58 protein-coding genes (1 of these 58 running past the window's edge) are annotated in these 54,938 nt (G+C 57.6%); 22 read left to right on the forward strand and 36 right to left on the reverse strand.

The genetic code is table 11. The annotated features are described in order from the left end of the window. Positions 1-53: 53 nt before the first annotated feature. Both ACP15U_RS12895 and parE read right to left on the reverse strand, forming a co-directional pair. Positions 54-986, reverse strand: coding sequence for an IS5 family transposase (locus ACP15U_RS12895; RefSeq protein WP_425043710.1), 933 nt, complete (start codon positions 984-986; stop codon positions 54-56). Positions 987-1,211: 225 nt separating this feature from the next. Beyond that, a complete protein-coding gene (parE, locus tag ACP15U_RS12900; protein ID WP_425045558.1) occupies positions 1,212-3,167 on the reverse strand; it encodes a DNA topoisomerase IV subunit B in 1,956 nt (651 codons plus the stop codon). A 199-nt stretch (positions 3,168-3,366) separates the two neighbouring features. Here parE and ppk2 point away from each other — a divergent pair, with 199 nt between their 5' ends. After that, complete coding sequence (ppk2, locus tag ACP15U_RS12905) at positions 3,367-4,386, forward strand: polyphosphate kinase 2 (protein ID WP_425045559.1); 1,020 nt, start codon at positions 3,367-3,369, stop codon at positions 4,384-4,386. A 24-nt stretch (positions 4,387-4,410) separates the two neighbouring features. On the opposite strand, the gene ACP15U_RS12910 is transcribed toward ppk2, so the two are convergent. Then, positions 4,411-5,064 carry a DUF2461 domain-containing protein gene (locus ACP15U_RS12910; RefSeq protein WP_425045560.1) on the reverse strand — a complete coding sequence of 218 codons (654 nt, stop codon included), beginning with the start codon at positions 5,062-5,064 and terminating at the stop codon, positions 4,411-4,413. A gap of 96 nt (positions 5,065-5,160) precedes the next feature. Here ACP15U_RS12910 and ACP15U_RS12915 point away from each other — a divergent pair, with 96 nt between their 5' ends. After that, positions 5,161-6,534 (forward strand): MATE family efflux transporter, encoded by a 1,374-nt coding sequence (locus ACP15U_RS12915; protein ID WP_425045561.1) that lies wholly within the window; start codon positions 5,161-5,163, stop codon positions 6,532-6,534. A 15-nt stretch (positions 6,535-6,549) separates the two neighbouring features. Here the strand turns inward: ACP15U_RS12915 and ACP15U_RS12920 are convergent, their stop codons facing one another. Both ACP15U_RS12920 and ACP15U_RS12925 read right to left on the reverse strand, forming a co-directional pair. Continuing rightward, positions 6,550-6,963: a hypothetical protein gene (locus ACP15U_RS12920; RefSeq protein ID WP_425045562.1), complete on the reverse strand. Its 414-nt coding sequence runs from the start codon at positions 6,961-6,963 to the stop codon at positions 6,550-6,552. A gap of 10 nt (positions 6,964-6,973) precedes the next feature. Further along, a complete protein-coding gene (locus tag ACP15U_RS12925; protein ID WP_425045563.1) occupies positions 6,974-8,176 on the reverse strand; it encodes a pyridoxal phosphate-dependent aminotransferase in 1,203 nt (400 codons plus the stop codon). A gap of 94 nt (positions 8,177-8,270) precedes the next feature. Between ACP15U_RS12925 and ACP15U_RS12930 the strand changes: the two genes are divergently transcribed. From ACP15U_RS12930 to ACP15U_RS12940, 3 genes are all read left to right on the forward strand, one after another. Then, positions 8,271-8,669: a helix-turn-helix domain-containing protein gene (locus ACP15U_RS12930; RefSeq protein ID WP_425045564.1), complete on the forward strand. Its 399-nt coding sequence runs from the start codon at positions 8,271-8,273 to the stop codon at positions 8,667-8,669. After that, complete coding sequence (locus ACP15U_RS12935) at positions 8,666-8,923, forward strand: succinate dehydrogenase assembly factor 2 (protein ID WP_425045565.1); 258 nt, start codon at positions 8,666-8,668, stop codon at positions 8,921-8,923. Before ACP15U_RS12930 ends, ACP15U_RS12935 begins: the two co-directional genes overlap by 4 nt. Before the next feature lie 74 nt (positions 8,924-8,997). After that, positions 8,998-9,495 (forward strand): MarR family winged helix-turn-helix transcriptional regulator, encoded by a 498-nt coding sequence (locus ACP15U_RS12940; protein ID WP_425045566.1) that lies wholly within the window; start codon positions 8,998-9,000, stop codon positions 9,493-9,495. A gap of 106 nt (positions 9,496-9,601) precedes the next feature. Here ACP15U_RS12940 and ACP15U_RS12945 read toward each other — a convergent pair whose 3' ends face one another. The 3 genes from ACP15U_RS12945 to ACP15U_RS12955 form a co-directional block, all read right to left on the reverse strand. After that, positions 9,602-10,030 (reverse strand): VOC family protein, encoded by a 429-nt coding sequence (locus ACP15U_RS12945; protein ID WP_425045567.1) that lies wholly within the window; start codon positions 10,028-10,030, stop codon positions 9,602-9,604. Positions 10,031-10,126: 96 nt separating this feature from the next. Next, complete coding sequence (locus ACP15U_RS12950; protein WP_425045568.1) at positions 10,127-11,518, reverse strand: surface lipoprotein assembly modifier; 1,392 nt, start codon at positions 11,516-11,518, stop codon at positions 10,127-10,129. Positions 11,519-11,527: 9 nt separating this feature from the next. After that, positions 11,528-12,601 carry a hypothetical protein gene (locus tag ACP15U_RS12955; protein WP_425045569.1) on the reverse strand — a complete coding sequence of 358 codons (1,074 nt, stop codon included), beginning with the start codon at positions 12,599-12,601 and terminating at the stop codon, positions 11,528-11,530. A 198-nt stretch (positions 12,602-12,799) separates the two neighbouring features. Between ACP15U_RS12955 and thyX the strand changes: the two genes are divergently transcribed. Continuing rightward, positions 12,800-13,708, forward strand: a complete 909-nt coding sequence (gene thyX, locus ACP15U_RS12960) for an FAD-dependent thymidylate synthase (RefSeq protein ID WP_425045570.1) — start codon at positions 12,800-12,802, stop codon at positions 13,706-13,708. 242 nt (positions 13,709-13,950) lie between these two features. On the opposite strand, the gene ACP15U_RS12965 is transcribed toward thyX, so the two are convergent. Further along, positions 13,951-14,157, reverse strand: a complete 207-nt coding sequence (locus tag ACP15U_RS12965) for a cold-shock protein (protein WP_425045571.1) — start codon at positions 14,155-14,157, stop codon at positions 13,951-13,953. 220 nt (positions 14,158-14,377) lie between these two features. Between ACP15U_RS12965 and ACP15U_RS12970 the strand changes: the two genes are divergently transcribed. Together ACP15U_RS12970 and ACP15U_RS12975 are read left to right on the forward strand one after the other, a co-directional pair. Further along, a complete protein-coding gene (locus ACP15U_RS12970) occupies positions 14,378-14,695 on the forward strand; it encodes an ArsC/Spx/MgsR family protein (protein WP_425045572.1) in 318 nt (105 codons plus the stop codon). Positions 14,696-14,736: 41 nt separating this feature from the next. Then, on the forward strand, positions 14,737-15,105 hold the full coding sequence (locus ACP15U_RS12975) for a hypothetical protein (protein ID WP_425045573.1): 369 nt from the start codon (positions 14,737-14,739) through the stop codon (positions 15,103-15,105). Between the two features lie 39 nt (positions 15,106-15,144). On the opposite strand, the gene ACP15U_RS12980 is transcribed toward ACP15U_RS12975, so the two are convergent. From ACP15U_RS12980 to thrS, 5 genes are all read right to left on the reverse strand, one after another. Then, positions 15,145-15,711, reverse strand: a complete 567-nt coding sequence (locus tag ACP15U_RS12980; protein WP_425045574.1) for a DoxX family protein — start codon at positions 15,709-15,711, stop codon at positions 15,145-15,147. Between the two features lie 4 nt (positions 15,712-15,715). After that, positions 15,716-16,474, reverse strand: coding sequence for a putative DNA-binding domain-containing protein (locus ACP15U_RS12985; protein WP_425045575.1), 759 nt, complete (start codon positions 16,472-16,474; stop codon positions 15,716-15,718). Beyond that, positions 16,471-17,328, reverse strand: coding sequence for a DUF692 domain-containing protein (locus ACP15U_RS12990; RefSeq protein ID WP_425045576.1), 858 nt, complete (start codon positions 17,326-17,328; stop codon positions 16,471-16,473). Before ACP15U_RS12990 ends, ACP15U_RS12985 begins: the two co-directional genes overlap by 4 nt. Positions 17,329-17,405: 77 nt before the next feature. After that, on the reverse strand, positions 17,406-17,711 hold the full coding sequence (locus ACP15U_RS12995; RefSeq protein WP_425045577.1) for a DUF2282 domain-containing protein: 306 nt from the start codon (positions 17,709-17,711) through the stop codon (positions 17,406-17,408). A 220-nt stretch (positions 17,712-17,931) separates the two neighbouring features. Further along, positions 17,932-19,923: a threonine--tRNA ligase gene (gene thrS, locus ACP15U_RS13000; protein ID WP_425045578.1), complete on the reverse strand. Its 1,992-nt coding sequence runs from the start codon at positions 19,921-19,923 to the stop codon at positions 17,932-17,934. Positions 19,924-20,179: 256 nt separating this feature from the next. Here thrS and ACP15U_RS13005 point away from each other — a divergent pair, with 256 nt between their 5' ends. The 5 genes from ACP15U_RS13005 (at position 20,180) to ACP15U_RS13025 (ending at position 23,820) form a co-directional block, all read left to right on the forward strand. Next, entirely contained in the window at positions 20,180-20,926 is a 747-nt protein-coding gene (locus ACP15U_RS13005) for an alpha/beta fold hydrolase (RefSeq protein WP_425045579.1), read from the forward strand. Further along, a complete protein-coding gene (locus ACP15U_RS13010) occupies positions 20,926-21,918 on the forward strand; it encodes an alpha/beta hydrolase (RefSeq protein WP_425045580.1) in 993 nt (330 codons plus the stop codon). Before ACP15U_RS13005 ends, ACP15U_RS13010 begins: the two co-directional genes overlap by 1 nt. Next, positions 21,918-22,346, forward strand: a complete 429-nt coding sequence (locus ACP15U_RS13015; RefSeq protein WP_425045581.1) for a VOC family protein — start codon at positions 21,918-21,920, stop codon at positions 22,344-22,346. Before ACP15U_RS13010 ends, ACP15U_RS13015 begins: the two co-directional genes overlap by 1 nt. 42 nt (positions 22,347-22,388) lie before the next feature. Beyond that, positions 22,389-23,003 (forward strand): hypothetical protein, encoded by a 615-nt coding sequence (locus tag ACP15U_RS13020; protein WP_425045783.1) that lies wholly within the window; start codon positions 22,389-22,391, stop codon positions 23,001-23,003. Positions 23,004-23,109: 106 nt separating this feature from the next. Further along, positions 23,110-23,820, forward strand: a complete 711-nt coding sequence (locus ACP15U_RS13025) for an alpha/beta fold hydrolase (RefSeq protein ID WP_425045582.1) — start codon at positions 23,110-23,112, stop codon at positions 23,818-23,820. Here ACP15U_RS13025 and ACP15U_RS13030 read toward each other — a convergent pair. After that, a complete protein-coding gene (locus tag ACP15U_RS13030) occupies positions 23,799-24,395 on the reverse strand; it encodes a DUF6151 family protein (protein WP_425045583.1) in 597 nt (198 codons plus the stop codon). The two genes, ACP15U_RS13025 and ACP15U_RS13030, sit on opposite strands and share 22 nt — an antisense overlap. A gap of 2 nt (positions 24,396-24,397) precedes the next feature. Further along, positions 24,398-25,675 carry a polyhydroxyalkanoate depolymerase gene (phaZ, locus tag ACP15U_RS13035; RefSeq protein WP_425045584.1) on the reverse strand — a complete coding sequence of 426 codons (1,278 nt, stop codon included), beginning with the start codon at positions 25,673-25,675 and terminating at the stop codon, positions 24,398-24,400. A 110-nt stretch (positions 25,676-25,785) separates the two neighbouring features. On the opposite strand from phaZ, the gene ACP15U_RS13040 reads away from it, so the two are divergent. The 3 genes from ACP15U_RS13040 to phaR all read left to right on the forward strand — a co-directional run bounded on the left by ACP15U_RS13040 (position 25,786) and on the right by phaR (position 29,012). Then, a complete protein-coding gene (locus ACP15U_RS13040) occupies positions 25,786-27,597 on the forward strand; it encodes a PHA/PHB synthase family protein (protein ID WP_425045585.1) in 1,812 nt (603 codons plus the stop codon). 138 nt (positions 27,598-27,735) lie between these two features. After that, entirely contained in the window at positions 27,736-28,179 is a 444-nt protein-coding gene (locus tag ACP15U_RS13045) for a phasin, PhaP (protein ID WP_425045586.1), read from the forward strand. Between the two features lie 272 nt (positions 28,180-28,451). Then, positions 28,452-29,012, forward strand: coding sequence for a polyhydroxyalkanoate synthesis repressor PhaR (gene phaR, locus ACP15U_RS13050; protein WP_425045587.1), 561 nt, complete (start codon positions 28,452-28,454; stop codon positions 29,010-29,012). A 97-nt stretch (positions 29,013-29,109) separates the two neighbouring features. Here phaR and ACP15U_RS13055 read toward each other — a convergent pair whose 3' ends face one another. The 14 genes from ACP15U_RS13055 to secG form a co-directional block, all read right to left on the reverse strand. Then, complete coding sequence (locus ACP15U_RS13055; protein WP_425045588.1) at positions 29,110-30,312, reverse strand: DegT/DnrJ/EryC1/StrS family aminotransferase; 1,203 nt, start codon at positions 30,310-30,312, stop codon at positions 29,110-29,112. Positions 30,313-30,555: 243 nt separating this feature from the next. Further along, positions 30,556-31,914, reverse strand: a complete 1,359-nt coding sequence (locus ACP15U_RS13060; RefSeq protein WP_425045589.1) for a glutamine synthetase family protein — start codon at positions 31,912-31,914, stop codon at positions 30,556-30,558. Then, positions 31,914-32,594, reverse strand: a complete 681-nt coding sequence (locus ACP15U_RS13065; protein WP_425045590.1) for a type 1 glutamine amidotransferase — start codon at positions 32,592-32,594, stop codon at positions 31,914-31,916. Before ACP15U_RS13065 ends, ACP15U_RS13060 begins: the two co-directional genes overlap by 1 nt. A 64-nt stretch (positions 32,595-32,658) precedes the next feature. Next, a complete protein-coding gene (locus ACP15U_RS13070) occupies positions 32,659-33,978 on the reverse strand; it encodes a glutamine synthetase family protein (RefSeq protein ID WP_425045591.1) in 1,320 nt (439 codons plus the stop codon). Between the two features lie 194 nt (positions 33,979-34,172). Then, positions 34,173-34,979 (reverse strand): ABC transporter permease, encoded by an 807-nt coding sequence (locus ACP15U_RS13075; protein WP_425045592.1) that lies wholly within the window; start codon positions 34,977-34,979, stop codon positions 34,173-34,175. Then, positions 34,976-35,860 (reverse strand): ABC transporter permease, encoded by an 885-nt coding sequence (locus ACP15U_RS13080; RefSeq protein ID WP_425045593.1) that lies wholly within the window; start codon positions 35,858-35,860, stop codon positions 34,976-34,978. The genes ACP15U_RS13075 and ACP15U_RS13080 overlap by 4 nt, the downstream gene beginning before the upstream one ends. 56 nt (positions 35,861-35,916) lie before the next feature. After that, positions 35,917-36,630: a transporter substrate-binding domain-containing protein gene (locus tag ACP15U_RS13085; protein ID WP_425045594.1), complete on the reverse strand. Its 714-nt coding sequence runs from the start codon at positions 36,628-36,630 to the stop codon at positions 35,917-35,919. A gap of 28 nt (positions 36,631-36,658) precedes the next feature. Beyond that, positions 36,659-37,435, reverse strand: coding sequence for an ABC transporter ATP-binding protein (locus tag ACP15U_RS13090; RefSeq protein ID WP_425045595.1), 777 nt, complete (start codon positions 37,433-37,435; stop codon positions 36,659-36,661). Between the two features lie 212 nt (positions 37,436-37,647). Further along, positions 37,648-38,382 carry a phosphate/phosphite/phosphonate ABC transporter substrate-binding protein gene (locus ACP15U_RS13095; RefSeq protein ID WP_425045596.1) on the reverse strand — a complete coding sequence of 245 codons (735 nt, stop codon included), beginning with the start codon at positions 38,380-38,382 and terminating at the stop codon, positions 37,648-37,650. 23 nt (positions 38,383-38,405) lie between these two features. Next, positions 38,406-38,843 (reverse strand): TerB family tellurite resistance protein, encoded by a 438-nt coding sequence (locus ACP15U_RS13100; RefSeq protein WP_425045597.1) that lies wholly within the window; start codon positions 38,841-38,843, stop codon positions 38,406-38,408. A 46-nt stretch (positions 38,844-38,889) separates the two neighbouring features. Further along, positions 38,890-39,330 carry a TerB family tellurite resistance protein gene (locus tag ACP15U_RS13105; RefSeq protein WP_425045598.1) on the reverse strand — a complete coding sequence of 147 codons (441 nt, stop codon included), beginning with the start codon at positions 39,328-39,330 and terminating at the stop codon, positions 38,890-38,892. A 42-nt stretch (positions 39,331-39,372) separates the two neighbouring features. Beyond that, positions 39,373-39,666, reverse strand: coding sequence for a DUF1330 domain-containing protein (locus ACP15U_RS13110; protein ID WP_425045599.1), 294 nt, complete (start codon positions 39,664-39,666; stop codon positions 39,373-39,375). A gap of 175 nt (positions 39,667-39,841) precedes the next feature. Next, the gene (locus tag ACP15U_RS13115) at positions 39,842-41,485 is read right to left on the reverse strand and encodes a CTP synthase (protein WP_425045600.1); all 1,644 of its coding nucleotides are present in this window, start codon (positions 41,483-41,485) and stop codon (positions 39,842-39,844) included. Between the two features lie 183 nt (positions 41,486-41,668). Continuing rightward, the gene (gene secG / locus ACP15U_RS13120; RefSeq protein WP_425045601.1) at positions 41,669-42,043 is read right to left on the reverse strand and encodes a preprotein translocase subunit SecG; all 375 of its coding nucleotides are present in this window, start codon (positions 42,041-42,043) and stop codon (positions 41,669-41,671) included. 152 nt (positions 42,044-42,195) lie between these two features. On the opposite strand from secG, the gene nthA reads away from it, so the two are divergent. From nthA to ACP15U_RS13135, 3 genes are read left to right on the forward strand one after another with little or no spacing between them, the layout of a single operon-like run. Then, positions 42,196-42,810 (forward strand): nitrile hydratase subunit alpha, encoded by a 615-nt coding sequence (gene nthA, locus ACP15U_RS13125; protein ID WP_425045602.1) that lies wholly within the window; start codon positions 42,196-42,198, stop codon positions 42,808-42,810. Continuing rightward, complete coding sequence (nthB, locus tag ACP15U_RS13130) at positions 42,807-43,484, forward strand: nitrile hydratase subunit beta (protein WP_425045603.1); 678 nt, start codon at positions 42,807-42,809, stop codon at positions 43,482-43,484. Before nthA ends, nthB begins: the two co-directional genes overlap by 4 nt. Continuing rightward, the gene (locus ACP15U_RS13135) at positions 43,481-43,804 is read left to right on the forward strand and encodes a nitrile hydratase accessory protein (protein WP_425045604.1); all 324 of its coding nucleotides are present in this window, start codon (positions 43,481-43,483) and stop codon (positions 43,802-43,804) included. The genes nthB and ACP15U_RS13135 overlap by 4 nt, the downstream gene beginning before the upstream one ends. Before the next feature lie 93 nt (positions 43,805-43,897). Here ACP15U_RS13135 and ACP15U_RS13140 read toward each other — a convergent pair whose 3' ends face one another. Continuing rightward, a complete protein-coding gene (locus ACP15U_RS13140) occupies positions 43,898-45,754 on the reverse strand; it encodes an ABC transporter ATP-binding protein (RefSeq protein WP_425045605.1) in 1,857 nt (618 codons plus the stop codon). Positions 45,755-45,900: 146 nt separating this feature from the next. Here ACP15U_RS13140 and ACP15U_RS13145 point away from each other — a divergent pair, with 146 nt between their 5' ends. Then, the gene (locus ACP15U_RS13145) at positions 45,901-47,109 is read left to right on the forward strand and encodes a pyridoxal-phosphate-dependent aminotransferase family protein (protein WP_425045606.1); all 1,209 of its coding nucleotides are present in this window, start codon (positions 45,901-45,903) and stop codon (positions 47,107-47,109) included. Positions 47,110-47,140: 31 nt separating this feature from the next. On the opposite strand, the gene ACP15U_RS13150 is transcribed toward ACP15U_RS13145, so the two are convergent. Together ACP15U_RS13150 and ACP15U_RS13155 are read right to left on the reverse strand one after the other, a co-directional pair. Then, positions 47,141-47,353 (reverse strand): hypothetical protein, encoded by a 213-nt coding sequence (locus ACP15U_RS13150; protein WP_425045607.1) that lies wholly within the window; start codon positions 47,351-47,353, stop codon positions 47,141-47,143. Positions 47,354-47,453: 100 nt separating this feature from the next. Beyond that, positions 47,454-48,572 (reverse strand): pyridoxal phosphate-dependent aminotransferase, encoded by a 1,119-nt coding sequence (locus ACP15U_RS13155; RefSeq protein WP_425045608.1) that lies wholly within the window; start codon positions 48,570-48,572, stop codon positions 47,454-47,456. Positions 48,573-48,681: 109 nt separating this feature from the next. On the opposite strand from ACP15U_RS13155, the gene ACP15U_RS13160 reads away from it, so the two are divergent. Further along, positions 48,682-49,464, forward strand: coding sequence for a crotonase/enoyl-CoA hydratase family protein (locus tag ACP15U_RS13160; RefSeq protein ID WP_425045784.1), 783 nt, complete (start codon positions 48,682-48,684; stop codon positions 49,462-49,464). On the opposite strand, the gene ACP15U_RS13165 is transcribed toward ACP15U_RS13160, so the two are convergent. The 3 genes from ACP15U_RS13165 to ACP15U_RS13175 form a co-directional block, all read right to left on the reverse strand. Continuing rightward, entirely contained in the window at positions 49,465-49,797 is a 333-nt protein-coding gene (locus ACP15U_RS13165; protein WP_425045609.1) for a DUF1992 domain-containing protein, read from the reverse strand. It abuts the gene before it with no gap. Positions 49,798-49,876: 79 nt separating this feature from the next. Then, the gene (locus tag ACP15U_RS13170) at positions 49,877-53,035 is read right to left on the reverse strand and encodes a valine--tRNA ligase (protein WP_425045785.1); all 3,159 of its coding nucleotides are present in this window, start codon (positions 53,033-53,035) and stop codon (positions 49,877-49,879) included. A gap of 155 nt (positions 53,036-53,190) precedes the next feature. Beyond that, positions 53,191-53,928 carry a dienelactone hydrolase family protein gene (locus tag ACP15U_RS13175; protein ID WP_425045610.1) on the reverse strand — a complete coding sequence of 246 codons (738 nt, stop codon included), beginning with the start codon at positions 53,926-53,928 and terminating at the stop codon, positions 53,191-53,193. A gap of 632 nt (positions 53,929-54,560) precedes the next feature. On the opposite strand from ACP15U_RS13175, the gene ACP15U_RS13180 reads away from it, so the two are divergent. Beyond that, positions 54,561-54,938, forward strand: the beginning of a protein-coding gene (locus tag ACP15U_RS13180; protein WP_425045611.1) for a DUF2235 domain-containing protein. It continues 738 nt past the right edge of the window; only the first 378 of its 1,116 coding nucleotides appear in the window; the start codon lies at positions 54,561-54,563; the stop codon falls past the right edge of the window.

Raw genomic sequence — 54,938 nt, forward strand, 5'->3', positions numbered from 1 at the left:
GCTTTGTTGCACAAATCCTGTGAGGATGGGACTTCCCCTTTCCCCGGACGGATTTAGCCTACGGCTTCTGTGACGGGAATGCCAAGAGCGGTATAGCGGTTGAGGACTGCGACACGGATTTGGATCTCTGCGACCTGCCGATCAAAGTCTCTCGCCATGAGACTTTGCCCCATCAGCTTCACACAGTGCATCTTGGTCTCGACACGGCTTCTTCGGTGGTATCCGCTCCATTGTCGCCAAATGGCGCGGCCCAAGTATCGTGAGGCGTTAACCGCTTCGTTCCGGGCGATGGCTCCGGCGCTGCTGGGTTTCCACGGCTTGGCGTTCTTACGCGGCGGAATGACAGCGTGGGCATTCCGGGCGGCAATCGCGTCATGGCATTTGCGCGTATCATAGGCCCCGTCGCCGGTTACTGATCCGATGTCCTGGTCGTTGGGGATCTGGTTCAGCAACTCAGGCAACATGGGCGCGTCACCGATGTTGCTGCTGGTAACCTCGACCGCTCGAACCTCCAACGTTTCCTCGTCGATCCCTATGTGTATCTTGCGCCAAATGCGTCGTTTGGGACCGCCATGCTTGCGTGCGTTCCATTCGCCTTCACCTTCAGCTTTGATGCCTGTGCTATCAACCAGAAGGTTCAGCGGGCCGGTACTGCCACGATACGACAGGTCCACGTTCAGCGTCCTCTGGCGGCGGCACAGCGTGCTGAAATCGGGAACTGCCCAGTCCAGCCCGACCAACTGCAACAAGCTTTCCACAAAGCCTGTCGTCTGTCGGAGCGGAAGGCCAAACAGCACCTTGATCGTCAGGCAGGTTTGGATCGCAGCATCACTAAAGCTGTGTCGCCGACCGCGCTTGCCGCTCGGTGGCGGAACCCAGACCATATCAGGGTCAAACCAAATCGACAGCGACCCGCGCCGTCTCAACGCCTCATTGTAAGATGACCAATTCCTGGTCTTGTATTTCGTGGGGGCCCAACTGCTCATGACGCACAGCTATCACGCTGGATTCACACAGTGAATCCCTCAACCGATTTGTGCAACAAAGCCAGCCCGATATCGAAAGGTTGTAGATTTCAAATTCTGGCGAGAAAAATAGAGCAGGCGCGACGAAATTCCGAAGCCTGTCTGGTAAAGAGTTCACTGGAACGTAGACGCCGTTGACCTGAACAGATGTGTCGGCTCGCCGTCCGATGACCGTATCCAGGTTCTTCAAACATCCAGCTCCTCCACGAACCGCGCGTTCTCCTGAATATATTGGAAGCGCAGTTCGGGTTTCTTGCCCATCAGCCGTTCGACGAGGTCTCCGGTTTCGCCGGGCTCGTCCTCGTCGATGGTGACGCGGATCAGCTTGCGGCTATCGGGATCCATCGTGGTTTCTTTCAGGTCCTTGGCGTCCATTTCGCCCAGACCCTTGAAGCGCGAGACGTCGATCTTGCCTTTGCCCCCCAGTCCCTTCTCAATCCATGCGTCGCGTTCGACCTCATCAAGGCAATAGACGCGTTTCGCCCCCTGCGTCAGCCGGTAGAGCGGCGGGCAGGCGAGATAGAGATGCCCCGCGTCGATCATCGGGCGCATCTGGGTGAAGAAGAAGGTCATCAGGAGCGAGGCGATATGCGCGCCGTCCACGTCGGCGTCGGTCATGATGATGATCTTGTCATAGCGCAGGTCGTCGATGTTGAACCGGGTGCCCAGACCCACGCCCAGGGCCTGTGACAGATCGTTGATCTCGGCATTCGAGCCCAGTTTTGACGAGGCCGCGCCCAGCACGTTCAGGATCTTGCCGCGCAGAGGCAGAAGCGCCTGCGTCTTGCGGTTGCGCGCCATCTTGGCAGAGCCGCCAGCGGAGTCACCCTCGACGATGAAGAGTTCGGTTCCATCGCGGGTGTTGGCGGAGCAATCCACCAGCTTTCCGGGCAGGCGCAGTTTCTTGGTGGCTGACTTTCGGGCGGTTTCCTTTTCCTGCCGGCGGCGCAGGCGCTCTTCAGCGCGCAGGATCAGGAAGTCGAGTATCGCCCCGGCGGATTTTGTATCTGCGGCCAGCCAATTGTCGAACCGGTCGCGCACCGCGTTTTCGACCAGACGCTGCGCTTCGACTGTCGCCAGCCTGTCCTTGGTCTGGCCAACGAATTCGGGCTCGCTGATGAAACATGAGACCAGCGCACACCCGCCGGTCATCAAATCGTCGCGGGTGATCTGGCCAGCCTTCTTGTTGTTGACCAACTCGCCATATGCCTTGACACCCTTGAGGATCGCCGCCCAGAACCCGGCCACATGCGTTCCGCCCTCGGGCGTGGGTACCGTGTTGCAGTAGGACTGGATGAACCCGTCGCGCGAAGGTGTCCAATTGATCGCCCATTCCACCTTGCCGGGCGTATTGAACTTCTCCTGAAAATCGACGGTGCCAGAGAACGGCTGCTCAGCATAGGTCGAAGACCCGTTCATCGTTTCTTTCAGATAGTCAGACAGACCTCCGGGAAAGTGGAAACTGGCCTCGGTCGGTGTTTCTCCGTCATCGATCGCGGATTTCCATCTGATCTCGACCCCCGAAAACAGGTAGGCCTTTGAGCGGATCGACTTGAACAGACGGGCGGGTTTGAAACGGTGATGGCCAAAGATCTGTTCATCGGCATGAAACGTAACCGTCGTGCCGCGCCGGTTTGGGGCGGCACCGATCTTTTCCACCGGACCCAGAGGCAGACCGCGTGAAAAACGCTGCTCATAGAGCTCCTTGTTGCGGGCAACCTGCACCACCATGGAATCCGAGAGTGCATTGACCACCGACGCACCGACTCCATGCAGACCGCCCGAAGTCTGATATGCCTTGCCGGAAAACTTCCCCCCGGCGTGCAGGGTGCAGAGGATAACCTCCAGAGCAGATTTGTCCGGAAATTTCGGGTGCGGGTCGATTGGAATGCCTCGGCCGTTGTCGCGAACAGTGATGGCAAAGTCTTCGTGCAATTCCACCTCGATCCGATTGGCATGTCCTGCCACCGCCTCGTCCATGGAATTGTCGAGCACCTCTGCCACCATGTGATGCAGGGCGCGTTCGTCGGTGCCGCCGATATACATCCCCGGTCGCTTGCGCACCGGTTCCAGGCCTTCCAGAACCTCGATGGAGGAGGCGTCATAGGAATCCTGTGCAGTGCTGTCGAGTAGGTCTGTCATCTGCTGCTCATTCTTGGTGCTTCTTTGACCATGCATTAGACCATCCCCGGTCGGGCGGGGCAAGAAGGCGCGGCATCGATTGCTGTGGGTAAGGTGACGGAATGAAGCAAAACCGTTACATGTTTTGACGTGCATCAAAGCGGGTGAAACGGAAAACTGCTATCGCTCGTGCAACGATTTTGTTGACGAGGAGACATTCATGACTGCACCAGCCAAGCCGCTTTCCGCGGCATCCAAGACCGATGCATCCAAACCGCCTGTGGACAATGCGCCGCGGACCAGAGCTGCAGCGGCCAAGGTCGTTTCAGTTGAAACCGGGACTGGTGCCGCGACCGAACAAGAGGCCGTTCGGCGCCCGACCCCATCGCTCGAAGAGGTACGGGCCGCCTTTGAAAGTGGCAAGTATCCGTACGACGAAAAGATGTCCCGCAAGGACTATGAGGAGCGAAAGGCCAAGCTTCAGGCCGAGCTTCTGAAAGTGCAGCATTGGGCGCAGGAGACCGGTCAGAAATTCGTAATCCTGTTTGAGGGTCGTGATGCCGCCGGTAAAGGCGGAACGATCAAGCGCTACATGGAGCACCTCAATCCACGGTCCGCGCGAGTGGTCGCGCTGAACAAGCCCACTTGGGAGGAACAGGGTCAGTGGTATTTCCAGCGTTATATCAGAGAATTACCAACCGTTGGCGAAATGGTTTTCTATGATCGTTCCTGGTACAACCGTGCAGGTGTCGAACGGGTCATGGGCTTCTGCGAACCCAGTGAATACCTCGAGTTCATGCGGCAGACCCCGGAAGTCGAACGGATGCTGGCACGCTCAGGGATCCGCCTTTACAAGTATTGGTTCTCGGTGACCCGGGATGAACAGTTGCGTCGCTTCAAGTCGCGTGAAACTGATCCGTTGAAACAGTGGAAACTGTCACCGATCGACAAGGCCAGCCTCGATAAGTGGGATGACTATACCGAGGCCAAAGAGGCCATGTTCTTCTACACCGACACCGCAGATGCGCCTTGGACGGTGGTGAAATCGAACGACAAGAAGCGAGCCCGCCTGAACTGCATGATGCACTTCCTGAATTCGCTCGACTACCCGGGAAAGGATCCAGAAATCGTTTCCGCGCCGGATCCGCTGATCGTGGGGCAAGCGCATCATGTGATCCACCGCTCTGATCATATTCTCGGGGCTGCGTTGCACCCGGATTCCAGGGTTAAGAGTGATTAATCTGGGCGCTGACAATCAGATCCTCTAAAGATGATCCTGCAGCCGTTTCAAAAGCGGTTGCAGGCTTTTTTGCATATTGGTTAATGCGCTCAAAGGAGTGATCCAATCCGAACGTGGCAGATCGCGCCAAACGGTCAGACCTTTGCGTCGCAACAGATCTGCATGGGCGTGATCCTTTTGATATGGAGCCGGCACCCGCTTCAGCTCAGGCTCTTCGGGCAAGAACCCCAGCCGTTCAAGTTGGACTAGAAGGGCAGAGAGCTCTGAGCCGAAGTTCCCGTCAATTGCCTGCCGCCAGTCGTCCAGACCGGTTTTCTCAAATGCCATGATACCGCCCCCGAACCGCACGTATGTCGGCGACACACCGAAGAACAGGCACGGTCCCCTGCCGGGAACACGGCCGGATGACCACAACATGTGCAAATGGGTGTGATAGGGGGTCTGATCCTTTGAAAAACGGACATCCCTGTGCGGTCGGAACAGTTTTGGCACCGATGGCACATCGGGCATCCTTGCGAATGTGGCGGACAGCTGATCAAGCAGCCGAAGCGCCGGTTGCTTGAGCTTTTGGTCGTATCTGTCCTTTTCGCCCTGAAACCAATCGCGCGAATTATTGGCTTCCAAGTCGTTCAGGAACTCTCGAGCATCGGCAATCAACGCGTGAAACGGATCATGCATCACGTTCTCCGAAGTTTGACGCCACCCTAGCATGGTCGCAGGATACCGCCAAAACGTCCCCTTGTCTGTTGATCGGGGCAGGGCTAACGCTGTCGCATGACGACTCAGGCAATGACATATGGTGGCCATGTCCGCGCCATCTCCAAACTGGGGCTTCCATTGATCGGAGGGCACCTGGCACAATTCGCCATCGGGCTGACCGATACGGTGATGCTCGGCTGGTATGGTGTCGAGGCACTGGCAGCGGTTACCCTTGCCGGGAGTTACTTTTTTGTCTTCTTCCTCATGGGGTCCGGCTTTGGCTGGGCCGTCATGCCGATGGTCGCAGCCGCCGAGGCAAAGGGCGACCAAACCAGTATCCGGCGGGCGACCCGAATGGGACTGTGGCTGTCATTGGCGTTCGCCACGCTTGTGATGCCCGTATTCTGGTGGTCTGAGAGTATCCTGCTTGCATTGGGCCAGGGCGCAGATGTCGCGGCGCGTGCGGGCCAGTATCTGCGTATCGGAGGCTGGGGGATCATCCCTGCCTTGTTGGTCATGGTGCTGAAATCCTATCTGGCTGCACTCGAGCGGACGCAAATCGTGCTCTGGATCACGGTCGCCGCTGCGGTTGTGAACGCAATTGTCAATTACGCGTTGATCTTCGGGAATTGGGGCGCTCCGGAGCTGGGTGTGGTCGGTGCGGCCATCGCAACTGTTGCAACGCAACTGGTCAGCCTTGGCGCCGTGATTTTCTATGCCGTACGGTCCTTGCCAGAGCACTCGTTGTTCCAGCGTTTCTGGCGGCCCGACTGGGAAATGCTTGGCAGCGTGTTTCGGCTCGGAGTGCCAATCGGCCTGACCAACCTCAGCGAGGTCAGCCTGTTTGCCGCGTCGACCATGATGATGGGGTGGTTCGGGACCATCCCGTTGGCGGCACATGGCATTACGCTACAGCTCACATCGGCGACGTTCATGGTGCATGTCGGGTTAAGCAACGCGGCGACGATACGCGCGGGCAATGCCTTTGGTCGAAGGGACCGGGCCCACATGGGCAAGGGGGCGATCGTAGTGACGATGATGTCGTTGGTGACAGCAGCCCTAACGATTTTCTGTTTTCTGGTCTGGCCGGAGCCCCTGCTTTCGCTGTTCATGGACAACGCCGACCCTGATCGCCCTGAGATTTTGCGGATCGGAGCGGGATTGCTTGCGGTTGCTGCACTGTTTCAACTGGTTGATGGCGCGCAAGTCATTGCTCTTGGTCTGTTGCGCGGAGTGCAGGATACCGCTGTGCCTATGGTCATCGCAGCGCTCAGCTACTGGGCGGTTGGAATACCGGTGTCATACCTGATGGGGTTTGTCTGGGAATGGCAGGGGGTCGGTGTGTGGCTGGGTCTGGTTTGCGGACTCGCTTGCGCTGGAATCCTACTGATGTGGCGGTTCTGGACCGTTGGGTTGAGTAAGGTCGGGACGCAGCCGGAAGCCGCCTGATTATCCCAGCAGAGGTCAACTCTTGGCGTCGGCCCGCATCAGCCTGTCTGCCTTTTTTCGTACCAGCACCGAGCGAAGATCGTGCATTGCCAGCAGCAAGGCATCGGTGACCTGCTCCAATTGCTCATCTGACGCCTTCGATTGAGCCCAGTGGGTCGTCTGGTTCAGGTAATCCACAGCGCGGTGGATATCGTCAATATCGCGCGTGGCCAGCAGAGCGGTTCGTTCGGCCATCCAGTTTCGGATTTCTTCAAGATCGGCCTCCGACAGTTTGCGGTTGCCATGCGGCTTGATCTCGCCATTGCGGATGTTGACCACGGCAATCTGGTCCATCTCGATCCGGCGTTGCCGGTTCTCGGTGTCCACTCGGAACACAAATGCCCCGTTCTCGCGTACGCGGAAGTAATAGTCCGGCAGCTCGGCGACCATATTGCCCTCGTCAGCTCAGCGATGCGCAGAAACGCTGGATGCGGCTGCACGCTTCTTTCAATGCTTCGTCGGACGTAGCGTAGCTGACCCTGAAGTTGGGCGAAAGACCGAAGGCCGCTCCGAATACGACGGCCACATCGGCTTCTTCGAGCAGCGCGTTGGCAAAAGTTTCGTCGTTGTCGATCTTGGTGCCGGCGGGCGTGGACTTGCCAATCAGCCCTGCGATCGACGGATAGACGTAAAAGGCGCCTTCGGGGGTCGGGCAATCGATTCCATCGATTTCGGAGAGCATTGCGACCACCAGATCGCGGCGGCGTTTGAACAACTCGGCATTCGGCGCAAGAAAGCTCTGCGTGCCCTCAAGCGCCTCTACCGCTGCCCACTGGCTGACAGAACAGGGGTTCGACGTGCTTTGGGACTGGATCTTGCGCATCGCTGCGATCAGTTGCTCGGGTCCGGCGGCGTAGCCGATCCGCCAGCCGGTCATTGCGTAGGCCTTGGAGACGCCATTGCAGGTCAGGGTCCGATCGTAGAGCCCCGGTTCAACCTGTGCCGGAGTGCAAAACTCGAACCCGTCGTAGGCAAGGTGTTCATACATGTCGTCTGTCATCACCCACACATGCGGGTGGCGCATCAGAACATCTGTCAGCGCCTTCAATTCGTCCCGGCTGTAACCGGCGCCGGTTGGATTGGACGGCGAGTTAAAGATCAGCCATTTGGTTCTAGGCGTAATGGCCGCTTCCAGCTGTGCCGGCGTAAGCTTGAAGCGGTTACCGATTGTGGTTTCAACCACCACAGGTGTGCCTCCGGCCAGAAGCACCATATCGGGGTAGCTGACCCAATACGGTGCTGGAATAATGACCTCGTCGCCCTCGTTCAGAGTTGCCATCAGCGCGTTGTACAACGTCTGTTTGCCGCCCGTGCCCACAGATACTTGGTTTGGGACATAAACCAGCCCGTGATCGCGCTTCATCTTGCTGCAAACGGCCTGCTTCAACTCGGGGATACCGTCCGGGGCCGTATACTTGGTTTTGCCGGCCGCAATGGCGGCAACCGCTGCGTCCTTGATGTTCTGCGGCGTGTCGAAATCCGGCTCACCGGCGCTCAACCCGATCACGTCACGCCCCGCGGCTTTCAGTTCGGCGGCCTTGGCCGTCATTGCGATCGTCGGAGACGGTTTAACGCGGGACAATGTCGCAGACAGGAAACTCATGGGCCACCTTGGTTTGTAACTCTGGCATGTCTGTCATAGGGTGCGCGACATGGGCGATCAAGCCGGTGCTGATGGCAATTTGGGGAGAAATCGAATGGCTGGAGAAGTTCAAGACTGGTTCGGACCCGACGCAGCAACTTTTGGCGACCGTGTTGCTGGCGCCCGCGAGGCGGCAGGGATGAACCAGAACCAGCTGGCCCGCCGTCTGGGAGTGAAGAAGGCGACCGTCGCGAGTTGGGAGCAGGATCTGGCTGAGCCGCGCGCCAACAAACTGTCGATGATGGCCGGTTTGCTGAATGTTTCGATCATGTGGCTGTTGACCGGCGAAGGCGACGGCATGGCCGGCCCCGCCGAAGAGCTGAATGCAGCGCAGGACTTGTATGAAGTTCTTGCCGAGCTTCGTGAAATCCGGGCTGAATTGCGCTCTAATGTGGAGCGGGCTGGTCGGCTTGAGAAAAAGCTACGGATGCTGGTCGAGCAGGAAAAACAATGACCGAAATCCGTGAAAACCGGATCAAGCGTTTGAAGATGCGTTCCATGCGTCGGGGCATAAAGGAAATGGATCTGATCCTTTCGGCCTATGCAGACGCAAATCTCAAAGACATGTCCGATCAGGCACTTGATCTATACGATGCGCTTTTGCACGAGAATGATCAGGATCTCTACCAATGGGTGACCGGACAGGTTCAAACCCCGGACCGCTATGGCACGCTGGTTCACGACATCTCGCAGACATTTCAGAAATAGAGGCATTTTGGTTTAACTGATTGTTCGGGTTTTCGGGTCACTTTCGGTTCAAGAAAAGTGAGTCGGAGAGACGGATGAGTATTGAAATGCCGATCGGACCGGTCGCGAACAAGAGCTTCATGACCGGATACCTCGAAGCCCTCGCATTGGTAGAACGTTTGCACCGACTGCTCCTTGACGTGATCAAGGATGAATTTGAACGCGTCGGCGTCCTGGAGATAAATGCGGTTCAAGCATTGTTACTGTTCAACATTGGCGACAACGAGGTTACCGCTGGCGAATTAAAAAGTCGTGGTTACTACCAGGGCAGCAATGTCAGTTACAACCTCAAGAAGCTGGTCGAACTTGGCTATATGCACCATCAACGCTGCGAGATCGACCGCCGGTCGGTTCGGGTGCGCCTGACACAGAAGGGCAGGGGGATCCGCGATCTGGTGGCAGAGCTGTTTTCCCGGCATGCCGAGGGTCTGGAGACACGCGGTGTCATCGACAATGAAGGAATTGAGGATATCACCGCGTCGCTAAAACGGGTGGAACGCTATTGGACCGAGCAGATACGCTACATCTACTAAAGATCGTCAGATCAGCCCTGCCGAAGCGTGATCGAAGCTTTCATTGGCCGCGGCAAAGGCACAATGTCTGGAAACAACCATGTCCCGGATAATGCGGGAATGTCGCTTACCAGTGACCGCTGCTCTCCATGCTCAGCCATGGCTCTGCCGGCTCCAGTGCGTCTCCGTTCTGCAGCAGTTCAACCGATATATTGTCGGGAGAGCGGACAAAGGCCATGCGCCCATCGCGTGGAGGCCTGTTGATGATCACTCCATTGTCCATCAGATTCTGGCAGGTTTCGTATATGTTGTCGACGCCGTATGCGAGATGCCCGAAATGTCGGCTGTCGCTAGGCAACCCTTCGTCGCCATCCCAATTGTACGTCAGTTCGATAGGCGCCTCTTCCTGACCCGGAGGCGACATGAAGATCAACGAAAACCGTCCTTCTTCACTGTCATAGTGTCGGGTCTTTCTAAGCCCGAGAAGCTCATAGAAGGCCATGCTTTTCTCAAGATCTTTCACACGCACCATCGTGTGCAGATATTTCAGGCCCATTTCCGCGACTCCCATCCCTGTTCGAGGTTTGCGGGAACTCTAGCGCCCCGCGCTGACTTGTCGAGCCAAGGAACGGGACATAAGCCAACAAAAGCTTCAGAATGCGGATTGAATGCCGAAATTCACGCCAAATCGCTTGGCGTCATACAGCGAGATATTGCTGTCGGTTTTCGATGCGGTCACACGCATTGTCGGGTTGAAGCCGTAATAGTCGATCTGATTGAAAACCATTGTCAGATCGGCCTGGATCTTGTCTTCGCGCCGCCCGTCACGGGAATGCGGCGTCACGTCATACTGCCTGTTGCGCAGCCACAACCCCAAGTGAACAGTCGCCCCCGCAACCGGTTTGGCCAGCGTCAACTGCGCACGAAGCCCGACTTCCTGAAACTCATCGACATCCAGAGAGGCCTTGGAATACGCGCCGGTCAGGTTCGTCCAAAGCCTCATGCCGTTTCGCAGAAACCGGGAATAGGAGAAATCGGCACGCAGCGTGTCGGAATCGCTTCGGGTTATGCCTTTTTGATGCTCGCCCGCGAGCCGGAAATTGATGCGTTCGGCTGATTTAAAAGTGTAACTCTGGCCTGCGCTTAGCCGAATGAAACGGGCATACTCATCCCCGCCATACCAGCTTTGGCCCAGATCAAGGTACACGCGATACTCACCTTGCCGATTGAAATTGATTCCGCGCTGACCATAGCCGAACGTGTAGGATGCAAAGGCGAAATCGTTGCCTTCCACACCGGGGGCAAGTTCCTTTGACTTGGAAGACAACGTGTAGTGGCGAACGTCCGAGGTGAACACCAGATCGTGCGCACGAGTTTCTGTCTGGGCAAAACGATAGCGGGTGGTTAGGCGGAATGCATACTCGATGCCGGACAGGGCGACCGCGGCGCCGTCAAGCTGATACTCGACCTGCTGGCCGAACAGCAGCTCTGACAGGCGATAGTTGAGAAAGGACGAGCGTTCCGATGAGCCATTGTTGATGTTTGAATCCGGCGTAATCGCAAACGAGATCCGGGTCAGCCAAGGATTCGTTGCCCGCACGTATCTGAAATCCCGGATCGCACGATTGGTCAGTTGCTCGTTTGGCGCATGTTCCACGGCACGCCGAAGCCACCACTGGGCACGTGTGCGCGCGCCCGATGACGACAGAACCTGTGCCATGGTCAGCGATGCCGCATATTTTTCGGCATCCGTTTCGGACAATTGCCAAGCCCGTCGTGCTGACGATTTGGCATGGCCGTACTGGCCAAGGCTACGGGCCGCCCCGGCATTGATCAGAAGGGCAATACGGTCATCCGGATCCCGCTTCAGCAGCGCCTCAGAGTAGGTGTAGGCGCGATCAGGCTGGCCGGATTGAAGGGCCAGACCTGCAACCTGACGCATCTGTTCGGGGTCAAGCCGAACCTCTTCGGCTGCTGCTCCCGAGATCAGGAAAAAGGCAAGAGCGGCAGCCCCGAACCATGAGCGGAGGCACCGCTTTCGCATCGACGTTCCTTAACGATAAGCAACAAAGCCGCTGGTATCACGCACACTGGAAGAAATCGGGTCCAGAGTGCTTTCCAGAACAACGATCCCGACGACTTCTTCGGCGTTGTTTCCGGAAACGATGGCGTAATAGTTGCCCTGTTCGAACACCGCGGTCTGGCCACTGCTGTCGGTGTAGTAACTTTGAACCGTGCCGAGCATTTCGCCATTGTCGTCGAGAACGCCCGGTTGCACGGTGAACACAGCAGTCGGAATGTTGCCGAGAGAGATGTTGTTGTCCTGCTCGATCCGGGAAACCACCGTGCTGGTGATATCATTGCCGCTGGCGTCATAAATGGTCCGGTTTGAAATGAAGCCGCGGACAGCATCCCCTCGTGTGCCAGTCGAATCGTTGAAATCGTCAAAGTCGATAGCCAGAGCGATGTCAGCAGTTGTGTATTCCAGGCCGCCGGCCCCATTGAAATCGCGCATGCCGGCCATCACGCCGTTATAGAGCGCCTGCCCGGTCGAGGGCAGCGTGACGCCATTGTCCCGCTGATAGATGAACCCGCCAAAACCGTAGTCCACATATGCGCCTGTCCGTACAATCGCGAAACGCGAATTTCCGGACGTCGAAACGCCATAGATCGCGCGATGCGACAATTGGTTGACCGGGTTGCCGCTGAAGCCATCCGTAACCTGCTGATCGGCCTCATAAACGGCATATGGCCCAAGGCTGCTGACCGCTGTTCCGCGCGAGTATGTATTGTCTCCGTCAAAGCCAAGATTGTCGACTGTGAAGGTATCGTTTGCGCTGTCGTAGCTCACACCTGTGGCAAAGCCGTTGCCCGTCGCCCCTGTCTGAGTGCTGGTGGGTTCGGATCGGAAGATACCAAGCGTTGGTTGCGGCGAGGCTGTTCCCGGAGGCAAGCTGCGATCGCCGTTGATCGCGGTTCCGCCATCGGTATCGGTGTTGCCGTCAGTGCTGCCGTCGCCCGAAGAGGTGTCGCTGTCCTCTGCTGCGGCGTCCTCGAACGGTGTACTTCCGCCTCCGCAAGCGGCCAGTGTAAGTGCCGCTGCGACCGCAACAATAAACTTGTTCATGACTGCCAGCCTCTGCTCGTGTTGCCATCACTTTTTTTTGCAAATTCCTGTGAACATGGAGGAAAGTCAACAAAAGAACACCCGTTTGGAGAGAATTGGGTGTCGGAATGGCGGAAATGCCATACCTTATATAGCGGTTTTCGCCTGATCCTTTCGCATATATAGTTGAGTGCGACTCATTGTGTGAAAGGATGCCTTATGCTGCTGTCGCCCGAACAAGAGGCTCAAATTGAGGCTCTGCGCGCCAATTCTCAATCCACCCTGCGAGTGGTTGCGCCGGGGATGGAAGGCCATCTTTATACTCCGCACCAAGTGCTGGATCATGGTTTTGTCCGGGTGATCGATTACATGGGTGACGATGCGGCAATCTGTCAGGCGGCGCGGGTGTCATATGGAAAAGGCACAAAGTCAGTGCAGAACGACGAGGGCTTGATCCGCTATCTGATGCGCCACTGGCATTCCACGCCATTCGAAATGTGCGAAATCAAGCTGCACGTGAAACTGCCGGTGTTTGTTGCGCGTCAATGGATCCGTCACCGCACTGCAAATGTGAACGAGTATTCGGCGCGTTATTCGATCCTTGACCGGGAATTCTACATCCCGGCGCCCGAGCACATATCGGCGCAATCCGAGGTCAACAACCAAGGCCGCGGAGACACCTTGCAGGGTGAAGAAGCCGCTCGAGTTCTGGAAATCCTCAAGGCGGACAGCGCCCGTTGCTACGACAATTATGAGGCGATGATCTCGCAGGATGGTCAGGGAGGGCTTGCCCGCGAATTGGCCCGGATGAACCTACCGGCGAACATTTATACCCAGTGGTACTGGAAAGTGGATCTCCACAATCTTTTCCATTTCCTCCGTCTGCGTGCGGATTCCCATGCACAATACGAGATCCGGGTTTACGCAGATGCAATTTGCAACGTGGTCGCGGACTGGGTGCCGGCGGCTTACCGCGCTTTCGAAGACTACAGAATGGGTGCTGTGAGCCTGTCGGCGCAAATGGTCGATTGCTTGCGCCGCCAATTGAAGGGTGAGGCCGTAACGCAGGAAAACTCGGGCATGTCGACACGGGAATGGCGCGAGTTCGAAGCGATCTTTGAAGGATAAGGAGTGGGGCTGTGCGGCGGGTGGCTCTTTTGGGGCCACACCCGCAGGTCTGGGCATTGGCAACCGGTTCCATTGCCGGGTAATGAGCGACGCAAAAAACCACACTTGGCCAGCGGATCCGGGATCCGTGGCCGGTTCGTTTCAGTGCGGATGACGCCGGGGGTCGTGTCAGAGACAACCTCCTGTAACCACCGGCCAATGCGGGGCCCGGCAAACCGGGCCGTCGCGGCAGTCTTCGGGTCTCAGAGAGCCTTGAGGTCTCCGGCCATCTGCCGGCCGTCGCGGCCGTCTTGCAACTCGTAAGAAACTTTCTGATTATCGGCGAGGCCCGTAAGACCCGAACGTTCGACGGCCGAAATGTGTACAAACACATCCTGTCCGCCCTCGTCAGGCTCGATGAACCCGTAACCCTTTGTCGTATTAAACCATTTCACGGTGCCAGTTGGCATGTCCCGTGTCTCCTTCTACTTTGAACGTCTCCCCCCGAGTTGTCGGGGTTGCTCGTGGTACAGCCGGCCTTTCAGCCGACCGGCAATTTGTCACCACGGCAAAAGTCTGAAGGGTCGATGTCCCGCGAACAAGATTGCACGGATAGTTCAAAAATCAAGAAAAAGGGGGTGCCAATGGCTCGAATGGTGGGTATTTCAGCAAAAAAGGATGGAGTCCGAGATGAAGCTCTACGGTTTAAAAACCTGTGACACATGCCGCAAGGCATTGAAAATGCTGCCGGATGCAAAGTTTGTAGATGTTCGTGCTGATGATGTTCCGTCTGATCTGTTGCAAAGAGCCGAAGTGCAATTCGGGGCGTCTTTGCTGAATACTCGGTCGACCACATGGCGCGGTTTAAGCGAGTCGGAGCGCGCTCGCCCGCCGCTGGATCTGTTGATGGATCACCCCACCCTGATGAAGCGCCCGCTGATCTTGACCGGAGAGAAACTATATCTCGGTTGGACCGCAGAAACACGGGCAGCCCTTGGAGTTGGCTGAGCGCCTACCTATCTGGGAATTCGCAGTAGGAAGGGCAGGACATGCGCAACGCAGCACTCGTTCTCGGCATTATTGCCGGAAGCATTGGAATGATAGTGGGATTCTTTGGGTTCGGTTATGTCGCTTTCATCGAACATTTCGGCGAAGTCGATGGGCTGGCTGAACAGGTGGAGAATGCCGATCTGATCCAATTGACCTCGGTGGTGGCTCCGATGCTGGCAATCGCGGGCGGGGCGATGGCGCGCTCTAGGGCATTGTGGGGCGGCGTACTGCTACTGGTTTCAGCGGCAGGAATGTATCACGCTTTTGGTTTCAACGTATTCACGATGTTCCCTGTGGCTTTTGCGGCTGTCGCAGGTGTTCTGGCATTGGCGGCCGGCAAACCGGATGAGCCGAAGGCTCACTTCTGAAATCTGACGGCCCTTGGAACAAGGGCCGTCCGTCGTGTTTCAAGCGACCGCAAGCGTTTCCGATCGACGACGCAAAAGTGCATCGACCGACAAAAAGCCTGCACCCTTGATTACGACGATTGTCAGGGTAAGAACCCAAAAAAGTCTCTGATCCATGATGACGGCATCCGGGAAACGGTCAAACCACGCACCCAATGTCTTTTCGTCTGTAGCCCCGTGGCCATAAATGTCAGTCAAAGATTGAACGATGACGAAACCGATCATTCCGAGCGCAGCAAGCCGTGTGGCCAACCCGATCACAATCAGAAGCGGGAGCAGGAATTCCGCGTAAGTTCCTGCCATTACGACCAGCCAGTGAAAAAAACCCAACTGCGAGGCGTCATAGCCAGCGGCCTCAAGCTGTTTCGGAAAGATCTGGCTGTAGGCCCCGATTGATGGTGAAAACAGGCCAAAAAGCCCGTCGCCCAGCTTGGTCAGGCCAGAGTTCCAGTAATAGATCAGAAGTGTCGCGGCAAAGGTGAAACGCGCGAACAGCGGGAGCAGCCAGTTCCCGCCCATTTCGACCATGTCGAACACCTTGTTGTGTATCGAGACAAGCAGGTTCATGACTTTATCCTTTGTGTTCGGTCGTGAGTGAAGTGATGGCATTGCCCTGCAGCAACAGGGTCAGCACGGGCCCGAGATCGAAATCCGGGTCGGTTGCCAGCGCCTTTTCATAGGCCGCCCCAAGTGTTTCCCCCTTGCTCAGGGCGGCAATCAGCTCCGCACCCCCGAGCGGCAGCAGATTGGGCGCGGGGTCAAACTCGGGTCGCGTGATCAGAACATCCTGCGCGCCCGGTGCCGGTTTCGGCGCGTCTTGCTGCATGTTGAACATCCAAATGGCGAAAATTGGCCAGGGTGAACGGACAAGTTCTGCAGAAGGGGCAAGAGCCAAAGTGGACCCCATAAGGGCCTCAGGCTCTATGCAGAGCGCTTGAGGATCGATCGCCTGGGCATCTGCGGCATGGTAGGACCGACGCAGAGCAAGCTCCATTCGGGCAACGTCCGGGAGATAGCCCAGATGCGACAGCTGTTCCAAGCCGGAGAGAAACTCGGGGAAAGCAGCGCCGTAGTGCATCATAAGGGGCGATTTCGGGGGATGCTGGCGAAGAAAGATGCCCGCCACTCCGTCCATGTTCTGCTGCCCCAGTAATTTAGCAACGACCGGAAACGCCTGATGCATGGCTTCGGTGAGCGATGCCGCGACGTTGTTACGGTAGACGTCAAAGCGACGTCCGGCAGGACGTCCGGCCGCGTCCGTCAATCCTGCGGGAACAGGTTGCGCAGGGTCCAGCAGCGCAACGGTGAAGTCATCCTGTGACCCGTTCATGTCGGAACGCGTTCCAGCGCCGCCCGGGCTCGGGCTGCCTCGGCTTCCAGAACCGGCCAGTCCGGAACATCGTTATCCCATTCGACTAGCACGGGTTTCGGCCCGGCAGTTTCCAGAACGGTATCCAACAATGCCCAGACTGGATCCACAACCGGTTGACCGTGGTTGTCGATCAGAAGGACATTGCCATGTTCGTCGGCGTCTGTGTCGTGGCCGCCAAGGTGGATTTCTTCGACGAGATCCAGTGGGTAGGCGTCTATGTAGCCTTGAGGCGAAAACGAAAGGTTGGTTGCGGAAACGAATACGTTGTTGAGGTCGAGTAGAAGCCCGCAGCCCGTCCTATCAGAGACTTCACGCAGAAAATCGGGTTCGCTCCACGTGCTTTCGTCAAAAGCCAGGTATGAAGATGGGTTTTCGAGCAGCATCCGTCGACCAACGGCATCATGCAGCTGGTCGATGTGGTCGCAGACCCTTTGCAGAGTTTCGTCGGTGTAGGGCAGCGGAAGCAAATCGTTTAGAAAATGCCCTTCATGGGTCGACCACGCCAGATGCTCCGAGAAACTGGCGGGTTTCAACCAGTCGACCAGGTGCCTGAGGCGGGCAAGGTGATCGCGGTCCAGCGAACCTTCTCCACCGATGGACAGACCGACGCCATGAACCGAGATCGGAAACCGTTCGGACAGATGACGAAGCTGTGCCAGAGGTCTGCCACCGTCACCCATGTAGTTTTCTGCGTGGATCTCTAGCCAGGAAACCGCACCCGCATTCTCGATGATCCGGGCAAAATGCTGGGGCTTATAGCCAACACCCGCGGCGGCGGGCAGTCGATCAAAGCTGCGGGTTGTGTCCAGCATAGCGGGTTCCTTGGATTGACCGGCCATATGGGGAAAGCGCGGGCCGCGTCAAACGGACCCGCGCCAGCTTTCAAACCTTATGCGGGAAGGTCGCGCTCGAGCGGTGTCAGCGAGCCTTTGCGCTGACCGCCATCTGCCATGGTAGGCAATTCCATACCCTCGCAGGAGCCGGCATCCACCAAGGTCCAGGCGTTGCCCTGATAGTCAACTGTCGATGTGCCCGCGCAGGTTGTGCCGGGGCCAGCAGCGCAGTCATTTTCACCGGCCAGCGAAACACCATAGCATTTTTCCTTGGCTTGAGCAGTGGCCGTGGTCGTGGTGGCTGCGGTCAGGGCTGCGGCAACGGCGCCGGCAACGGCAAGAGTTTTGGCTGAGTGCGACATCACGAATATCCTTTGTATGTTTGCGGAGTCGTTGTGGTGACATACAAAAGGTATCGCCTTGCGAGCAGCTCTTGAATTCACGAGCCCGTGTCTCACGAGCCCGTCAGCCACTGTTAGGGCGGTGGAGGACTGAAGCTATTGATTTTGTTTTGAATAATTTGAAGTGTTTCAATCCGGCCCAAACAGAGGGGCCGAATTGGAGGTTTGGACGCGTCGTTTGTTACAGAAGATCGGGCGCGGTTGCTGCGGTCCCGAGCTCTTTTGTTACAATGTCGAGTTCCTGCACAGACGTCTGTTTTTCACCCAGACGGCGAACAGATACCGTGCGCTCTTCGACTTCGCGATTTCCAACTGCGAGGATCACCGGAACCTTCCCGACTGAATGTTCGCGGACCTTGTAGTTGATCTTTTCGTTGCGAATGTCGGCCTCGGCTCGCACTCCGGCGGCTTGCAACTCTGCGACGACCTCGTGCACATAGTCGTCCGCTTCCGAGGTGATCGACGCAACAACGACCTGGCGCGGGGCGAGCCAGAACGGCAGCTTGCCTTCCCAGTTCTCGATCAGGATGCCGATAAAGCGTTCGAACGAGCCCAGGCAGGCGCGGTGCAGCATGTATGGGCGGTGCCGGTCGCCATCGGCGGCGACATAGCTGGCGCCGAGCCGTTCGGGCAGGTTCGGGTCAACCTGGAAGGTGCCGCATTGCCAAACCCGGCCGATTGCATCCGTGAGGTAGAAATCCAGCTTGGGGCCGTAGAACGCGCCGTCGCCCGGTTCCAGCGTGTAGTCGCGACCGACGGCCTTGATGGCCTTTTCCAGCGCGCCTTCGACATAGTCCCAGCTTTCGTCCGTGCCGACGCGTTTTTCGGGGCGGGTGGCGAATTTGATCTCGAATTCGGGAAAGCCCAATTCGCGGTAGACATCGGCGAGGAAGTCGATGAAGCGGGCGCATTCCTCCTGGATCTGTTCTTCGGTGCAGAAGATATGCGCATCATCCTGGGTGAACCCGCGCACCCGCATGATACCGTGCAGTGCGCCGGAGGGTTCAAACCGGGCGCAGGAGCCGAACTCGGCCAGCCGCAGCGGCAGGTCGCGGTAAGATTTGAGCCCCTGGTTGAACACCTGCACATGGCAGGGGCAATTCATCGGCTTCAATGCGTTGATCCGTGTTTCGGCGCGGTTCTTCGCGCTGGCGTCGTCATGCTCGCCATCGCGGCTTTCATCCACCTCGACGAGAAACATGTGGTGCTGGTACTTGTCCCAGTGGCCGGATTTTTCCCACAGTTTGCGGTCGACGACCTGAGGCGTGTTGATCTCGCGGTAGCCGCCAGCGCGCTGTTTGCGGCGCATGTAGTCCTGCAGCTGGGTGTAGACGGTCCAGCCGTTCGGGTGCCAGAAGACCTGGCCGGGGGCCTCTTCCTGCATGTGAAACAGGTCCATTTCGCGTCCCAGCTTGCGGTGGTCGCGCTTGGCAGCCTCTTCGAGCATGTGCAGATGCGCCTTAAGCTTTTCCTTACCGGTGAACGCAACACCATAGATTCGCTGCAGCATGGCGCGGCTGGAGTCGCCACGCCAATAGGCGCCGGCAATCGACATCAGCTTGAACGCATCGCCGGGCAGCTGGCCGGTGTGCTGTAGATGCGGGCCGCGGCAGAGATCCTGCCAGTGGCCGTGCCAATACATGCGCAGCGGTTCATCGCCGGGGATCGATTCGATCAGCTCAACCTTGTAGGGTTCATTGTTGGCTTCGTAAAAGGCGATAGCGCGTTCACGGTCCCAGATCTCGGTGGTAACGGGATCGCGCTTGTTGATGATTTCCTTCATCTTTTTCTCGATCAGGCCGAGATCCTCGGGTGTGAAGGGCTCTTCCCGGTCAAAATCGTAATACCAGCCGTTTTCTACGACGGGGCCGATGGTGACCTTGGTGGCGGGCCAGATCTCCTGCACCGCGCGGGCCATAACATGAGCAAGGTCGTGGCGGATCAGCTCGTTGGCCTGTTCCTCGTCCTTCATGGTGTGGATGGCGATCTGGGCGTCGCTGTCGATCGGCCATTGCAGATCCCAGTGCTTGCCGTTCACCGTGGCGCTGATTGCCTTTTTGGCCAGCGAGTTTGAGATGTCGGCGGCAATCTGCGCGGGCGTGATGCCTGCGTCATAGGATCGTGCATTGCCATCGGGGAAGGTAAGAGAGACTTGTTTTGAGTCCAAAGCCATGTCGGCTCTCCTCGTCGGTTTGGCGCCCACTGAACGCCCGGTTGCGGGTTATGTTGCAGCGCCCGTTTGGCAGTTGAAAACTATGCTGTCAAGCATTGTGCGTGATCCCATTCTTGGCTGCAGATCACTCATTCATCCGGGTTTTCTGCGGCTGCGTTTGTCGGACCAATGTAAAACAGTCAATGGCAACACTGCGACATTGCGGTGGGCCGTGGCGGCTTGCATGATGTGAGTGCAAGCAAATGGGGGAGTCGTCGTGGCAGCGGAAATTCTGGAGACATCACAGGGGCGGCGGCTGGCCTATAACAAGAGCGAGGGGCGAGGCCCGACCGTGGTTTTCCTTGGTGGTCTCAAGTCGGATATGGAAGGCACCAAGGCGGTGCATCTTGAAGCTTGGTGTCGGCAACGTGGGCAATCCTACTTGCGGTTCGATTACTCCGGGCATGGTGAAAGCTCGGGCAATTTCGAAGAAGGGTGCATCGGGGATTGGCACGAAGACACGATTGCCGCCGTGACCCAATTGACCGATGGGCCATTGCTGATCGTCGGATCCTCGATGGGAGGGTGGCAGGCCCTGCTGCTTGCCCGCGCCCTGCCGGAACGTATCGTGGGAATGGTCACTGTCGCCGCGGCCCCGGATTTCACCGAGGACGGATGGTGGGCCGGGTTTTCTGATGATCAGAAAGAAGCCCTGAACGCGACCGGTCGGGTCGAGTTGCCCTCGGACTATATGGAGCCCTATGTCGTCACGCGGCGAATGATCGAGGACGGCAGAAAGCGTTTGGTTTTGCGGGCTCCGCTATCTTTGCCGTTCCCCGTGCGTTGTCTGCAAGGCACGGCTGATACCGCTGTCTCGACTGAGACGGCGTTGCGTTTGCTGGATCACGCGGGCTGCGACGACATGCGCTTACTTCTGGTCAAGGATGCCGATCACCGATTTTCCGACGGACTTTGCCTTGGATTGATGGAGGACGCCATTCGGAGCGTCATGGGTGAAGGTTGATGCGCGCTTTCGGCAAGCTTTTAGGCAGGATCCTGATGTTACTTGCCGCAGTTGGTGGATTGCTGTGGTGGTTCGGCCCTTATGAAGATGTCGACCTGTCGCCGGAATTTGACCATCGCCGATTTGGGGAAGGTGTCCAAGTTTACTTCGAATCCGTCGAGAGCGCCTATGCCAAGCTGGTACCGGGCGTCGAGAAAAGGGTCATTTGGCAAGACGGTTTCAAAGAACAACGCACACCGTATTCCGTCGTTTATTTGCACGGGTTTTCCGCTAGTTCTGAAGAAATCCGGCCGGTCCCGGACAGGATTGCCGAAGCGCTTGGTGCCAATCTGGTTTATGCAAGACTTGAGGGGCACGGGCTGGATGGCGATGCTTTGGCCTCAGCCACCGCATCCGGCTGGATGCGCGACACAGCCGAAACATTGGCAGCCGGGCGAGCGGTCGGAGAGAAGCTGGTCGTGATCTCGACATCGACGGGCGGAACCCTGGCAGCCGCGGCGGCCTTGCACCCTGAATTGTCCCGAGATGTGGCCGCGCTGATATTTGTATCGCCGAATTTCGGGGTAAATGACCCGAATGCATGGGTGTTGACCCTGCCGGCTGCCCGTCACTGGTTGCCGATGGTACTTGGTGGCGAGCGGACGTTTGAGGCGGCAAACGAAGCGCAGGCAACTTATTGGACCAATGCCTATTCCTGGTCTGCGCTTGCCCCAATGGCCGCGCTGGTCAAGGCAGTGGTCGCGCTTGATTTTCGCCAAGCGGGTATCCCGGCATTGTTTCGGATCTCTGATTCCGACACGGTCGTGCGACCTGATCTCACCCACCACATCGCCGGGCTCTGGGGAGCCGACGCAACCGTGCACGTTGTTGAAATGGGTGAGGGCGATGATCCATCCTCTCACGTGATAGCGGGGGACATCATGTCACCGGGGCAAACGGACATCGCAGTCAAGGATATGTTGATGTGGTTGGCGCAGATCGGAGTTCAATGATGGAACAGAGGGTCAGCCTGATCACGATCGGGGTATCCGATATGGACCGCGCCGCAGCATTCTACGAGAAAATGGGCTGGCAACGTGTCCAAAGTCCTGACGACGTCATTGCTTTTGATCTGATCGGGCAGACACTGGGGCTGTATCCGCTTGACCGGCTGGCGGATGAAATGGGCCTTACAGCAGGTGATCTGGGGCAGGGCGCGCTCACGCTGAGCCATAATTGTCATTCCGAAGAAGACGTACGCACTATTCTGGAAGACGCCAGATCGGCCGGGGCAGATATACTGAAAGAAGCTCAACCGGTGTTCTGGGGCGGCTTTCACGGCTATTTCCGCGCTCCTGGTAACACCATTTGGGAGGTTGCGTATAACCCGTTTTCGATGCTGGGGCCGACAGGTGAATTTCGGTGGAATGGTTATGGGTAACCACACCCAAAAGAGAGGCCGGTAATGCGTCGACCGGGCAGCATGTGGAGCCTGGAAACACTAGGGCGGGTGCGTCTTTCCCGGCATTTTTTCATGCGCGACTTTCTTTACTCCGAGATCGGCAACTTTCACGCACAACAGAACATTCCGGATGTTCCTGATCTGGCATTGGAAACCGGACGGGCGCTGTGTGAGACCCTGCTGGATCCTTTGGAGGAGACCTTCGGCCGTGTTGCAGTTAGATCCGGATACAGATCACCTTCTCTGAACCGATTTGGAAACGAGAGAAAGCTGAACTGCGCCCGAAACGACAATCCTTTGGAATGTCACATCTGGGACCGCGGAACAGGCGATGACAGGATCGCGGGGGCATCCATCGTCATCCCGTGGTTTGCCGACCGATATACACAAGGCCGGGACTGGCGTGATCTGGCCTGGTGGATGCACGATCATCTGAATTACTCCGAAATCTGGTTCTTTCCCAAGCTTTGCGCGTTCAACCTCGTCTGGCGCCCGCACCCGTTGCGGCGGATAGACAGCTATATTGCACCGCGTGGCACATTGCTGGCGAGCGGTGCCGAACCCAGCGAAAACCGCGCCCGGCGACAGGCGCGATACGCAGATTTTCCACCATTTCGCGGAATATCTTATCCGTGACGTTTCACTTGCATGAATGCGGTTTCATGCTCAATCTCCAGAAAAACCCCAATCTGGCGTCGAGTGTGACTTTCCCTTCGATAGAACCAGCGCAAGGAGCAGTTTTATGATTGAACCTCTGGTCATGTTGCCGGGCATGATGTGCGACGCACGGGTGTTTCAGCATCAGTTCATCGAATTGTCACAGGACCGCGCTGTCACCGTGGCCCCGATCACGCAGGGGGAGCGGATCGAAGAGATCGCCTCGGGACTTTTGGATCAGTTGCCGCCGCGCTTTGCTCTGGCAGGGCTGAGCATGGGTGGTATCGTGGCGATGGAACTGGTTCGACGCGCACCGGATCGGGTTACCCGGTTGTGTCTGATGGATACAACGCCGCTTCCGGAAACGCCGCAGGTTGCCTCGATGCGGGAACCGCTGATTGTTCGGGCGCGGGTTGGAAACTTCGAAGACGTGATACGAGAGACACTGAAGCCGGAATACCTTGCTCCGGGCCCTCAGCGGTTGGACGTGCTCGACAGGGTAGTCGAGATGGGTATCGCATTGGGGCCGGAAATTTATGTCCGCCAGAGCCGCGCCTTGCAACGCCGCCCGGATTTGCAAATCGGGTTGCATCGGGTAAAGGTGCCGACATTGATCCTGTGCGGGGCGTACGATGGCATGTGCCCGCCACAACGCCATAAGGTGATGGCAGATCTCATCACCGGTGCAGAGCTTCTGGTTCTGGAAGGGTCGGGGCATCTGCCTACACTAGAGCAACCCGAAGCCGTGACCGATGCCATGCGTCGCTGGCTGGATCAGGACCGACCCGAAGGATAAAGCGCCGCTCGCTCGGCCTTGGTCAGTTGATAGACGTCAGCTACTGGTGCTCCACCCGGGTCAAAAAAAGGTGTCTGTTTCCAGCGTCCGGTTATGCGGTTCATCAGCATCTGTCCAAGAATGTCGCTGATCATGCGGCCCTTGCCTTCTGTTTTTCTGGTGCCGTCCGGTTGCGGAACCGACACGCGGATGACAATCGGTCCCAGTTTGTCCTGATCCTCAACACGTTTGGTGTGAAGCGTGGAAAACGCAAGTTTGGGGCTCGCCAGCGTATTGAACAGCGGAGCATTGCAGCAGTCGGCATACCAGCGCAGTGGTCCCTTGGGGGACAGCCGGAATACCGCCAGATGGTCCGCACCTTGGGTAAAGGTTACGGTATCGGGCGCAGTTTGGAAAAGGTCTGCCGGCTCTGTAGCGGGGTCGGGCCGGCCAAGATGAAGTTCAGCCGCCCGACAGTCGGGGCAATAGCAAACGACGTGATTGCCGCGAACCGGAGAAAGCTCGCCGCGCACGGTTCCACAGTCACAGGAAAAGGCAAGCGGTGTGGTTGGCGCATTGCCATCCGCACCGCTCATGATCAAGCCGCCGTGGTCTTGCCGCGAACCGGCTTCAGCTTGGGCTGCCGCTTGCTGTTGGCGTTCATAAAGTCAATGACCAGCGGACGAATGTTGTCGCGCCACGATCTGCCAGCAAAGATGCCGTAGTGGCCGGCTCCGGGCTCGAGGTGGTTGGCCTTTTTGCTGTCGGGAAGTCCGGTGCAGAGATCAAGCGCAGCGACGCATTGTCCGGGTGCCGAGATATCGTCTTTTGCCCCTTCGACCGTTTTCACGGCGACGTCGGTAATCGCTCCGATATCGACTTTGTGTCCGGCAACAACAAACTCGTTCCGGGCAATCTCGCGGTTCTTGAAGATCCGTTCGACAGTTGAAAGGTAGAATTCTGCCGGCATGTCCATGACAGCAAGATACTCGTCATAGAACCGGTTGTGGGCATCGTGGTCCGAGGCCTCACCACGCATCACGCGTTGGATCTGATCCTGAAAGGCTGCTGAGTGGCGCTCGGCGTTCATCGACATGAACGATGCCAGTTGCAGAAGGCCTGGATAGACCATGCGGCCGACGCCCTTATATTTGAACCCGACCCGCTGGATCATGGTTTCTTCCAATTGGCCCATCGTTACACGGCGTCCAAAGTCGGTCACTTCGGTGGGCGTCGCATCCGGATCGATCGGTCCTCCGATCAGTGTCAGTGACAGCGGCTGGGCCGCAGGGTCCTGCTCGGCCAGGTATGCGGTCGCAGCCAGGGTCAACGGCGCAGGTTGGCAGATAGCAACGACATGGGTGTCCGGGCCCATCTCGCGCATGAAATCGACCAGATAAAGTGTATAGTCCTCGACGTCGAACTTGCCTGCTGAAACCGGAATGTCGCGAGCATTGTGCCAGTCGGTGACATATACTTCGCAGTTGACCAGAAGGCTTTTGACGGTGGACCGCAGCAGCGTTGCGTAATGACCCGACATCGGCGCAACAAGCAGAACCTTGCGCGGCTGGGTCTTTCGTCCGCTTACCTTGAAGTGAAGCAGGTCGCCAAACGGGCGCTCCATCACGGTTTCGATATCGACCAGATGGTCCTTGCCATCTTCACAGGTGAATGTGCGAATGCCCCAGTCGGGCTTGACTGTCATGCGCTGAAAAGTGCGCTCGGTCACTTCACCCCATGCGGAAATCCAGTTGAATGCCGGGTTCGGCACCATGCTGAACAACGGGTACGACGCCATGGACAGCGCAGTGGCACCCAACCATTGGTTGGTGTTGCGCATCGTTTCCATCAGATCGTACGTCATCATATAGCGCATAGAGTTCTCCAGATGTTACACCGGCAAAAACCGGACCATTCGTCGCTTTGACCCAACGGAAGCGACGGCGTTATTCTGCACAGCAGCGAGACTAGGAGGCTTTTCTTAATATGACAACTGGCCATGACACCGCACCGGAATTGTCCGGCGAAAGTATTGAACGACTTAAGGAAAATATGACCAAAGTCGAGGGCCTGTCCAAGCGGCTGGTCGAGATTATGTCGCAGAAAACCTCTCATAACCCGGGTTTGAACGCACCGAATCACGAGCTTTTTGCAAAGGCAGCAACAGCCTACTGGGCCAACGCGGTCCAAAATCCGACAAAGCTGCTGGAACAGCAGATTGCATACTGGGGCGAAACGGTGATGAATTTCGCCGACGCGCAACAGGCCCTGGCAAACAGTCTCAACCAGGAAGGCGAGACAGAAGCCAAGTCGGCGGACCGTCGCTTTGCGAACCCGATGTGGGAAAACAATCCCTATTTTCGCTATATCAAGCAGCAATACATAACGAACGCCAAGGCGATCTCTGATGCTGTGGAAAGCGCCGAAGATCTGGGTGACAAGGACAAGCAGCGTCTGAGCTACTTTGCTCAACAGATTGTCGACCTTATGGCGCCGACCAATTTTCTGGCAACCAACCCGGATGCGTTGGAAAAGGCGATAGAGACCGAAGGGCAGTCTCTGGTCGACGGTTTGGAGAACCTTGTTTCGGACCTGGAAGCCAACAAGGGCGAGCTTGTGGTGCGTTTGACCGACGAAAGCGCCTTTGAAGTTGGTGGTAACATTGCCACCTCGCCCGGTGATGTCGTCTATCGCAATCGGATGATGGAGCTAATTCAGTACAAGCCGGTTACCGAAAAGGTCTATGAGACACCGATCGTGTTGTTCCCGCCTTGGATCAACAAATTCTATATCCTTGACCTCAAGGCCCAGAACAGCCTGATCAAATGGGTCACCGATCAGGGATATACCCTGTTCGTGGTCAGCTGGGTCAATCCTGATGAGTCTTTCTCTGACGTCGGAATGGAAGACTACATTCAAGACGGTTTTCTGACCGCAATCGAAGAGGCCAAAAAAATCTGCAACGTCGATCAGGTGAACGCTGTCGGCTATTGCATCGCCGGTACGACCCTCAGCCTGACCCTGTCGCTGATGAAGCAGATGGGTGACAAGTCGGTAAAGTCCGCCACGTTCTTTACCGCTCTGACCGATTTTTCCGATCAGGGTGAGTTCACACCCTTCCTGCAGGATGATTTCATCGATGCGATCGAAGAAGAAGTGAACGAACAGGGTATACTGCGTTCTTATATCATGGCGCGGACATTCTCTTACCTGCGTTCGAACGATTTGATTTATTCGCCTGCCATTCGCAGCTATATGCTGGGCCAAACACCTCCTGCGTTCGATCTGCTCTATTGGAATGGTGACGGGGCGAACCTGCCGGCCAAGATGACAAAGCAGTATCTTCGGGGGCTGTGCCAGCGCAACGAGTTCGCCGATGGAGGCTTTGAGCTGATGGGTCACAAGCTGCACGTTCGTGACGTAGATGTGCCGCTGATGTCTATCACCTGCGAGACGGACCACATCGCCGCTTGGAAGGACTGCTACCGCGGCGTGCAGAACATGGGATCCCGGTCCAAGACCTTTGTCGTGTCCGAATCCGGCCATATCGCCGGCATCGTGAATCCCCCCAGCAAGAAGAAGTACGGGCATTACACAAACCCGGACCTCAAGGCTGACGCCGATACATGGCTGAAAGAGGCGGACTTCAACGAAGGGTCGTGGTGGCCGTTCTGGGAGGCATGGCTGAAGAAGCGGTCTGGCAAGCAGATTCCGGCCCGGGATACCGGCGATTCGGATCATCCGCGCCTTGCCCCAGCACCCGGAACCTATGTTGTGGCCAAGGCGAGCGACCGGTAAGTCGTTGAATTTTAATGCTTCCGAAGAAAATTCTGCACCGCAGCAAGAAAAAACTTGAAATGCTGCGGTGCAGAATACATATTCTCCTCAGTTGACGAGACGCGGGGTTGTCCCGGTCGGAAATCTGAGGAAAAGACAATGGCTAAGGCACAAGACTTCACCGCTATCCTGAAAGACGCAATGGGTAGCTTCCCCGTAGACACTTCCGCCATGGAAGATGCCTTCAAGAACACTGCGACCCTGAACGAAAAGCTTTCGGGCGTTGCTCTGGAAGCCGCTGAAAAGTCGGCCGAGATCCAGAACAAGTGGGCCAAAGACACTCTCGCCAAGCTGGCCGACATTTCGAAAGCCAAGGCAGAGCCGGCCGATTACGCAAAAGCCGCCACCGATTTCGCTTCGGCTTCGGCTGAAGTTGCTGCCGAAAACCTGGCCGCATTCGCTGAAATCGCCAAGAAAGTTCAGATGGACACCGTTGAGCTGCTGATGGCTGCTGGCAAAGACATCACCGAAGATGCAACTGCCGCTGTTAAAAAGGCCACCAACGACGTGACCGCCGCCGCCAAAAAGGCAGCTGCAAAGTAAATTCCGCTGAATTGCACCGTCTTCCCTCCCAATTCAGGTGCAATAGCGTTGAGGGCAGGTCTTCGGACCTGCCCTTTCTTGTTTTCGGGGGTGGAGAACCGGCAAGAAGGCCCCGAGAAGAGAACGGGTTTCGGAGTTGAGCCGGACGGGGCATTTTGCGAACCCGGGGCCAGAAGCAGCTGGCAACGTGCCAATTTGATTACATTGCTTTCAATTTCTTCTGCACTCGCATAACCTCTGCTGCATTGCATCATGTCCGGGGAGGTAGAGACGTGGCTGAACAAGAAAACCCGCTTCTGATCAAGCGATATGCCAGCCGACGGCTATACAACACCGAGACCAGCGACTACGTCACGCTGGAAGATATTGCGGGGTTTATCCGCGATGGGCGCGAGGTTCAGATCGTTGATCTAAAATCCGGAGATGACCTGACCCGCCAATATCTGCTTCAGATTATTGCTGAACACGAAAGTCGTGGTGAGAATGTTCTGCCCGTCAACGTGCTGAACGATCTTGTGCGCAGCTACATGGTTCCGGGCGGCGGGATGATGCCCCAGTTTCTTCAGTCATCCTTCGATATGCTACGCGATAGCCAATCGAAGATGGTGGAAAACATGAATGCGATGAACCCGATGTCTCAGATGCCGGGCTTCGAGGCTTTGCAAGCGCAGCAACAGGCATTCCTGAAAGCTATGACCGGTGGTTTGTCCGGTAAGTGGCCGGGCGCTGGAAACGAAGACGAGAAAGTCTCGGATGATGGCGGGGACGAAGATCTGGATGCGATCAAGAAACAACTCGCCGATCTTCAGGAAAAGCTGTCCAAATTGAGCTGACTGGTCGCCGGAGGGTTGCCTTCCGGATTTCCGAACAAAAGCGGCGCTCAATGGGCGCCGCTTCGCTTTTCTGGTTTCGTCACCGAAGGCTTTGCGGTCAGGTTCCGTAGGCGCGCGCTGGGCGCGTCACTTCTTCCATTGCCGCTAAAAGAATGTCGGTGATGGTATCCAACTCTTCCCGAGTAAGTCTCACTGGGAGCCGAACGTCGCAAGCCTTCATCAACATGGCTCTTGTCTTGGGTAACTCGGGAATCTCCTGTAGAAACTGCCAGTTCCAGAAGGCCCGCGCATTGTCTTGGCTCAAGCCAAAAACCTGAACGGACACTCCCAAAGCCGCAGCGGCGGCTGCAAAGTCTCGAATCTCAGCTTCGTCCAGCCCGATCAGGTTGAACTGGATCGAGTCTGGAGCGCGTTCTTCCGACGAAAGGGGGTCGGGCACATGGAAATGGGGGGAGTTGTTCAGCCTTTCCGCGACATAGTCATGGTTGGTCCGGCCGTCGCGAACTCGCCGCACCAGTTCCGGCAATTGCGGCCGGATAACCACGGCGCTGAGGTTGCTCATGCGAAGATTGTACAGCGGCAACCGGTTCTGCCAACGCTCAAAGGCCTCAGCCAGATCCTCTGGGATTTCCCCATGTTTTTTCCAGTTGTGTTCATAGGCACCAGACATGATGACGGCGCGGGCAACAAGATCGGCATCGTCGGTGATCAGAATGCCACCTTCACCGGCATTGATCATCTTGTAGGACTGGAAAGAAAAACAGCCGACCCGACCAATGGTTCCGATGTTGTGCCCGTTCCACGTGGTTCCCAGCGAATGGGCTGCGTCTTCGATAACCGGGATATTCCGGGCCTCGCAGAGCGACATGATTGCATCCATGTCGGACGTATGACCGCGCATATGCGAAATGATGACGGCCCGCACATCATCCAGCTTCGCTTCGAAATCCGACAGGTCGATGCGGTAGTTGTCTCCGACTTCGCAGAGCACGGGAATGCAATCGGCGTGCACCACAGAAGATGGAACCGCTGCGAAGGTAAAGCCGGGGATCAGCACGCGGGCGTCTCGCGGCAGACCCAACGCTTTGAGGGACAGGAACAGCGCGGCAGAACAGGACGAAACCGCCAATGCAAACCTGCTGCCCAGAAGTTCAGCGAATTCCCGTTCCAGCAAAGCCACCGGGGCGCCCTGCGGCGCGGTGTAACGGAACAGGTCGCCAGATTGCAGCAGTGCATCAATGGCATCGCGCGCGGCGGCGGGGATGGATTCGGCGTCGTGAACGTTAGGTGGCTGTTTCATATTTGAGATTCCTGAATCTAACCTTTCAGAAATATAAAACTACCGGGAGCGCATTCCAAGCCTGTCTTTGTGCCAAAGTCATGGTTTTGTGTCTTCAAGGCCGTTCAGAGAACGAGTTGCGCAAAGTTCCGCCGCAGTTCTGGGCCAAAAAACCGCTGGGCACACAGAACCCACCCGAAAAACAAGAAGGGGCCGGAAAAACCGACCCCTTCTCTCCGCGCAATTTGGCGGATGCCAGAAGCGCTAGACGTTTAACAAAAGGTGCTCGCGCTCCCACGGAGAGATAACCTGAAGAAACTCTTCGTACTCCGTACGTTTGACGATGCCGTAGACCCGGGCAAATTCTTCACCCAGCACCTCGTGCAGAGCGGTTGCGCAGTCGAATTGATCCAGTGCCTGGCCCAGAACACGCGGAATATCTTCTTCGCTGTCGTAGGCATCACCCTTAAACTGCTTGTCCGGCCTGCTTCCTTCGATCAGACCAAGGTACCCACAAGCGAGGCTGGCAGCGATCCCCAGATAGGGATTGCAGTCCATTCCGGCCAGCCGGTTCTCGACCCGCCGCGCGGACGGCCCTGACAGCGGGATACGAATTCCGGTGGTGCGGTTGTCACGGCCCCAGCTCAGGTTGATCGGCGCAGCGTGGTCTTTGACGTAACGCCGGTAGCTGTTTACGTAAGGCGCCAGCACCGCAATCGCCGACGGCAAGTGGTTCTGCAATCCGGCGATAAAATGGAAGAACGCATCGGTTTCACCGCCCTGCGGTCCGGAAAAGATGTTCTGCCCGGTCTCGATATCAATGATCGAATGATGGATATGCATGGCCGAACCGGGTTCATTCTCGATCGGCTTGGCCATGAAGGTTGCATAACAATCATGGCGCAGCGCGGCCTCGCGGATCAGGCGTTTGAAATAAAACACTTCGTCGGCAAGTTTGACCGGGTCGCCATGAACGAGGTTGATTTCCAGCTGACCGGCGCCCCCCTCTTGCGTGATGCCGTCGATTTCAAAGCCTTGGGCCTCGGCAAAATCGTAAATGTCGTCAATGACGGGGCCGAACTCGTCCACGGCGGTCATTGAATAGGCCTGCCGAGCAGCAGCCGGACGTCCCGACCTGCCCATCATCGGTTTGATTTCCTGCGACGGATCGATGTTGCGCGCGACAAGGTAGAATTCCATCTCCGGCGCGACAATCGGCTCCCAGCCTTTGTCCCTATATAGCTGAACCACTCTCTTCAGCACGTTTCTTGGGCTGTAGGGTACGGGTTCGCCAGAGTTGTCAAATGCGTCATGGATCACCTGCAGTGTCCAGTCGCCAGTCCAGGGCGCAGCGCTGACAGTGGACATGTCCGGCTTCAGGGTCATGTCCTTTTCGATAAAGCCCTCGTCACCGGCCGCTTCGCCCCAACCACCTGTAATTGTCTGATAAAAGATGCTGTCGGGCAGGTGAAAGAAGTCCTGCCGCGCAAACTTGCTGGCAGGGACAGCCTTTCCGCGTGCAATGCCGGGAAGGTCTGCGATAATGCATTCCACTTCGTCCAGGCGTTTACCCTTGAGGTAATCTTGTGCCGCTTCCGGCAGCGTTTTGATCCAGTCCGACATTACACCCGCTCCCTCTTAAAAAACTCGACCATGCGCTCGCCTACACTGGCATTGTCGGTAGGAGCGTCCAAGGTCACAGTTGCCGAATCGAGGATTTCGTCTGGCACGACGCCCCGGCCTCGGGTTCGGATCAGATCACCAATGAAACCACCGTCATATTCAGGGTGGGGCTGAATGGTAAGGATGTGATCGTCATAGGCCAGAACAGCATTCTCGCAAAACGCGTTTCCGGCCAGAACTTCGGCGCCTTCTGGTCGTTCAACCACCTGATCCTGATGCCACGCGTTCAAAACCAAAGGCTGACCGTCCAGGTCATATTCCGTGCGACCAATAGCCCAGCCGCCACGAAACTTTTCGACTTTTCCACCCAGGGCCTGCGCGATCAGCTGGTGGCCAAAGCAGACGCCAATGAGTGGCTGCGTCTGAGCGTGTATTGCCCTTACCAGATCCTCAAGAGGCGCGATCCAGTCATGGTCTTCGTATACGCCATGGCGCGAGCCGGTAATGATCCACCCATCTGCGACCTCGGGCCCAATAGGGAATTCGCCGTCCACGACGGCAAATGTTTCATATTCAAACTGTTCCGGACCCAACAGGTCGCGGAACATCTTGTCATAGTCCCCGGTCTCTTCGATCAGGACGTCTGGCGCATGGCCGGTCAGCAGAATGCCGATTTTCATAGCTCACCTGGAATTTGATCAAATTAATGCTAGCCCAGCACAGGTCGGGCGGCAAGAGGGGAGATCAGACAGTTTCGAGATAAGAAAGCCAGTGGGTCTCGGGCGGTCGATTTTCAAATCCACGGATTTCCTGCCGTTTGGTCATGGCCAGCAACGAGATCAGTTGCGGCGGCAGGATCCGCGCCATGAGCGGGCTGTCTTCAAGTGCCGATACGGCGGCCGGCCAATCAGGAGCAAGTTGCGGCAGATCCTGAATCGCATAGGCGTTTCCGGTAATCGGAGCAGGCGGCAGCAGGGAGTCCTCAATACCGACCAGAGCGGCTCCGAGAACGGCCGCCAGCATGAGGTATGGATTGATGTCGCCTCCGGCCACGCGATGTTCGATCCGGCGGGCGAAAGCAGGTCCACCGGGTATGCGAATTGCGGCAGTCCGGTTTTCATAGGCCCAGCTTGCGCCGGTCGGCGCATGAGCCCCCGGCACCAGCCGGGTATAGGAGTTCCCGTGCGGGGCAAATATCAAGGTGCTTGAAGGCATCGCTGCGAGGCACCCGGCTACGGCATTGCGTAAGGTTTCTGTTCCTTCCGGTCCACCGTCGTCAAAAATGTTGTTGCCGTCCTGATCTAGAACCGAAAAGTGCACATGCAGCCCGTTTCCTGCATCCTCCGCATAGGGTTTGGCCATAAACGTCGCGGCAAATCCATGCCGCCGGGCCAAGCCCCGAACCAGCGCTTTGAATAGCCACGTGTCGTCGGCAGCGCGCAGGGCGTTTTGATGGTTCAAGTTGATTTCGAACTGGCCGATCCCACTCTCCGAGATCGCGGTCTGGGCTGGAATGCCCATGTCCTTGCAGCCTTCATACAACTCAGTGAAGAAGGTATCGAAAGCATCCATTTCGGCAACGGACAGGATGGCTTCGTCGGTCAATTTGCGACCCGTGACCGGGTTCAGAGGCGGGCGAGGCGCGTCGCCTGAGGCATCCACCAGAGTGAATTCAAGCTCGGTCGCGGCCAGAACTGTCCAACCCCGCGCCGAGTAGCGATCCAAAACAGAACAAAGCGCATGGCGGGGATCGCCGGCAAATGGCGTTCCGTCATCATTATAGAGGCTCATGGGAACGAGGGCGGTTGGCGCGGTTGTCCAAGGTACCGGAACCGGGCCGCGATCGGTTGGACGCAACACGCCATCGGCGTCACCGCTTTCAAAGACCAGCGGGCTGTTTTCGATATCTGCGCCCCACAGATCGACATTGAGCGCCGACAACGGCATCCGTACCGCGCCATTGTCGAGCTTGCCGGCGTAAGACGCAGGCACGCGTTTGCCGCGCATCTGTCCGTTCAGATCGCAAGCCGCGACGCGGAAGGTGTGCAATTCTGTCAGGTCCATGGTGTTCTCCGGGTTGGGCCTGAAAATGAGCAATACAGGAGAGACGGATGCATTGCCAAGAATTTTTGATCAAATTATTCGAGCTGCCAGAACTGTACTTCGGCATTGCCCGTCCGGCAGAATGCGTCTCTCCGCCGTCCAGCGGGGCAACGATTGCCCGGCACTTCGCCCTAGGGTTTGCAGATTTTGGAACTTTAGCGGATCAGGTTCGGCCGAATACGCATCTTCGAGCGCCGTTCTTGCGGCAAGTGACGATTGAGCCTTTTGTTGATCAGTCCGAAAAGTCCGACGATCATCAGTGTGAAGATGATGAAGTACAATGCGAGGATGGGGTAAGGGATGAATGGGTTGAATGTCTTGTCCGCGAAGTAATTGGCATAATACAACGCATCCCCGCGCTGCTGCCAAGCCGGGAAACCCGAGAAGAATACCAGCGTCGTGGCATGAAACAAGAAAATCGCTTCGTTGGTATAGGCTGGCCAGGCCAGCCGTAGCATGGTGGGCCAGACAATCCTTCGGAACCGGGGCCAGCCGGTCATGCCATAGGCGTCCGCCGCCTCCACATCGCCCTTTGGGATCGAGCGAAGCGCTCCATAGAAGATCTCGCCCGAGTAGGCTGCTGTATTTAGGAACAGAACGATCAGCGCGCCAAGCCAGGCGGCGGTGAACGGATCAAAGAAAGGGTGGACCGATTTCAAGTTCAGAAACACGAAATAGGCAAAGAAGAACTGAATGAACAGTGGCGAGCCGCGCAGCACAAAAATGAACCATTCAGCCGGTTTACGGAACAGCGGGTTCTTGGACCCCTTGCCGAGTGCCAGCGCTGTGGCAAAGAAAAACCCGAGCAGCAGCGCGAAGATGCCGAAATAGATGTTCCAGATCATACCCGAGCCTATCAGCGTGAACTGTTGGCACAGGGTAAAATCCTCACGCGGGAGCAGACGCTCTCCAATGCCCACGGCGCGCAGCCCATAGTCCTGAACGGTCTGCCAGCAACTCATGCTGCGGCCTTTCTCTGGGCTTCGCCGCCGGTTGTGGCCTGCCCATGCGTCAGGCGCACCATCAGCTTTTCGATGAAAATCTCCGACACGCGCGTGAATGCGAGGTAGAAAACCAAAAGCGCCAGAAAATACCACATGCGCCAATCGCCATGCGGGTAGTCGGTGAATTTTGCAGTCTTGGTTCCACCCAACTCACGCGCCCAGTAAACGATGTCTTCAACCCCGAGCAGGAACAGCAATGGGGTTGCCTTGATCAGCACCATCCACAAGTTGCCAAGCCCGGGCAGAGCATAAACCCACATTTGAGGCACCATGACCCGCCAGAACGCTTGCCTGTGGGTCATGCCATAGGCTTCGGCGGTTTCCATCTGCGTCCGCGGAACAGCACGCATGGCGCCAAATAGCACGTTGGCGGCGAAGGCGCCGAACACGATTGCAAAGGTCAGAACCGCAAGGAAAAAACCATAAGTCTCGTGGATCCATTGTGGAGAGGTGCCGAGCGGAAGTTTGGCCTGTGCACAGACAATGAAATCATTGCCCTGTCGCACCGGTTCAGTCCAGTCGGGGCATTTGATCCTGTGGCGCACAAACTCGAACATCTGATCGAGTGCAATCACGAAGAACAGGAAAAATGCGATATCCGGAACACCGCGCACGATCGCGATATAGCCCTTGCCGATCCATGACAGCGGCGCAAAACGCGCTCTGGCCATCATCGCGCCTCCGAAACCAAAGGCCAGAGCGGTTGGCGCGGTGATGGCCAGAAGCACCAGAACGGTCACGAAAGAGCCATAAAAAGCCATGTGCTTTCCTGTGGTCAGGTAGCACGACAGCCAAGTCAGGCCTTCAAGCACAGAGGGGTCGGAGCAGTAAGCGAACATGCGAATACGCAGGCGGGGCCGGTTTCGCCGGCCCCGCCAAGTCCTTTATGGCCGGATCAGAAGCCCGGGCCGATTTCCCATTTGGCGAGCAGCGCGTTCAGCGAACCGTCATCCTTCATCGACTGGATCGCGGCGTCGAACTTGCCTTTCAGTTCGGCGTCGGATTCACGAAGGCCCATGCCCACGCCGCCGCCGATCAGTTCCTGCTTGTCAAGCATCATCAGGTCGGCGTTTTCGTCCGCGATCGGACGCAGATAGGCGTCATCGGCCAGAACGGCGTCAGCTTCGCCGTTGCGCACGGCGGCGATGGTTTCTTCAGGCGTCGCGAATTCAACCAGAGTGGCGCCGGATTCGGCGATGAATGCCGCCTGAATTGTGTTGGTCTGAGCTGCAACCACACCGCCCATGATGTCGGCATCCTTGCTCAGCGCCAGATAGGCCGACGGGTCAGGCTGGGTGTAGTTCTGGGTGAAGTCGATCACCTCGTCCCGCTCGGCAGTGATCGACATGCCGGCGATGATGGTGTCGTAGTTTCCTGACACAAGGTTCGGAATGATCGAATCCCACTCGTTGGTCACCCATTCGCAGGTCAGACCGGCACGCTTGCACAGCTCATCGCCCAACTCGCGCTCAAAGCCATCAACTTCGCCCTTGTCGTTCAGGAAGTTGTACGGAGGGTAGGCGCCTTCGGTGCCCATCCGAACGGTGTCAGCCATGGCCATGCCGGCGCTCAACGCCAGTGCAGCAGTAGTCAGGATAAGTTTTTTCATGAGTTTCTCCCTCTTTGGTTCTTTGTGATTATGCGGCTTGCGTGGCTGAAAGAAAGCCCTTGAGCCGTTCGGAACTGGGTGACCCGAAGACATCTTTGGCCGACCCTTCTTCTTCGATTTTTCCGTGATGCAGGAATACGACGTGGCTGGAAATGTCAGCTGCCATCTTCATGTCATGGGTCACGATGATCATGGTGCGGCCTTCGGCGGCAAGATCCTTGATTACCCGAATCACTTCCTGCTCCAGTTCCGGGTCCAATGCCGAAGTCGGTTCGTCGAACAGCAATGCTTCGGGTTCCATGCAAAGCGCGCGGGCAATTGCGGCGCGCTGTTGCTGTCCGCCTGACAACTGGGCGGGGTAAGCGTCGCATTTGTCGCCAATGCCCACCTGCTCCAGATATCTGCGGGCGCTTGCCTCGACCTCGGCCTTGTCCCGGCCCAAAACTGTGACTGGTGCTTCCATGACGTTCTGCAGGATCGTCATATGAGCCCACAAGTTGAACTGCTGGAAGACCATCGCAAGGTTTGTGCGGATGCGAAGAACCTGTTTGGCATCGCCGGGATGGCGGTGTGATCCCGTTCCTTTCCAGGCAACCGGTTCGCCTTTGAACAGAATCTCGCCCTGCTGGCTGTCCTCAAGCAGGTTACAACAGCGAAGAAGGGTCGATTTGCCCGAGCCGGACGAGCCGATCAGCGAAACGACATCGCCGCGCCTCGCGGTGATGTCCACCCCTTTGAGGACTTCGAGTTCGCCGAATGCCTTGTGAAGGTTCTTGATTTCGATGACAGGAGAGGTGTCGTTCACTGTTCTCAACGTTTTCTTGGGCCGCTTGGAGCGGTAATAGGTCTTAAAAATTGATCCTTTGCAATGCGCAAAACGGGTTTTGCGGGCCGCAACTGCTCAAATCGGACAGAAAAACGGCGGTTTGACCAAGGCTGGCGGATCCATCCTGACGGAAACTGGCAGGGATAATGTGCGGGGCTCGTCCGTAGAAGAAGAGCTGTATCGACTGTCGGTCAGCGCTGTTCCGGCGGCGGCGGGGTCGGGACAGCGAGATAGGCGCTTGCCGGAATTGGGACCAGATCTTTCAACATTAGCAAATCGCGAACATCCGAGGATAGATCCCGGATCGCACCCTTTATTGCCGCCGCGATTGGCGTAGGGTCACGGCCGAGTGCGGAGATGTAGGGCAATGCCGGTGTCGGCTGTGTCCGCGCGATCACCCGCAAGTCCCTTGCCACCGGATCGTGCGCCTTCAGGATTTCCCACGTAACGGCATCCAAAGCGGCCATCTGGGCATGGTTTTCTGCCACCGCCTGAGCCGAGGCCGCATGCGAACCGGTCTCCAGCAGCCGGGCCGGGGTAACCCCAAAATAAGTCCTCGGGGCTGCCCAGCCCGATTGGGACAGTGCGTCATTGAATGCAAAACAACCCGAGAGAAGTTCGTTCGGGCTGGTGACCCGGTTGTCGGCAGCGACCACAAAGACCGAATAATAGTATCCGGGTGGGCAATCCGGAAGCCCGTAGTCCGGCGTGCCAAGCAGCGTGACCTTGCCGTGCAACCGGGCTCGATAGGGATAACCACAGGTTTGTGACAGTAGCAGGGAAGGTGATTGCCACACCTGCCAGACATCGCCGTCTCGGGTCAGGGGTTTGGGTCCGTAACCCAGCCTCGTCCGAATTTCCTGCCAAAATCGGTTGTTGGCGGCGTGCAAGGGCGGAGGATCATACATGCCCAGCTGGGCAATCAATTCGTCATCTGGCCCCGGGCCATTCACCCCTTTGCAGCCTTTTGGCGAGCAAGCGCACTATCGCGATCATTGATGCCAAGCAGGTTCGATATCAGCCGCATGAGGGCGTCTTCCTCATCGGCCCTCTGGCCATCTGCCAACACAACGGACCACGCGGCCTCAAGCACTGCGCGGCGGTCTTCGTAGGCGACGGCATCCTTGATTGCACGGGTAAAGCGAACTGTATCGGGAGCCTCGGATTCCAGATCCTCTGCCCTTGACCGAAGCGCCGCTGCCTCAAAAGGAGAAAGGCCGTAGCGTGCGGTTGTGATCCGGTCGATCCGGGCCATTTCCGAATCGGCATAGATGTTGTCCGAACGGGCAATGCGAACCAGAAGGGCGGTCAGGGCCAACCGGGCATCCTCATCGGCCAGCGCAGGTGGCTCAGGTTGGGTCAGGCGGGAGAGAAATTCACGAAACATGGAAACTTCCGATAAGCGTATACGGGTCGTTGCGTCGTTTGGCGAGTTATAGCTTCTCCATCGCCCTTTCCCGCGCCTGCTGGCTGTCCTTGAAGCTGAGGCCCATGGCGATCCGCGCCTCTTCGACGATCTTCAATTCGCCTTCCTGTTGCTGGCCATCTGCCAGCACGACTTCCCAGAGTGCATCCAGCGCAGCAAGCCGTTCCTCAAGCCCGGTTGTCTCGCGGATGAGCCTTCCAAACGTGTCGGTTTCCGGTGCAGCAGCATGGAGCTTTTCGCAGGTAGCGCGCACTTTGGCTGCTTCAACAGCATTGTGCTGATAAAGCCTGGCAAGAATTCTGTCGATCAGGCTGATTTCCTCAAGCTGGTAATCGCGATCGGATTTGGCCACCCGCACCAAGAGCGCCCCCAGTGCCAGCTCGGCATCCGGGTCGGGCAGGGGTGCCGCTTCGGCGGGGCGGAACGCTTGAAAAAACTTCTTTAGCATTTCTGCAAATTATCCCGGTTTCTTGTGCACGCCAAGCGCGAACTACCCGTCATAACCTTCAACAATGACCATATCCCCACGCGATGCAGCATCCCTGATCGCCTTCACCTCCTGATAAGAGGCGCTGTCATAGCAGGCGCGGGCTTTTTCATAGCTTTCGAATTCCAGTACGATCGTGCGTTGGCGGACGTTTCCCTCGCGCACTTCATGCGGGCCACCCCGCACCAGAAACCGGGCTCCGAACTCAGCAAAAGGAACGGCATTGGCGGCGATGTATTTCTTGTAGGTTTCCAAGTCGTCAACGTCGACATGTGCAACCCAGTATCCTTTGGCCATTCTGCGCCTTTCGAGTTCGCAAGGGGATCAGGCGCGTAAGCTGTATCAGAATGGCTGTCTTGGCAATCCCCGAGCTTTAGGAATTGCCCATTGGTTTGCTGTGTATTTTTCTGAGCTGGTTCGGGTTTGCTTCGGCGCAATTACTGCCACCTGCGCCGAAGGCAAAGTGGCGCACTTAAACCAGCCGTGACGTTTCCTTGGCGGCGCGCACGAAATCGGCAAAAAGCGGGTGTGGCTCAAAGGGCTTGGATTTCAGCTCGGGGTGGAACTGAACGCCGATAAACCAAGGGTGATCGGTCCATTCCACAATCTCCGGAAGGCGCCCGTCGGGGCTCATACCAGAGAATTTCAAACCACCGTCTTCCAGTTTCTCGCGGTATTTGATGTCCACCTCATAGCGATGGCGATGTCGCTCTTCGATCTGGGTGCCGCCATAGACCTCCGCGACACGGGATCCTTCCCCCAGAACCGCGTCATAGGCACCTAGGCGCATGGTTCCACCTTTGTCGTCTCCGACCTTGCGTTTGACCTTGTAGTTGCCCTGCACCCATTCCTTGAGGTGATAAACCACCGGCTCAAAGCGTTTCTTGCCGGCTTCATGATCGAATTCCTCCGATCCGGCCTCTTTTATGCCGGCCACGTTCCGGGCGGCCTCGATGACGGCCATCTGCATACCGAGGCAAATGCCGAGGTACGGCACCTTTCTTTCTCGGGCAAATTGTGCAGCCTTGATCTTGCCCTCGGTTCCGCGTTCTCCGAAGCCACCAGGCACCAGAATCGCGTGGAACCCTTCCAGATGCGGCGCAGGATCTTCTCCGTCAAAAATCTCGGCGTCGACCCATTCGATCCTGACTTTCACCCGGTTGGCCATGCCGCCGTGGGTCAATGCTTCTTTGATCGATTTGTAAGCATCTTCAAGTTGGGTGTATTTGCCGACGATGGCGACTTTTACCTCGCCCTCGGGGTTGTGAATGCGGTCGGCAACATCTTCCCAGATGCCAAGATTCGGTTTGGGCGCAGGTGTGATCTGGAAGGCATCCAGAACAGCCTGATCGAGTCCAACCTTGTGATAGGCCAGCGGCGCTTCGTAGATCGATTCGAGATCATAGGCCGGGATCACCGCTTCGGGGCGAACGTTGCAGAACAGCGCGATCTTGCCCCGTTCCTTTTCCGGAATCGGCTGTTCTGATCGGCAGACCAGAACATCCGGCTGAATACCGATCGAACGCAGTTCTTTCACACTGTGCTGGGTCGGTTTGGTCTTCAATTCTCCGCTGGCTGCCAGGTAGGGCAACAGGGTCAGGTGCATGAAGATGCACTGCCCGCGCGGACGGTCATTGGCGAACTGTCGGATTGCTTCAAAGAAAGGCAGACCTTCGATGTCGCCCACGGTGCCGCCAATTTCGCACAGCATGAAATCGACTTCGTCTTCGCCTATGGCAATGAAGTCCTTGATCTCATTTGTAACGTGCGGGATCACCTGAATCGTTTTGCCGAGGTAATCTCCGCGCCGCTCATTTTCCAGCACGTTGGAATAGATCCGGCCTGAACTGACCGAGTCGGTTTTGCGGGCCGCCACGCCGGTGAAGCGTTCATAGTGGCCAAGATCGAGATCGGTTTCCGCACCGTCGTCGGTCACGAAAACCTCGCCGTGTTCGAACGGGCTCATCGTTCCTGGGTCGACGTTCAGATATGGGTCGAGCTTTCGCAAGCGAACCGAAAAACCGCGGGCTTGCAACAAAGAGCCAAGCGCGGCCGACGCCAGCCCTTTGCCCAAAGATGAAACCACACCGCCCGTGATGAAAATGAAACGCGCCATGTCTGTTCGGCTGCCCCCGTGAGAAGTCAGAGTTCAAGTGCCCGGCGGATAGAATTCGACCTAGAGAATCGGTCGAAAATCCGCTGCATCACGGGACTCCATTAGTAGAGGATTCGCGCGAGCAGCGCAAGAGAACCGCAAGATGCTGTTGCGGTTTTCATACCTCATGCAAATTGTTGTGTGTCAGTCGGCTTTCGGAACCAGCGGCGCATTATCGTCCGCAGAAGGTGGCAAAAGATCGGATCCGGCCGGCACGGCCGGGGTGTCGCCCCCGTCTTCGGCAGGCGCAGATGCGCCGGGCTGAACCCTGTCGAGCACTGAGCTGCCGGCGGAATTCTTGGCCGCGATAATGGTCAGGGTGATCGACGTCACGATGAAGGCCGCCGCGAGCAACCATGTGACTTTGCCCAAAGCCGTGGCCGCAGCGCGACCGGACATTGCGCCGCCGCCTCCGCCGCTGCCCATTCCAAGGCCGCCTCCTTCGGACCGCTGCAAGAGAACAACGGCAATCAGGCCCAGGGCCAGAAGAAGGTGAATGATGAGAATGACGTTTTCCATCTCGGTCCTGTGGCGGTTTCGCGGTTATCGGGCGGTATGTAGGAGAGTTTGCACCGGGGGGCAAGACACGAGTTTCGTTGTCCACAAGTTCGGCAAACAGGTGGCCGGCTTCAGGTCTGGACAGAGAGGCGCGTCCGGGTCAGCATGCGGCCATGCCACATGACAGTTCCGATCACCCGCACGCCTTGCTGCCGCCAGACCCCGCACTTCGGGTCAAAGCGTTGGAAACCATCCTGACCCGAAAAGGTCTGATCGACCCGGCGGCGTTGGACGAAATCATCGACACGTATCAGAATCGCATCGGCCCCAAGAACGGCGCGCGTGTTGTTGCCCGCGCGTGGGCGGATCCCGCCTTCAGATCAGAGCTGTTGCGCGACGCCAACCCTTTACTGGCCGAACTTGGCTATTACGGGCGGCAGGGAGAACACATGGTCGTTGTCGAAAACACCGATCAGACCCACAACATGGTCGTCTGCACATTGTGCAGCTGCTATCCGTGGCCTCTGCTGGGCATTCCGCCGGGATGGTACAAGTCCGATGCTTACCGCGCGCGGGCAGTGCGGGAACCTCGGAAGGTGTTGGCCGAGTTCGGAGTGACCTTGCCCGAGACGACGGCGGTTCGCGTCTGGGATTCGACGGCAGAGGTTCGATACCTCGTTCTCCCCCAGCGCCCCAAAGGGACCGAAGGGTTGTCCGAGGAAGAACTCGCGGCTCTGGTGACAAGGGACTCGATGATCGGTACCGGACTGCCAAAGGTCGCGCCATGACCCGGGTCCATGACATGGGCGGACGGTATGGGGATGGCTCGGTGCAGCCGGAGCGGGAAGACGGAGCCGTGTTCACTGACGACTGGCATGGCCGCGCGCTTGCCCTGACCCTCGCCTGCGGTGCACTGGGCAAGTGGAACATCGACATTTCGCGCCATGCACGCGAAAGGTTGTCACCCAAGGATTATTCCCGCTTCAGCTATTACGAGAAATGGATTGCGGGGCTGGCCGATCTTCTGGTCGAAACAGACCTGCTGAGTGAAGCCGATCTCAAAACACCCGACGACATCGAGGCCTGCCCGCCTGCCGATCAGCGATTGGAAGCGGGAGACGTGGCCTCGGTTCTGGCGCGAGGGGCACCGGCGGACCGGCAGACGAACATTGCTCCGGGTTTCGAGGTTGGACAACGGGTGAGGACGATCAGCCGGGCAGGCAACCGCATGGTCGATGGCGGTCATACCCGGCTTCCGGCATACGCTCAGGGTGCGACAGGCCAAATCCTGCGAATGCACGGCACGCATGTTTTCCCTGACAGCAGTGCCCACCGGTTGGGAGAGGCGCCCGAACCACTTTACGCCGTTGTCTTTCCCGCCTCAGAGCTCTGGGTTTATCCCGAAAACCCCGCAGATGAGGTGGTTCTTGATCTTTGGCAATCCTATCTGGTGAAGGCATGAGCAGCGCCGAGGCCCCCGAACCGGTTTTTTCTGAACCGTGGCACGCACAGGTCTTTGCGCTCACCGTGCATCTCAACGAAACAGGTCGCTTCCAGTGGCGGGAATGGGCCGAGCGTTTTGGAGCAACCCTTAAGCGGCACGGCCTAAACCGTGATCTGGATGGTGGAGACGACTACTTTCACGCTTGGCTGGAGACATTGGAACGCATTCTGGACGAGGCGGACGATGCTGCGGCCGAAGAGGTTTCGGTGATGCGAAACGCCTGGGAACGGGCCTATCTCGACACGCCGCACGGCCATCCTGTGCGGTTGCACGGCTAGCGTCTTCCGGCGCGCCGACCTTTGCGCATGGGGAATTCAGTACAGTTCATCAAATGCCCGCTGTTTCGGGTCGATTGGCTGTTAACCGCTGTTTTATCCCATGAGGCGCCGCATGACGCGGGTGAGCCAACTGCGCTGGGCTCCGGCAAGTTCCGGTGCATTTTCGGTCACAGCTGCTGCGCCCTTCATGTCGACAACCGCCATACCGTCCTGAAACTGGAGGCGATAGAGATCGGAGTAGATGCCTCCGCGTTCAAGCAGTTCCTCATGCGAGCCTTCGTCAACTGCCTGTCCGCGCTCCATGACCACGATCTTGTCGGCGTTCCGGATGGTCGAAAGACGATGCGCGATCACGATGGTCGTGCGCCCACCGGAAAGCCTGTCCAATGCCTGCTGAACAACTTTTTCGGACTGGGCATCAAGCGCCGAAGTCGCTTCGTCCAGCAGCAGGATCGGCGTGTCTCGCAGCAGTGCGCGGGCGATGACCACCCTCTGGCGTTGCCCGCCAGAGAGCGCCGAGCCGCGTGGACCGACCTGAGTTTCGAGACCGTTTTCCAGTTTGGGCAGAAAATCCGACACATGCGCGGCATCGAGCACATCTTGCAGTCTTTCGTCGCTGACGTCGGTTCGGCCAAGCAGGATATTCTCGCGCAGGGTTTCGTCAAAAAGCAGCGCTTCTTGTGTCACCACAGAAAACAGGCCGCGAAGATCCGGCAGATCCATCTGATCCACGGCGACATCACCAATCCGAACATCTCCTTGCTGCGGATCCACCAATCGGGTCAACAGGTTGAAAACGGTTGACTTGCCGGCCCCTGAGGCCCCGACAAGCGCGGTGGTCTGCCCAGGCTCGACCTTTAGGGTCAGGCTGCGCAACACTTGCGCGTCACCGTAAGAAAGCGAGACTTTGTCCAGTGTGATGCCCGGACGACCTTCGGGGGCGGCGACGGGATTTGGGGGCGCTAGCAACAGGATTGGCGCATCCAGAAGCTCCTTGAGCCGCTCCAGCGCGGCAGCAGCCACCTGCCATGTGCCTGATACTGACGCGAGCCTGCGCATCGGGTCGAAGGCAAGTCCGATTGCGGTGAAAAAGCTCATGAATTGTCCGACGCTTTTTTCGCCCGAGATGATCTCGGACCCGCCGTAAAGCAGAACACCCATGAAGCCGACGCCGGCCATGATGTCGATCAGACCGGTCATCGAGGCCGTGCCAAGAGATGCGCGCACTTCGGATCGTACAAAGTTATCCATATGGCCGCCAAAACGATCGACCTGGTATTTTTCGAGATTGTTCAGCTTGATCGGCACGATGCCGTGAAATACCTCGTCCAACCGGGTCGCAAGCGTTGCGCCCAGATCTCGGGCCAGACTGGCTTTGCGACGCACATAGCGCTGCGCATATGCCAGCGGCAGCAGCAGGAGAGGGATGCCCACCAGCATCAGCAGGGTCCAGACAAGATCGACGCTGACCGCAACGCCAAGCAGTACGATCAACGAAATAAGATCCTTGCCGGCGCCGGTAATGATTACCTGCCAGACATGGCTGATTGAGCCAACATCAGTCTGAACCCGCTGGATCAGAAAGCCCGGAGGGTGATTTTGGTGAAACGAAGTGTCCTGCCGGATCAGGCGGTTCAACAAATCCATGCGGAGATGCGCGGCAGAGGCTTGGGAGATCCGCGAAAGGATCACCTTCTGCACCACGCCAGATATGCCCCGAAGCGAGAAAATGGCGAAAAAGGTCAGGCTGACCCAGACAAGTGCGCCGGAATTTCCTTGGACGAAGATCTCGTCGAACATCGGTTGCATCATGTAGCTGATGCCGCCAACGGTCGAACCTTCGATGAGCATGAACACAAAGGCGAGCAGGATCAGCGGCGTATGTGGGCGCAGATACCCGTTCCAGAGCCATGCCATCAGCTCGCGCGAAGATTTGTTTTGGGCGCTCATTGGTCAGCCTTAGTGATTGGGGAGGGCGATGTCATGACCGGGCCATTTAAGCAGCCCTGCGCCTCGGTGCAAGTTCGGCCAGCGATTGACCTTGATCCCGGGTCGGCTAGTGTCGGGGCAAATCAACCGGCTAAGGTGTCAATTCAATGTCCTCAAACCTGTCTCTGGCGCAAGGGCGCGAGTATCTGGCCATACCGGGGCCTTCCGTCATTCCTGATGCGGTTTTGCAGGCTATGCATCGCCCCTCTCCGAACATCTACGCTGGTGAGTTGATCAAACTGACGGTCAGTCTGTTGCCTGATCTGCGCCGGGTCGCGCGAACCAAGCACAATGTGGCCATCTACATTTCAAATGGGCACGGTGCGTGGGAAGCGGCGCTGGCCAATACGATTGCAGAGGGGGAAACCGTACTGGTGCCGGCCTCCGGCCTGTTTTCTCATGGCTGGGCGCAGATGGTTCAGGGGCTTGGCGGTAATCCGCACCTTATCGATTTCGGACGTCGGGATTCGTGGGATTTCGATCGTATCGCCTCTGTTTTGCAAGCGGATCGCAATCACCGCATCAAGGCGGTGTTGGCGGTTCATGTGGATACGTCAAGCTCGATACGAAACAACATTCCGGCCCTGAGAAAACTTCTGGATGACCTTGAGCATCCGGCGCTCTTGATGGCTGACTGCATAGCTTCGCTGGGATGCGACCGGTTCGAAATGGATGACTGGGGCGTGGATGTTACAGTTGCAGCTTGCCAGAAGGGGCTGATGGTTCCTGCCGGGTTGGGATTTGTTTTCTTCAATGACAAGGCGGCGGCAAAACGAGCGCAGATGCCGCGAGTCAGCCGCTATTGGGATTGGTCCCCACGCGCGAATCCCGAAGTTTTTTATCAGTTCTTTGGCGGCACTGCGCCCACGCATCACCTGTTCGGATTACGTGCCGCTCTGGACATGATCCATGATGAAGGGATCGAAAAGATCTGGGCCCGGCACGCAACTCTGGCCAGGGCGATCTGGGCCGCTTGCGAAACCTGGGCACAGGAAGGACCGCTTGAAATGAACGTGGCCAACCGTGATATGAGGTCTAACGCGGTCACGTCCCTCAGAATTGGTGCCCCAATAGGGACGACACTGCGAAATTACTGCCAGACTCATTTGGGACTGACGCTTGGTATCGGGCTGGGAATGGCGACCGAGGATGACCCGAATAGCGATGGTTTCTTCCGGCTTGGTCACATGGGGCATGTCAACGGCCAGATGGTGATGGGCATGCTCGGAGGGATAGAAACGGCGCTTTCGGCATTGGACATTCCGCATGGTGCAGGCGCATTGGAAGCCGCAGCCAGGGCGATGGCGGAACGCTGAAGCTGCTTTTGTGATCTGGCGCTCGCGGGTTTCAGGCGCTGCGGGCCAGTGCCAGTCGGCTGATTCCGTGGTTCAAGATGGCAGCCAGCACAAGCGTCGGAACAAATCCCAGCATGGCCCAGGCGACGAAGAAGATCCACAAAAGGTTGACCCACAGCATCGTAAGTGCCGCCGTGGTGTAATCCGGTGCCTTCGGAAGTCTGTGGTCGTCCATGTTTTCGGCCTGTGGTACTCCGGGTCGCATGCGAACGGTCCATCCTTTCGCACGCGAATGATTATAGAGCTTCCGGAGCACTTGTCAGGTAAATCGGACGTGTGTCGTTTGCTGGCCTACCGTGGCTGGTCTATGTCTGGCTTCGCTTACGCGCTGCTAGCAGGGCCCTTGGCAGCGCAGCGGCAAAGGCATCCAGATCCCCGGACTTGCCGCAACTGACACGGATGCAACGGTTCTGCGGTTCGGCGAACGGCATACGAACAAAAATGCCCGCAGCCACGAGGTTGTCCAGAACGGCCTTGGCAAAGGCACCGTCCTGCCCGCAGTCAATGGTGACGAAGTTTGTGGCCGAAGGCAAAGGGATCAGCCCGTTATCGCGCGCGATAACGGCGATGCGATCACGGGCCGCTTTTATTTCGCTCTGCACATGAGACAGCCAGTCGATATCCCTCAGGGACGCCAGTGCGCCGGCTTGGGCGGCGCGGTTCATGCCAAAATGATTGCGAACCTTGTTGAAGGCCGAAATCAGACCAGGCGCGGCCAATCCATAGCCAACGCGCGCTCCTGCCATGCCATAGACCTTTGAAAACGTGCGCATACGGATCAATCGGGGATCGTCAGCCTCGACCGGTGCGGCGGTTCCTTCCGGGGCACATTCCACATAGGCCTCGTCAAGCACCAGCAGGCACCCCGCGGGAAGATCGGCCATCGCTGCGACGATATCCGATCCCGTGTGCCAGCTGCCCATCGGATTGTCCGGGTTGGCCAAGTAAACCAGCTTTGCTCCGACCTCTCCAGCCTTTGCAATGAGGGCTCGCGGATCCTCGTGATCATCACGATATGGCACTGTATGCAAAGTGCCGCCAAACCCTGCCACGTGGTAGTTGAACGTCGGGTAGGCACCCTGAGACGTCACCACCGGATCGCCAGACGATACCATCAGGCGCACGAGGTAACCGAGCAATCCGTCAACACCTTCTCCAACCACGATATTTTCAGCGCGCAGGCCGTGATACGCGGCCAAAGCGTGTCGAAGGTCGTGGTTTTCCGGATCGCCATACATCCAGATTTCGCTCGCAGCCTGTTTCACGGCTTCGATTGCGTGGGGAGAGGGGCCAAAGATGCTCTCGTTGGCGCCGAGCCGTGCGGCAAAGGGCGCACCGCGCTGCCGTTCCTGTGTCTCAGGGCCGACGAATGGCACGGTGGCAGGAAGGGATTCGGCAAGCGGGGTATAGCGCGGATAGGTCATCCTGCGACATAACCGCAGCTGCCCGATCCGGGCAAGTGCCCTCACGTTTGTCTGGAACAGCTTCCGACGAGCAGGCATGGTCATGGAAAACAAGGATTGGGAGGCCGCCATGGCACGCGTTTCGGTGGAATACAAAGATCATGTCGCGCATGTGACTCTCACACGGGGCGACAAGATGAATGCGTTGGACGATGCGATGATCAAGGCAATCATCGCTGCCGGTCAGGAGGTTGCCGCCTCGAATGCCCGTGCCGTTGTCATATCAGGTGAGGGCAAGAGCTTTTGCGCCGGGCTCGACGTGGCCAGTTTCGCAGCGTTTGCCGGCCGGGATGTGGAGACATGGTTGTCTGAGCGGACCTTTCATGACGCCAACGAAGTACAGGAAGTGGCGATGGTGTGGCGCCGGGTGCCCGTGCCGGTGATCGCGTCACTGCACGGAGCGGTCTACGGTGGTGGATTGCAGTTGGCCTTGGGGGCGGACGTCCGCATTGCCCATCCCGATACCCGCATGTCGGTGATGGAAATGAAGTGGGGCCTTATACCGGATATGGGGGGGATGGTTCTGCTGCCAAAGCTGATGCGCACCGACACATTGCGGATGCTGACATACACCAATCGCCCAATTCCGGCACCACAGGCGGAAAACTGGGGGCTGATCACAATGCTCGAGGACGATCCGCTGGCAGCAGCACGGGGTTTGGCTGCTGAGATCGCCGAAAAAAGCCCTTCGGCCATTCGCGCTGCCAAGCGGCTGATCGACGTGGCCGAACGCGCGGATCGCGGCCAGGTGTTGCTTGAAGAATCCGCCGAACAGCTGAAGCTGATTGGAAAACCGGAGCAAATGGAGGTGATTGCGGCCCAGATGCAGGGACGCAAACCGGTATTTAAATAGCTACTTCATGAAACTGCGGCGAGCATCGCGGGCCATATTGTAACGCATCTCAAGATCGGCGATGTGGGCCATGGCCGACTTGCGCTCGGTTGGGTCCGTCAAGTCTGCATATTCTGCGCGCGCCAAATCCAGTTTTTTCTTGATCTCGAACTCCTCGGGCAGAACGCCAGCCTGTGCCATGATCCTGTGTCCGGCGGCCAGTGCGGGATCGGACATAGCCTCGGATGAGCGGTCGGGTAAGGGCTTTCCCTCGCCATGCAAACCCTCAAGCTGGCCCTCGGACTTGGCCTTGAGGATTTGGCGTTCGATGAGGTTTCGAAAACTACGGATCATTTTTCCAATATAGAGTAAATCCCGCCGTCTTCCAGAGCGGCGGGGTTCACAACACGGGTCTTCGGCATGCGACGCAGGATCAGGAAAGCTCGGCCAGCCGGGCGAGGGCCTCCTTGATCCGGGCTTCCTCTTCTTCGCGGGCAGCAAGGTTAGCCTTGGCCTCCTCGACAACCTCATCTGGAGCGGATGCCACGAATTTCGGATTGTTCAGGCGTCCGCGCAGCCCGCCAAGTTCCTTGGCCAGTTTGCCCAGCCCCTTTTCCAGTCGCGCTTGTTCCGCAGCAACATCGATAATGTCCGCAAGCGGCATTCCAAATGAAGCACCGGGTGCAGAGATCGAAATCGTACCTTTGGGCAGTTCTGTTGCTGAGGTAAGGCTGTCGATCCGGGCGAGGCGCTTGATCAGGGTTTCGTTTCCATCCCAGGCGGCCTGACCATCTGCGTCGATTTCGGTTACCAGCATCGGCACGTAGAGCCCGGCCGGAACCCGCATCTGCGCGCGCGCCGAGCGGGTGTTTTCGATGACCGAGATCACCCAGTTCATTTCGCGAGCAGCTTCGGCGTCGATCAGGTTTCTGCCATAGCCTGGCCAGTCCGCATGGACCAGCATCTTGGCCCGGCTACCGGTAAGGCTCCAAAGCTCTTCGGTGATGAACGGCATGATCGGATGCAGCAAGATCAGGCATTGATCCATCACCCAGCGCATGGTGGCCCGGGTTTCCGCCTGTGCCTCGGCATCATCGCCCTGCAGCAAAGGCTTCGACAGCTCGACATACCAGTCGCAGACCTTACCCCAGACAAAGGCATAAAGCCCGTTGGCCGCATCGTTAAAGCGATAGCTTTCCAGCGCTGCGTCCAAATCTTCGCGCACGCGAGCGGTTTCGCCGATGATCCAACGGTTCACGGCGGCTTTTGGCTGCAGCTCGTCCACGGAGAGTTGCGGAACCGAGTCTGAGAACACGTCATTCATTTCCGCAAACCGGATGGCGTTCCACAGCTTGGTGCCAAAGTTGCGGTATCCTGTTATACGCTCCTTACTGAGCTTCAGCACGCCGCCGATGGCCGCCATGGATGCGTTGGTGAAACGCAGGGCGTCGGCTCCGAATTCGTCCACGATTTCCAGCGGGTCGATGACGTTGCCTGTTGTCTTGGACATCTTTTTGCCCTTCTCGTCGCGAACGAGCTGGTGAAGATAGACGGTGTGGAACGGGATGTCGTTCACCACGGCCAGTTGCATCATCATCATCCGGGCGACCCAGAAAAACAGGATATCGAATCCTGTGATCAGCACATCGGTCGGGAAGTAGCGCGCCAGCTCGTCGGTCTGATCGGGCCAGCCCAGCGTGCCGATAGGCCAGAGGCCCGAAGAGAACCACGTATCGAGAACGTCCGGATCCCGCCAGACCGGAAACACCAGCTGCGTCGGATCCTGGGACACGGCATATTGCGCAAGGCTCTCGGCAAGGGCGTGGATCGCCGCATGCTTGTCTTCGACTTCGATGACAGAGGCGTGGCTGAGCGGGCTTGGGATGTTCGCGTTGTCGTCGAGGAACTTCTCGGTCACTTCGTCAAAGCTCGGAGCGCACTCCAGAACATGCCCGCGGTGCAGCATGCCACCGTCATTCAGCAACCGACCGAGTTCGACCAGATCAAGGTCACCGTCATTCTCGTCGTCCTTGAAATCGGGAGCCGACAAGTCGAGCCCATACCAGACTGGGATCTGATGCCCCCACCAGAGCTGACGCGAAATGCACCACGGCTCGATGTTTTCAAGCCAGTGGTAATAGGTTTTCTCGCCCGACTCGGGGATGATCTTGACATTGCCGTTCTTGACCGCTTCCAGCGCGGGGCCAACGACCTTTTCGGCGTCAACAAACCACTGGTCAGTGAGCATGGGTTCGATCACGACTTTGGATCTGTCCCCGAAAGGCTGCATGATCGGTTTGCTTTCGACCAGCGGAACCGTCGCGTCCGCACCCTCGGCATCGGGTTTCAGCGCCGTTGTGCCCAGCCGAAGATCGTCTGCGCGGGTCATCACAGCGAGGCCTTCCAAGGTGATTTCCTCAACCACCTTGGTCCGTGCTTCAAACCGGTCCAAACCACGCAGATGGTCCGGGACAAGGTTGATCGCATCGATTTCGTTTTCGGTGAAGTTTTCGCCCCGAGCAAACAGCCCTGCCTTGTAGGATTCATTGGCATAGGCCAATCCGTCCTGCCGCATGTAGCCGCGTGTATCCATCAGACGGTAGCAGGGAATGTTGCCGCGTTTGGCCACGCCGTAGTCGTTGAAGTCATGCGCGCCGGTGATCTTCACCGCGCCCGACCCAAAGTCCGGATCCGGGTATTCGTCGGTGATGATCGGGATCTGTCGCCGGTGCTCCTTGGGGCCGACCGGGATCTCGCAGAGCTTGCCGACGATTGCGGCGTATCGCTCATCCGAGGGGTGTACCGCGACGGCGCCGTCGCCCAGCATGGTCTCGGGCCGGGTTGTGGCGATGGAAATGTAATCCCGCTCCTCGCGGAAGGTCACATTCCCGTCTTCATCTTTTTCCAAATACTCATAAGTCTCGCCATCGGCGAGCGGATACTTGAAATGCCACATGTGGCCGGCGACTTCGATATTCTCAACTTCGAGGTCCGAGATCGCGGTTTCGAAATGGGGATCCCAATTCACCAACCGCTTGCCGCGATAGATGTATCCCTTGTCAAACATGTCCACGAAGACCTTGATGACGGCATCGTGGAAATTGGGGCTGTTTTCGTGGCCCATGCGCGGATCGCCGGGGGCGCCAGCCATGGTAAAGGCATTGCGCGACCAGTCACAGGAGGAGCCGAGGCGTTTCAGCTGTTCGACGATGGTGCCGCCATATTCGCCTTTCCATTCCCAGACTTTCTCCAGAAACGCCTCGCGACCCAGTTCCCGTCGACCCGGTTGCTGGGTCGCAGCCAACATCTTTTCCACCTGCAATTGGGTGGCGATGCCGGCATGATCCTGACCGGGCTGCCAGAGCGTGTCAAAGCCGCGCATCCGGTGCCAGCGGATCAGAATGTCCTGTAGGGTGTTGTTGAAGGCGTGGCCCACATGCAGCGCGCCGGTCACATTCGGCGGGGGAATCATGATGGTGAAGCTTTCGTCGCGGGACTTGTTTGCGCCGGCCTTGAAGGCTCCGGTTTCTTCCCAGGTCTTGTAAATCCGGGCCTCCGCTTCGGCCGCATTGAAGGTCTTTTCCATCGCCATTTCGGGTACTCGTGTCATCCATGTTCCGGGTTGGGTTCTGCAATAGCGAAAGGGCAGGCGAAGGGAAAGGGCGTCCACGACAATCGCGGTGTTGCGCAGCGGTCTCTCTGATTCGTCTGCTGCTGTGGTCCAGGTCTCATTCCCGCCTGGTCGCTCTAGGGTGCGGATCCGGCAAAACGTTCCGCAAAATAGGCTTCGACGCGTTGGTAGGCAGGAGCGTGAAAATCCAGTGTCAGCAGCGAATGCCCTTTGCCCGTGAACTCCACAGTGGTCAGGTCTTCGCCAAAAGCGCGTTCCAATGCGCGCATCAACTGGGAGGGCGCCAACCGGTCCTCGCTGAAGCGCATTGCAAGGCCGGGGCCCTTTTCCTTCATGCCGCGATGCGCTGCGGCGATGTCTTCGGGGCTCATATGGAGTGTGTCCCTGCCAAATACCGGCAGGGCAGGCTGGCTTGCCACGCCGCCCAAAACGGCGTCTTCGGCCATAAGAGTGAGGGCAAAACTGCCCGTGAGACACATGCCAATGACGCCGACACCGCTTTCGCTTTCGCGATCCGAGATTTCCCGGACAAGCGCCTTCATCCAGTCCGCAATCGGGCTTTGAGCGCCCTTCAGGAACATGTTGAACTCGCGCCGGACGCAGAACATTCGCAAAACGTTTCGCGTCATTGTGATCTTGCCGAAGGTTCCAAAAAGATGCGGTAGGTAGATGCGGAATCCTGCCGAGATCAGCCGGTCGGCAAGATCTAGAGTTTCCGGCCCGATACCCGGTAGCTCCTGAAGAATGAGGATTGGTGGCCCCTCTCCGCGAACGTGAACCGGGTGCGAAACGTTCTGACCGGTCCCGAGCGGGGCGGCAAAGTCAAATACGTGATCGGGGTGCCATGCGGCCATGGGCCGGACAGTAATGCAGTTGAGATTCCGAATCCACGAATCGCGCTGAAACAGTGAATTTCGCCGCAGTTGCATAAAGCTCGGCCGGCCGACCGCTCAAATTTCGAGCAGTTTTTTTGGGGGCGATCACGTCTTGGGCGGGACATATGACATCACCGCTGCCCAAGTTCGGTCCATGTCCGCCCAATTTGTGCCAAATGTTTCAGATATGGTGGCTTTCGAGGAGAGCATTGTGACATTCGCGCACGAGATATCAGGTGCATCTGCGCCGAACCTGACGCAGGCGACCGCAGCGCAAAGTGAACTGCGCACCGGGTTGGTGGCTTGCGGGGGCCGTGCTCGTTTTGGTTCGGAGAATTCCCATCGATCTCATGGTTGCGATGCAGATGAACCACTCATCACGGCAACGTTCACCGGTAACACCTTGCCCCGTTCCGGTCCCACACCCATGATTAGAGTCATCATGAGATCACCGTCGGCGAACTATCCCCGGTCAGGTCAGTTGATGTTTTGCAGTGACGGAAGGCACAAACTCTGTCGTAACCAATTTGGTTCAGAATTGGCGGGTCGAACGCAAGGTGCGGTGAGTGGAACGGTCGGTCGAAGCCGGTAAAATCAGGTATTAATGACAGATGACATTGTCGCGGTTCAGTAAGAAAATTCTCGGGTGGCTCGGCCGACCTCTTTCTGCTGCGCATTCCTCTGAAACCCGGCACCGGGAACCGCAGACGCATGTCATCATTCTCGACGGCACCATGTCGACACTGGAACCGGGGAGCGAAACCCACGCCGGTCAGACCTATCGGGTTCTGTGCGAGATGGGGCCGGATGTTTCCGTATTCTACGAAGCCGGTGTGCAGTGGACCAGCTGGCGCGGGACCATGGATGTCATGTTGGGGCGCGGGATTAACCGTCAGATCCGGCGGGCCTATGGTTATCTCGCTTCGCGCTACAAACCGGGGGATCGAATTTTTCTCATGGGCTATTCGCGCGGGGCCTACGGAGTTCGC

This window comes from Primorskyibacter sp. S87, assembly GCF_049801055.1.
GTDB lineage: Bacteria > Pseudomonadota > Alphaproteobacteria > Rhodobacterales > Rhodobacteraceae > JBNAGF01.

Excerpts from the sequence above, each read along its gene's own strand:
- ACP15U_RS12975 (WP_425045573.1), top strand. The coding sequence starts at position 14,737 with ATGCGCAACGCAGCACTCGTTCTCGGCATTATTGCCGGAAGCATTGGA.
- ACP15U_RS13140 (WP_425045605.1), bottom strand. The coding sequence starts at position 45,754 with ATGAGCGCCCAAAACAAATCTTCGCGCGAGCTGATGGCATGGCTCTGG.
- ACP15U_RS13070 (WP_425045591.1), bottom strand. The coding sequence starts at position 33,978 with ATGGACCTGACAGAATTGCACACCTTCCGCGTCGCGGCTTGCGATCTG.
- nthB (WP_425045603.1), top strand. The coding sequence starts at position 42,807 with ATGACCCGGGTCCATGACATGGGCGGACGGTATGGGGATGGCTCGGTG.
- ACP15U_RS13175 (WP_425045610.1), bottom strand. The coding sequence starts at position 53,928 with ATGGCCGCATGGCACCCCGATCACGTATTTGACTTTGCCGCCCCGCTC.
- ACP15U_RS13110 (WP_425045599.1), bottom strand. The coding sequence starts at position 39,666 with ATGGCCAAAGGATACTGGGTTGCACATGTCGACGTTGACGACTTGGAA.
- ppk2 (WP_425045559.1), top strand. The coding sequence starts at position 3,367 with ATGACTGCACCAGCCAAGCCGCTTTCCGCGGCATCCAAGACCGATGCA.
- ACP15U_RS13025 (WP_425045582.1), top strand. The coding sequence starts at position 23,110 with ATGATTGAACCTCTGGTCATGTTGCCGGGCATGATGTGCGACGCACGG.
- ACP15U_RS13100 (WP_425045597.1), bottom strand. The coding sequence starts at position 38,843 with ATGTTTCGTGAATTTCTCTCCCGCCTGACCCAACCTGAGCCACCTGCG.
- ACP15U_RS12920 (WP_425045562.1), bottom strand. The coding sequence starts at position 6,963 with ATGGTCGCCGAGCTGCCGGACTATTACTTCCGCGTACGCGAGAACGGG.
- ACP15U_RS13080 (WP_425045593.1), bottom strand. The coding sequence starts at position 35,860 with ATGTTCGCTTACTGCTCCGACCCCTCTGTGCTTGAAGGCCTGACTTGG.
- ACP15U_RS13165 (WP_425045609.1), bottom strand. The coding sequence starts at position 49,797 with ATGATCCGTAGTTTTCGAAACCTCATCGAACGCCAAATCCTCAAGGCC.
- phaZ (WP_425045584.1), bottom strand. The coding sequence starts at position 25,675 with ATGCGCTATATGATGACGTACGATCTGATGGAAACGATGCGCAACACC.
- ACP15U_RS13060 (WP_425045589.1), bottom strand. The coding sequence starts at position 31,914 with ATGTCGGACTGGATCAAAACGCTGCCGGAAGCGGCACAAGATTACCTC.
- ACP15U_RS12990 (WP_425045576.1), bottom strand. The coding sequence starts at position 17,328 with ATGCTGGACACAACCCGCAGCTTTGATCGACTGCCCGCCGCCGCGGGT.
- ACP15U_RS13055 (WP_425045588.1), bottom strand. The coding sequence starts at position 30,312 with ATGAAACAGCCACCTAACGTTCACGACGCCGAATCCATCCCCGCCGCC.
- ACP15U_RS13030 (WP_425045583.1), bottom strand. The coding sequence starts at position 24,395 with ATGAGCGGTGCGGATGGCAATGCGCCAACCACACCGCTTGCCTTTTCC.
- ACP15U_RS12915 (WP_425045561.1), top strand. The coding sequence starts at position 5,161 with ATGACGACTCAGGCAATGACATATGGTGGCCATGTCCGCGCCATCTCC.
- ACP15U_RS13040 (WP_425045585.1), top strand. The coding sequence starts at position 25,786 with ATGACAACTGGCCATGACACCGCACCGGAATTGTCCGGCGAAAGTATT.
- ACP15U_RS12965 (WP_425045571.1), bottom strand. The coding sequence starts at position 14,157 with ATGCCAACTGGCACCGTGAAATGGTTTAATACGACAAAGGGTTACGGG.
- ACP15U_RS13170 (WP_425045785.1), bottom strand. The coding sequence starts at position 53,035 with ATGGCGATGGAAAAGACCTTCAATGCGGCCGAAGCGGAGGCCCGGATT.
- ACP15U_RS13150 (WP_425045607.1), bottom strand. The coding sequence starts at position 47,353 with ATGCGACCCGGAGTACCACAGGCCGAAAACATGGACGACCACAGACTT.
- ACP15U_RS12950 (WP_425045568.1), bottom strand. The coding sequence starts at position 11,518 with ATGCGAAAGCGGTGCCTCCGCTCATGGTTCGGGGCTGCCGCTCTTGCC.
- ACP15U_RS13135 (WP_425045604.1), top strand. The coding sequence starts at position 43,481 with ATGAGCAGCGCCGAGGCCCCCGAACCGGTTTTTTCTGAACCGTGGCAC.
- ACP15U_RS13075 (WP_425045592.1), bottom strand. The coding sequence starts at position 34,979 with ATGAGTTGCTGGCAGACCGTTCAGGACTATGGGCTGCGCGCCGTGGGC.
- nthA (WP_425045602.1), top strand. The coding sequence starts at position 42,196 with ATGCCACATGACAGTTCCGATCACCCGCACGCCTTGCTGCCGCCAGAC.
- ACP15U_RS12910 (WP_425045560.1), bottom strand. The coding sequence starts at position 5,064 with ATGCATGATCCGTTTCACGCGTTGATTGCCGATGCTCGAGAGTTCCTG.
- ACP15U_RS13015 (WP_425045581.1), top strand. The coding sequence starts at position 21,918 with ATGGAACAGAGGGTCAGCCTGATCACGATCGGGGTATCCGATATGGAC.
- ACP15U_RS13085 (WP_425045594.1), bottom strand. The coding sequence starts at position 36,630 with ATGAAAAAACTTATCCTGACTACTGCTGCACTGGCGTTGAGCGCCGGC.
- ACP15U_RS12980 (WP_425045574.1), bottom strand. The coding sequence starts at position 15,711 with ATGAACCTGCTTGTCTCGATACACAACAAGGTGTTCGACATGGTCGAA.
- ACP15U_RS13045 (WP_425045586.1), top strand. The coding sequence starts at position 27,736 with ATGGCTAAGGCACAAGACTTCACCGCTATCCTGAAAGACGCAATGGGT.
- thyX (WP_425045570.1), top strand. The coding sequence starts at position 12,800 with ATGCTGCTGTCGCCCGAACAAGAGGCTCAAATTGAGGCTCTGCGCGCC.
- ACP15U_RS13145 (WP_425045606.1), top strand. The coding sequence starts at position 45,901 with ATGTCCTCAAACCTGTCTCTGGCGCAAGGGCGCGAGTATCTGGCCATA.
- ACP15U_RS12940 (WP_425045566.1), top strand. The coding sequence starts at position 8,998 with ATGAGTATTGAAATGCCGATCGGACCGGTCGCGAACAAGAGCTTCATG.
- ACP15U_RS12970 (WP_425045572.1), top strand. The coding sequence starts at position 14,378 with ATGAAGCTCTACGGTTTAAAAACCTGTGACACATGCCGCAAGGCATTG.
- ACP15U_RS13115 (WP_425045600.1), bottom strand. The coding sequence starts at position 41,485 with ATGGCGCGTTTCATTTTCATCACGGGCGGTGTGGTTTCATCTTTGGGC.
- ACP15U_RS13105 (WP_425045598.1), bottom strand. The coding sequence starts at position 39,330 with ATGCTAAAGAAGTTTTTTCAAGCGTTCCGCCCCGCCGAAGCGGCACCC.
- ACP15U_RS13010 (WP_425045580.1), top strand. The coding sequence starts at position 20,926 with ATGCGCGCTTTCGGCAAGCTTTTAGGCAGGATCCTGATGTTACTTGCC.
- ACP15U_RS13065 (WP_425045590.1), bottom strand. The coding sequence starts at position 32,594 with ATGAAAATCGGCATTCTGCTGACCGGCCATGCGCCAGACGTCCTGATC.
- ACP15U_RS12930 (WP_425045564.1), top strand. The coding sequence starts at position 8,271 with ATGGCTGGAGAAGTTCAAGACTGGTTCGGACCCGACGCAGCAACTTTT.
- ACP15U_RS12995 (WP_425045577.1), bottom strand. The coding sequence starts at position 17,711 with ATGTCGCACTCAGCCAAAACTCTTGCCGTTGCCGGCGCCGTTGCCGCA.
- ACP15U_RS12945 (WP_425045567.1), bottom strand. The coding sequence starts at position 10,030 with ATGGGCCTGAAATATCTGCACACGATGGTGCGTGTGAAAGATCTTGAG.
- ACP15U_RS13155 (WP_425045608.1), bottom strand. The coding sequence starts at position 48,572 with ATGACCTATCCGCGCTATACCCCGCTTGCCGAATCCCTTCCTGCCACC.
- secG (WP_425045601.1), bottom strand. The coding sequence starts at position 42,043 with ATGGAAAACGTCATTCTCATCATTCACCTTCTTCTGGCCCTGGGCCTG.
- ACP15U_RS12925 (WP_425045563.1), bottom strand. The coding sequence starts at position 8,176 with ATGAGTTTCCTGTCTGCGACATTGTCCCGCGTTAAACCGTCTCCGACG.
- ACP15U_RS12895 (WP_425043710.1), bottom strand. The coding sequence starts at position 986 with ATGAGCAGTTGGGCCCCCACGAAATACAAGACCAGGAATTGGTCATCT.
- ACP15U_RS12985 (WP_425045575.1), bottom strand. The coding sequence starts at position 16,474 with ATGAACGGGTCACAGGATGACTTCACCGTTGCGCTGCTGGACCCTGCG.
- ACP15U_RS13160 (WP_425045784.1), top strand. The coding sequence starts at position 48,682 with ATGGCACGCGTTTCGGTGGAATACAAAGATCATGTCGCGCATGTGACT.
- ACP15U_RS12935 (WP_425045565.1), top strand. The coding sequence starts at position 8,666 with ATGACCGAAATCCGTGAAAACCGGATCAAGCGTTTGAAGATGCGTTCC.
- thrS (WP_425045578.1), bottom strand. The coding sequence starts at position 19,923 with ATGGCTTTGGACTCAAAACAAGTCTCTCTTACCTTCCCCGATGGCAAT.
- ACP15U_RS12955 (WP_425045569.1), bottom strand. The coding sequence starts at position 12,601 with ATGAACAAGTTTATTGTTGCGGTCGCAGCGGCACTTACACTGGCCGCT.
- parE (WP_425045558.1), bottom strand. The coding sequence starts at position 3,167 with ATGACAGACCTACTCGACAGCACTGCACAGGATTCCTATGACGCCTCC.
- ACP15U_RS13020 (WP_425045783.1), top strand. The coding sequence starts at position 22,389 with ATGTGGAGCCTGGAAACACTAGGGCGGGTGCGTCTTTCCCGGCATTTT.